Raw genomic sequence first — 54264 nt, 5'->3', positions numbered from 1 at the left:
AGGGCGAGCTGGCGCGGCTGGAGGAGGAGCGCGGCCGCCGCCGCCTCGCCTGCCCGCTGCCGGTGGCGCCGCCCCCACCGCCGCCCGCGCCCCCCGAGCGCCGCGCCGAGGCACCGCCACCGCCGCCACAGCGCCGCGAACTGCCGCAGGAGCGCTGGGACCGCGGCGACCTCGCCATGCTGGAGGGCTGCTGGCGCAATACCGCCGAGATGACCACCATCGATTCCGCCACCCGCCAGCGCAACCCGCTGCGCTCCTGGCAGATGTGCTTCGACCGCAACGGCCGCGGCCGGCAGAGCCTGGTCTGGGTCGATGGCCAGCGCTGCGAGGGGCCTATCCAGGCCAGCTTCGATGGGCCCAGGATGCAGATCAGCGAGCCGCAGCGCTGCGAGGGCCGGCGGTGGCTCTACACGGGGCGGCAGGAGTGCGTCAGGATCAATGACAACGAGGCCGAATGCACCCGGACCCAGACCGATGGTCCGGGCGCCGGCGTGCGGTCGGTCGGGCGGTTCCGGCGATGACCGCGGGTGATGGGCGTGACCAGCGACCGGGGATCTGATGGATGGCGAAGCTGATCACCCTGATGCCGAACAGCGGCATCCATTTCTGGGACCTGGATTTCGACCTGGATGCGCTGCCGCGGCTCACCCGGCGTTTCTGGGAGGAGAAGGTCTCGGAAGTGCCGGACGAGACCGGCGAGATCCCGGTGGCGCTGCGCGAGCTGACCGTCGATGCCAATGGCGATTTCGTCGACCCGCTGTCCGGCCTCGCCCCGCCGGATGAGGAATGCTACGGCATCAACGTCAGCCGCGCGCTGGAGCCTTTCCTGGCGAAATGGGTGCCGCTGCCGGTCTTCGCCGTGCTGCAGCCGCGCGCCAACCGTCCGGATGAGGTCGATCGTGGCCCGAGCAATTGGGTGCGCGCGCGCGTTGCCGAACTGCCGCACGACCCGCGACGGACCGCGGCCCGCCCGGCCCGGCTGACCCTGGCCTTCGACACCGGGCTGCTGCCGCCCGACCCGGACCACCCGGATACCATCGTCGCGCCGAACGAGAAGACCGTGACGCGCGGCCAGGAACTCGCATTGGTGGCGGACAGCGAGCGCAATTCCTGGTTCATCAACGAGGAATGGGTCGCCGCCTGGCTGCTGGAGATGTTCCGCGAGTTCAAGCAGGCGCAGACCCGCGGCAGGGCGCTGCGGCGGGAGGACTTTCCCTTCTCCTGCGAGCACCAGGCCCGCTACATCACCTTCCTCGCCCTGCTCGACGAGCTGCGGGGCATCCCCCGCATCCGCTTCATCGACACCGTCTCGCCCAACCTCGACATCCGCCCGGTCGAGGTCGATCTGGTGCTCGACGTCGGCAACAGCCGCACCTGCGGCATATTGGTCGAGGAGCATCCGGGGCAGGGGATGAACCTCTCCGACAGCATGCCTCTGATCCTGCGCGACCTGTCGGAACCACACCGCAGCTACGCCCTGCCCTTCGAGAGCCGGGTCGAGTTCTGCCGCGCCAGCCTGGGACGCGACGCCATCTCCCGCCGCTCCGGCCGGCCCGGCGCCTTCGCCTGGCCATCGCCGGTGCGGGTCGGGCCGGAAGCGGTGCGGCTGGCCGGAGCGCGGCTGGGGAATGAAGGTGCCACCGGCCTGTCCTCGCCGAAGCGCTACCTCTGGGACAACCGCCGCGTCGCCCAGCCCTGGCACTACAACAGCCGCGGCGCCGGCGATTCCATCGACCCGCCGGTCAGCGGCATGTTCATGCGGCTGCTGACCGAGGATGGCGACGTGCGCAGCATGCGCAGCGCCGCCAGCCCGGCGACCCGGCCGCATTTCAGCCGCTCCGCCATGTTCTCGCTGCTGATCGCCGAGATCGTGCTGCAGGCGGTGGCGCAGGCCAATTCGCCGGGCGGCCGCCAGGAACGCCGCGACAGCGACGTGCCGCGGCGGCTGCGCTCCATCGTGCTGACCATGCCGCCGGGCATGCCGCTGGCCGAGCAGCGCATCCTCCGCACCCGCGCCCAGGCCGGGGTGCGGCTGGCCTGGGAGATGCTCGGCTGGAGCGTGAACAAGCAGCCGACCAATGCGCTGATGCGCGAGCCGCGGGTGGTCGCCGACCTCGACGAGGCGACGGCGACGCAGATCGTCTGGCTGCACAATGAGATCGCGGTGCGGATGGGCGGCGACGCCCAGGCGCTGTTTGACACCTTGCGCATCCCGCCGGGCCAGCCGCTGCGGGTCGCCAGCATCGACATCGGCGGCGGCACCACCGACCTGATGGTGGTGTCCTACAAGCTCGGCGAGGGCGATGCGGTGCTGCCGACGCAGGAGTTCCGCGAGAGCTTCAAGACCGCAGGCGACGATCTGCTGCGCCAGGTGCTGGCCGAGATCGTCGTGCCGGCGCTCTCCGCCTCGCTGAAATCAGCCGGTGTCGGCGACCCTGGGGCGCTGCTGCGCCGCGCCCTCGGCGGCGACCAGGGCGGGCAGAGCGAGCAGGAACGCCACCTGCGCCGGCAATTCGTCAGCCAGGTGCTGGAGCCGGCGGGGATCGAGGTGCTGAAGGCGCGCGAGCGCGTCCAGGGCCGCAGCACCGGCGTGCTGCTCCAGGCGAAGCTCGGCGAGCTGCTGCGCGATACCGGCTCCGGCCTCGATCGCGCCATCGCCTATATCGAGCGGCTGGCGCGGGAGGCCGGCGCCACCGCGGAATCGGTGCTGGCGGCCGAGTTGGTAGCGACGGTGCCGATGGTGGACCGGCTGGTGCGCGCCACATTCGGGCCGATCCTCGCCAATCTCTGCGAGGCGATCTGGCACCTCGGCTGCGACGTGCTGCTGCTGTCCGGGCGGCCGTCGCGGCTGACCGCGGTCGCCGACATCGTCACCGCGCGCATCCCGGTGCCGCCGCACCGAATCATCCGCATGCACCGCTACCAGGTGAGCGAGATGTACCCGTTCCGCGATGCCTCCAACCGCATCGAGGACCCGAAGACCACGGCCGCAGTCGGCGCCATGCTCAGCCTGCAGGCGGAAGCGCGGCTGCGCAGCTTCCACCTGCGCAGCCGCGACTTCGGAATGAAATCCACCGCCCGCTTCATCGGCCGGCTCGACCAGTCCGGCCAGTTGCGGGAGAACGCCGTGCTGCTGAGCGACATTGACCTCGATCAGGCCAAGGGCCGCGATATCGGCTTCACCACCGCGCTTGCCGCGGCCACCGTCATCGGCTTCCGCCAGCTGCCGATCGAGCGCTGGACGGCGCAGCCGCTCTATTCGCTGGAACTCGCGGATCCGGCGGCCGCCTCCCGCATGGCCTTGCCGCTGAAGGTCACGGTGCGGCGGCAGGACGACCTGCATGGCGGCGACGATACCGACCAGGACGGGCTGGTGCGGGAGATGTTCGCGGTGGAGGAGGTGGTGCAGGCGAATGGCGATCCCGCGCTCGGCGGCAACAGGGCGGTGGAGATGAAGCTGCAGACCATGGAGCGCGGCGAGGGCTACTGGCGGGATACCGGCAATCTTGAGCTGCGGGGTGGGCCATGAGCAACCCGCTGCTGGCGCGCGAGGCGGAGCGCGCCACCGAAATCGATCGGTTGGCGGTGGATAGCCTCGGCTGGGCGCAGAATGGCGCGCCGCAGGCGAACGAGAGCCTGCCGCGCGACCTGCGCCGGGATGCGCGCCGTGCCCGCGGGCTGCGCCAGGCGGCGCTGCGGCCGGTGGCCGTCGCGGTGTTCGGCGCATCCCAGGCGGGGAAATCCTACCTGGTGTCGCGGCTGGCGGCGCCGCTCGGCAAGCCGCTGACAGCGCTGATCGGCACCCAGAGGCTCGACTTCCTGAAGGACATCAATCCGCCGGGCGGCAATGAATCGACCGGCCTCGTCACTCGCTTCACCATCGCCCCGCCGCCGGCGCCGGCGGATGCGCCGATCGCGCTGCGGCTGCTGACTCAGACCGATGTGGTGAAGATCCTCGCCAACACCTATCTGGAGGATTTCGCCCTCGACGAAGAGGCGGTGCCGAAGCCGGAGGCGCTGCAGGAGTTCCTCGGCAAGCTGGAGACCGCCGCCGGGCCAGCGCCTTGCGATGGGCTCGACATCGACGGCATCGAGGATCTGCAGGACTATCTGCGCAACCATTTCCGTGACCGCACCCTGGTCGCCGCCCTGTCCAACGGCTTCTGGCAGCGCTTCGCCGAGGTGGTACCGCGGCTGCCGGCGGAGCGCCGGGCCGAGGCCTTCGCCCTGCTCTGGGGCCGCGACAGGACGCTGACCCGCGCCTGCGCCGATCTGCTTGGCGTGCTGAAGCGCCTCGGCTTCCCCGAGGATGTGCGGGCCGGCATAGATGCGGTGCAGCCGCGCGAGACCAGCATCGTCGATGTCCGCACCCTCTTCACCATGGGCGAGGCCTCGCCCGGAACGGTGGCGCTGCGCAACGCCGCGGGCGGCGCGCCTGTCGCGGTGGACCGCGCCCTGGCGACGGCGCTGATCACCGAGATCGTGGTGCCGCTGGCGGAGAAGCCCTGGGCCTTCTTCGACCATACCGATCTGCTGGACTTCCCCGGCGCCCGCGTCCGCGAGGAGATCCCGAACGCCGAGGCCTTCTTCGCCAAATCCGGCAATCTCGGCCGCGCCTTCCTGCGCGGCAAGGTCGCCTACCTGTTCCAGCGCTACAACGCCGAGCAGGAGATCAGCGCCATGCTGCTCTGCGTCGGGCCGCAGGTGCAGGAGGTCCAGACCCTGCCGAAGATGGTCGATGACTGGATCGGCCTGACCGCCGGCAAGACCCCGGCCGAACGCGCGGGCAAGCCTTCCAACCTGTTCTTCGTGCTGACGAAATTCGACGCGGAATTCGAGGAGAAGGGGGGCGAGGACATCGCCTCCGGCCATCGCTGGACGGCGCGCATGCAGGCCAGCATGACCGATTTCTTCGGCAAGGCCTATGAATGGCCGAATGAATGGACGCCGGGCCAGCCCTTCACCAACACCTTCTGGCTGCGCAACCCCTCGGTCGGCTTCGATGCGGTCTTCGACTACGAGCCGGACCCGGAGGGCGGCCGGCGGGAGGCCGGGGTGGCGCCGCGCGCCGCGCAGCGGGTTCAGGACCGCCGCGACGCCTACCTCGGGAACCCGCTGGTGCGGAAGCATTTCGCCGATCCGGCCAAGGCCTGGGATGAGGCGCTGCGACCGAACGACGGCGGCATCGGCCATCTGGCCGCGGCGCTGGCGCCGGTCTGCGACCCGCAGCTGAAGGCGCGGCAGCTCAAGGCCCGGGCTGTCACCCTGGTCAACAGCATGAGCGGGCGGCTGCGGCCTTTCTTCCGCGGCGGCGATGCCGAGCAGCGGGTGGAGGATGCGCGGCGCCGCGCCCGCATCCTTGGCCGCGGCCTGGCGCAATGCGCCCAGGCGCAGCTGCTCGGTCCTTTCCTGCGCAGCCTGATGGTCGATGCCGACAGCGTCGGCTCGGTCTATTGGCGGCTGCGTTCCGACGCCGCGACCGGGGTCACCCCGATCGGCGCCGTTGCCACCGCGGATGACTACAACGAGCTGCTGGGCGACCTGCTCGGCGATCCGCCGGAGGCCGAGGGCGCCGCCAGCGGTCCGCGCGACGTCTTCGAGCATTTCGCCAGCCTCGCGCTCGAGGATTGGGAGACGCGGATGCGTGCGCTCGGCGACGACGAGGCGGCGCTCGCCTATTTCGCGCTGCCGCGCGAACTGGTCTCGGAAGTCGCCGGAGAGCTGGCGCAAGGGGCCCGCCGGCTGAAGCTGCGCGACCGCATCGCCGGCACGCTCCGCACCCGGGCCAGCTTCCAGGCCCGCGCCGACGCCATGGAACAGAAGCAGGTGGCGATCGTCGAGGAGACGGTGAACGAGTTCGTCCACCGGCTCGGCTGGCCGGACATCGAGCCGGCGAAGCGGCCGCGCCTCGGTCGTGACGAGCGGCCGATCTTCCTCGCCCGGGTGCCGGACCCGGCGCCGCCGCCGCTGCCCGAGCAGCCCTCGCCCTATGACCGGCAGTTCAACGCCGACTGGATCACCGGCCTTGCCGGGCTGATGGAGGGCAATGCGCGCACCACCGATGGCGTCGACTACGACATCGTCGCCAATGCGCGGCTCGGCCAGATCCTGCAGGGGCTGGCGGCAACGCTGGATGCGGCATGAGCGAGGGCAGTGTCCGCCGCCACCCCGCGCGCGGGGCCGGCTATGCCGAGGTGCGCCTGCCCAACGCCGCGGCGGCGGTGGAGGACCCGCGCTTCCGGCTGTACTGGGAACCGCACCACAACCCCTACCTCGGCCCGCAGGGCTGGCAGGCGGCCGAGGCGACCTTGCACCCGGAGGAGGTGACGACCGAGGGCCGCGACCTGGTGATGACGCTCGGCCCAGAGATCTGCGAACACCTGGAAAGTGACACCTATGAGCTGATCCTGCCGGCATTCGGCGAGACCCGCTTCGTGGTGCCCTGGGTCGAGATTCCGCGCCGGCCGCGCCAGGGCCGCAAAACAGTGGTCGGCCGCGGCACGCCACAGCCACAGCCACAGCAGCAGCGCCCGGCGCTGCCGGCCGAGGAAGCGACGCTGCCGCCGACCCGGCCGCTGCCGCCGACCGAGCGCGAGCGGCTGGAGCCGGAACCGCCGGACCACCTGCCGCTGCGGGGTGAGCCGCCGGGTGGTGACCCGGTCGGCGGCGAGACGGAGAAGCCGAAGCCCAAGCCGCTCTGGCCCTGGCTGGCCGGGCTGCTGGTTCTGGCCATCGCCGCCGGCGCCGCCTGGTGGTTCACCCGGCCGGTGCCGGTCCCGGCGCCGGTGCAGCCCGCGGAGCAGGCCCCGCCGCCCGTGCCGCGCCCGCAACCCGCCACCAACACCGCCTGCCTCGGCGACCAGGGCATGCCGGCCGCGCAGCAGACCGCGCGCGACGTCGCCAGCCGCACCGCCTGCCAGCCGGCCGACTACCTGCCCATCGTTGCCGCCATGCGCGAGGCCGGCCGGCACGATGACGCGCTGTTGCTGCTGGAAGCCGCGGCGGAGCGCGGCGTCGCCCCGGCCATGGCGATGCTGGCGCGGCTCTACGACCCGAACGGCTTCCAGCCCGGCCAGCCCTTCAACGCGCCCGACCCGCGGCAGGCGGCGCGCTGGTACCGCGAGGCCGAACGCGCCGGGGAGGCCGGCGCCGCGGCACCCCGTGCCGCGCTCCGGGCGACGTTGCAGGCGCAGGCGGAGCAGGGCGATACTATGGCCCGCCTCACCCTGGAGGATTTCTGGCCGTGACGCCGCGCCGCCTGCTGCCGCTGCTGCTCGGCCTTTTACTGTTGCCGGGGCCGGCACCGGCGCAGCAGCGCGACCCTTGGCGGCAGCCGGGCCAGCCGGCCGCCCAGCCAGGCGGGCAGCCGGCGCGGGTACCGCTACTGGTGCCCAACAAGCGTAGCATCTACCTGCGCGTGCTGCTGCGCCCCGGCGCCACCCTGCATGCCAGCGCAGGAGTTGAGCCGGGCCGTCCTGGCCTCGGCTTCAGCGCCTTCTACGTCTATGCCCGTCAGGGCAGCGGGGCCGAGGCATGGTTGCAGATCGGTGCCGCCGCCGATGGCCGGACCGAGGGCTGGGTGCGCGCCGCCCAAACCCTCGACTGGAACCACGCGATGGTGGCGGCCTTCACCAACCCGGCCAATCGCGGCCGCGGGCTGTTCCTGGAAACCGAGGCCCAGGCCCGCGCCCTGCTGGCCCCGAACGGCGCCGCCGAGGCGCAGCGCCTGCGCAGCGAAGCCGCCGCCGGCCGCCCCGCCGCCGGGGTGGTAGCGCTGGAGCCGCCGAGTTTCGTCGACATCCGGCAGCAATTCTACCTGCTGCCGATCCTGAACGCGACGACGGTGGAGCGCGAGCTGGGCGGGCCGGTGCGGGTGCTGGAGGTTGCCTCCGCCCCGGCCGAGCGGCCGTCGGCGGCCCCGGCGCCGGATGCGCTGGCGCGGTTCCGCGCCGGGCTGGTCTTCGTGGTCGACACCACCATCTCCATGCAGCCCTACATCGACCGCACGCGGGAGGCCATGACCGGCATCGTCGGCCGGCTGCGGGAAACCGCGGTGCGCGATAATTTCCGCTTCGGCGTGGTTGGCTACCGCGACAGCAAGGATGCCACGCCGGCCGGCTACGAATACACCACCCGGGTCTTCGCCAAGCCCGATTTCGCCCAGCCGCCGGAAGCCGGGCTGGCTGCCATGCGCGACCTCACCGCCACCGCCACGGGCAATGAGGGGTTCGACGAGGACCCGGTTGCCGGCATCGCCACCGCGCTGGACGAGATCGACTGGGGGCCGCTTGGCGGCCGCTACCTGGTGCTGATCACCGATGCCGGCGGGCGGGATGCGGCGGACCCGCTCTCCTCCACCCGGCAGGGGATGGAGCAGATCGCGATCCGTGCGCGGGAACAGGGCGTGGCGGTGATGGTGGTGCACCTGCTGACCCCGGAAGGCCGCACCGCCGGCAACCATGCCCGCGCCCGGCGGCAATATGTCGCCCTCGGCAGCAACGGCAGCACCGGCGACACGCTGTACTTCCCAGTGGATGATGGCTCGCCGGAGCAGTTCCGCGGCACCATCTCGGCGCTGGTCGAGGGCGTGCTGCGGCAGGTCGCCGCCACCACCGGCCGGCCGATCGCCGAGCTCCGCGGCGCCGGCGGCGGCACCGCCCCCCCCCGCCAGGCGGAGCGGATCGAACGCCAGCTGCAGGTGCTGGCCGAGGCGATGCGCCTTGCCTACCTCGGTCGCGAGGAGCGTACCACCGCGCCCGACGTCATCCGTTCCTTCGTGCTGGACCGCGATCCGGCGCCGCCGGGCAATGCCGCCATCGATGTGCGGGTGCTGCTGACCCGCAACCAGCTGGAGGACCTGAACCGCACGCTGGAGGAGATCCTCCGCGCCGGCCGGGCGACGCGGCTGCAGCCGCGCGACTTCTTCAGCCAATTGCAGACGACGATGAGCCTGGCGGCGCGCGACCCCTCCCGCATCGCCATGGCCGGGGCGCTGGGCGGGCTGCTGGGCGAGTTCCTGGAGGGGCTGCCCTATGCCTCCGAGGTCATGGGCATGACCGAGCGGGAGTGGAATGCGATGAGCGCCGGCTCCCAGGCGCGGCTGCTCAACCAGATCGAGGCGAAGCTGCGGCTGTACCGGGATTTCAGCCGGTCCGAGGTCTGGACCACCCTCTCCGGCCGCCGCGATGCGGGGGAGCAGGTCTTCCCGGTGCCGCTCGACGCATTGCCGTGACCGCGCCGGATCGGCCGCGGCTCGACGCTGACTTGCCCGGGAGTGAGGAGCTGGCACGGCTGCTGGAGGTGCGCGGGCTGGAACGGCGGTTGGGCAGCGGTGCCGGCGGCTTCCGGATTACCGTGCCGGAGTTCACCCTCTCCGCCGGAGACCGGGTGGCGGTGGTCGGCCCCTCCGGTGCCGGCAAATCGACCTTCCTGGCGATCCTCGCCCTGGCGCTCCGGCCGGACCGGGCGGCGGCGCTGCTGCTGCGCCGTGGCCTGGGCGGGCCGCTGGTGGATGCCGGCCGGCTCTGGGGGCGCGGCGACGAAGCCGGGCTGGCGGCGCTGCGGGCCGGGGCGATTGGCTATGTGCCGCAGACCGCCGGGCTGCTGCCCTTCCTTACCCTCAGGCGGAACATTCAATTGACCCAGGAGCTGGCCGGGCGCCCGGACCCCGGGCTGGTCGAGGCCCTGGCGGCGCGGCTGGAGATCGGCGGCGCGCTGGACCGGCTTCCGGGCCAGGTCTCGGTTGGCCAGCGGCAGCGGGCGGCGGTGGCCCGTGCCCTGGCGCATCGCCCGGCGGTGGTGCTGGCCGATGAGCCCACCGCCTCGGTCCACCCCAGCCAGGCGGATGAGGTGCTGCGCCTGCTGCGCGACACCGCCGAGGCGGGGGCGGCGGTGCTGCTCTCGACCCATGACCTGCCGCGCGCCGCGGCCGCCGGGCTTGCCCTGCTCGGCTGCGTGCCGGAGGAGGGGACCGAGCCCGCCTCGGTGCTGCGGCCGCTGCCGGCGGCGGCGTGATGCGGCGGGACACTGCGGCGCGCGGGGCAGGGCAGGGCGGGCGCTGGCTGCTGCCGCTGCGGCTGGCGCTCGCCGACCTGCTCGGCGAAAGCCGCATGACCCTCTGCTCCGCTCTGGCCACTGCGGCCGTGCTGGCACCGCTGCTGGTGCTGGCCGGGCTGCGCGCCGGCGCGGTCGAGGGCATGCGCGCCGCGGTGCTGAAGGATCCTTTGGCGCGCGAGGTGATGTCGATCGCCAGCCGCGACTTCGACCATGCCTTCCTTGCCGCCCTGCGCGCCCGGCCGGAGGTTGAGCACCTCTCGCCCCGAACCCGCCAGCTCTCGGCCAGCTTGCTGCTGGAAACTCCGGACGGCGCCCGCCAGCTCTGGGCACCGGTGGTGCCCTCCGCCCCTGGCGACCCGCTGCTGCCGGAGGGGGCGCCGGCCGGGCCAGGGCAGGTGGTGCTGAGCACGCCACTCGCCGCCCGGCTCGGCCTGAAGGCCGGCGATGCGCTGGTCGGCCGGCTCGGCCGCGGCGAGCGGGAGCAGGCACCGCAGCGGCTGCAGGTGGCGCTGGCGGTACAGGCGGTGGCGCCGCTGGCCGCTGCCGACCGCGACGCCGTCTTCGCTGCCCCGGCGCTGGCCGATGCGCTGGAGGATTGGGCGGAATTCCGCACCGCAACGCCGGAGGCGGCAGGCGGCATCCCCAGCCCCGCGGCGCGTGAGGGCTATGCCGGCTTCCGCCTCTATGCCCGCCGGCTGGAAGACGTGCCGCCGCTGGTCACCGCGTTGCGGGCGCAGGGAGTCGAGACCCGCTCCCGCGCCCAGGATATTGCGCCGATGCTGGCGGTGGACCGGGCGCTGACGCGGCTGCTGCTGGCGGTGGCGGGGGTGTCGGGCCTCGGGCTGGTGCTGTCGCTCGGCGCCGGGCTCTGGGCCAATGTGGAGCGCAAGCGGGTGCTGCTGGCGGGGCTCAGGCTGATGGGCCTCGGCCGCGGCGGGGTCATGGCGGTGCCGGTGGCGCAGGCGGCGCTGATCGCTCTGGCCGGGGCGCTGGTGGCGGCGGCGCTGGCGCTTGCCGTGCAGGCGGGGATCAATGCCGGCTTCGGCGGCATCATCCTCGACCGGCCGCTGTCGGCGATCGATGCGGCCATCCTCGGCACCGGGACCGTGCTGGTGGTGGCGGCGGCGGTCGGCGCCTCGGCGTTGGCGGCCTGGCAGGCGGCGCGGATCGAACCCTATGAGGCGGTGAGGGGCGGATGAAGGCAGCAATCCTGGCGACCCTGCTGGCCGCGCTCGCGCCGCCGGCCCTGGCCCAGGTCCCTGCGGCCTGGGACACCACCCGCTGGAATCCGCAGCCGGCGGCGGATGATCTCGTCCTGCCGCTGCCCTGCGGCGGCAGCCTGGCGCTGCGGGAGGTGGCGGTGCCGGCGGGCAGTGGACCGCTCGACGACCGCCGCATCACCCTCGGCTCGCCGGAGCCGGATCAGGGGCCGAGCGAGTTCCAGCGCGGCAGCTTCATCGCCGGCGGCTTCCGCGGCAGCGGCCCGGCCCGGCGCTTCTGGCTCGGCAAATACGAGGTGACGCGGGACCAGTACGCCGCTGTCACCAGCGGGACCTGCCCGGCCGCCGCGCCGGAGGGACGCCGCCCGGTCGCCGATCTGTCCTGGTTCGAGGCGCTGGCCTTCACCGAGGCGCTCAACGTCTGGCTGCTGGCCAATGCCCGCGCCCGCCTGCCGACCGAGGATGGCGCCATCGGCTACCTGCGGCTTCCGACCGAGGATGAGTGGGAATATGCCGTGCGCGGCGGCGCCGCGGTGAGCGAGACGGAATTCCTCGCCCCGCTCTTTCCGATGCCGGACGGCGATGAGGAAGCCTATGTCATGGCCGGCAGCCGCCGCACCGGCAACCGCGCCCAGGCGATCGGGCAGTTGCAGCCCAACCCGCTCGGCCTGCACGACATGCTCGGCAATGTCGCGGAGATGGTGCTGGAGCCCTATCGGATGAACCGCGTCGGCCGGATGCATGGGCATGCCGGCGGGCGGGTGATCCGCGGTGGCTACTACAGCACGCCGATCGACGAGATCCGCAGCAGCCTGCGGGAGGAGATGCCGCCCTTCGACGCCTCCACCGGCCGGGCCACCCGTACCCCGCAGGTTGGCTTCCGCCTGGCGCTGAGCGTGACCGCGACCACCAGCCTGCCGCAGACCGAGGCGGTGCGCCGCGCCTTCGCCGCCGAGGCGAGTTCCCGCCAGGCGGATGTACAGCGTTCGGCCGAGGACCCCCAGGCGGCGCTGGCGCTGCTGCGGCGCAGCGTCTCCGATCCTGCCCAGCAGGCGGCGATCCGCCGGGTGGAGGCGCAGCTGGCGACCGATGCCCGGATGCGCGGCGAGCAGCAGCGGGAAGTGGTGCGGGCGCAGATCGAGACCCTGGCCTCGCTGGCCTTCTCCTCCCGCGAGGTGGAGTTCCGCGCCCAACTGGCCGACCGGCAACTGCAGCAGCCCGGCGCGCGGGAGGCGCTGGCGCAGCGCGGGCCGGATGAGGTGCGGCGGGTGGAGGCCGGTATCGCCGACCTGCGCCGCAACGGCACGGCGGTGCTGGACAGCTATGGCGCGACCTTGCGGCGCATCGCCGAGAACGCGCCCCGCAGCGTGGTGGTGGAACAATTAGCACTGGTGCGGCGGGACCTGCAGACGCGCAACCTGCCGCGGCTTGGCGCCTATCTCGACGTCATCGACAGGCACATCCGCGACAGCCAACTCGGCCGGGCGCCAGCCATGCCGGCGATCCGGGCCGACCTCGACCGCGCGGCGGAGGCGGCGGCGCGGAACTTCCGGCCGAGGTAGGTCCGAGAGGGGCAGCGCCCCTCCCGGGCCTGTGTCCTACCGCAGCGACGCGTTCAGCTTCTCCAGCGCCTTCCTGCCTGGCACCAGCGCCGCATCGTCCAGGCGGTTCAGCGGCGTCGCCACCGTCGCCAGGTTCTCATGCAGGTCCTGCGGATCGGGGTCGATGTAGAGCAGGCCGGTGACGATCTCGCCCGCCGCCTTGCGCTCATGCAGATGGTGCATGGCGCCGACGCGGTCGGTTGGGTCGTATTCGTCGTGCAGCTTGCGCAGCCGCAGCACCGAGCCATCGTGCTGCACCACGTCGCGCACCTCGCCGGGGGCGTATTCCGTGGTGATCGCCTCGCGCCCCAGGATGACGTCGAGGAAGTTCATCGCCTCATTGTGCTCGCGGACGAAATCGTAGCTCTTGGTCGAGCCTTCATGGTTGTTGAAGGCGACGCAGGGGCTGATGCAGTCGATGAAGGCCGGGCCATTGTGCCGCAGCGCGCCCTTGATCAGCGGCACCAGCTGGTCCTTGTCGCCCGAGAAGCTGCGGCCGACATAGGTGGCGCCAAGCTGCAGCGCGATGCCGATCAGGTCGATCGCCTCATCGGTGTTGACGACGCCCTTCTTCGCCTTCGAGCCCTTGTCCGAGGTGGCGGAGAACTGCCCCTTGGTCAGCCCGTACACGCCGTTGTTCTCGACGATGTAGGTCATGTTCACGGCGCGGCGGATGCTGTGGGCGAATTGCCCGAAGCCGATCGAGGCGCTGTCGCCATCGCCCGAGACGCCGAGATAGATAAGGTCGCGGTTGGCGAGGTTGGCCCCGGTCAGCACCGAGGGCATCCGGCCATGCACGGAATTGAACCCGTGGCTGGCGCCGAGGAAATAATCCGGCGTCTTCGAGGAGCAGCCGATGCCCGACATCTTGGCGACGCGATGCGGCTCGATATCCAGCTCGAAGCAGGCCTGGATGATGGCGGCGCTGATGCTGTCGTGACCGCAGCCGGCGCAGAGCGTGCTGATCGCCCCTTCATAGTCGCGCCTGGTGTAGCCCAGGGCGTTCACCGGCAGCTTCGGGTGGTGCAGCTTGGGTTTGGGGAGGAAGCTCATTCTGCGGCCGCTCCGGCGAAGGGGAGGACGTTGAGGGACGGCAGCTTCTCGGCGATCGCCGCGTGGATGAAGCGCGCGGTGATCGGCGTGCCGTCGTAGTGCAGCACCGGGACCAGCCGCGCCGGGGCGATGCCGCCTTCGTTCATCACCAGGGTGCGGAGCTGCGCGTCGCGGTTCTGCTCGACGATGAAGACCTTGTCATGCCGGGCGATGAACTCCATCACATCGTCATGGAAGGGGAAGGCGCGGATGCGCATGGCGTCGAGGTGGATGCCCTCCGCCTCCAGCGCCGCGAGCGCCTCCTTCATCGCCGCCGAGCTGCTGCCGTAGTAGAGCACGCCGGTGCGGGTCGGCTGGGAGGCCGGCCGTTCCACCGGCCGTGGCACCAGGGATTTCGCCGTCTCGAACTTCTTCAGCAGCCGCTGCATGTTGTCGACATAGGCGGCGCCGACCTCGGTGTATTTGGCGAAGCGGTCGCGCGAGGTGCCGCGGGTGAAGAAGGCGCCCTTGCTCGGGTGGGTGCCGGGATAGGTGCGATAGGGGATGCCGTCGCCGTCGACGTCCAGGTAGCGGCCGAAGGTCTTGCCGGACTCCAGCTCCGCCTCGGTCATCACCTTGCCGCGGTCCATCTGCCGCGCGTCGTCCCAGTCGAAGGGCTCGCAGAGCCAGTCATTCATGCCGATGTCGAGGTCGAGCAGCACGAAGACCGGCTGCTGCAGCCGGTCCGCCAGGTCGAAGGCATCGGCACCGAAGGTGAAGCATTCGTGCGGGTCCTCGGGGAACAGCACGATATGCTTGGTGTCGCCATGGCTGGCGTAGGCCGCGGCCAGCACGTCCGACTGCTGGGTGCGGGTCGGCATGCCGGTGGAAGGCCCGGCGCGCTGCACGTCGAAGATCACCGAGGGGATCTCGGCGAAATAGGACAGCCCGACGAACTCCTGCATGAGCGAGATGCCAGGGCCGGAGGTCGCGGTGAAGGCCCGGGCACCGTTCCAGGCGGCACCGATGACCATGCCGATGGAAGCCAGCTCATCCTCCGCCTGGACGATGGCGTAGCGCTTCTTGCCGGTCTCCGCATCGGTGCGGAAGCGGCGGGCGTAGCGTTCGAAGCCCTCGGCCAGGGAGGTGGAGGGGGTGATCGGATACCAGGCGCAGACCGTGGCCCCGCCATAGACCGCGCCGAGGCCTGCGGCGCTGTTTCCGTCCACGTAGATGCGCTCGCCGACCTTGTCGGCCCGCTCAAGCGTCAGGCCGATCGGGCATTGCAGGTTGGCCAGGGCCCACTCGCGCCCCATCATGAAGGCATCATGGTTCGGCTTGGCGAGCTTTTCCTTGCCCTTGTACTGCTCGCTCAGCAGTGTCTCGATCACCGCCGGCTCGATCTGCAGCAGCGCCGAGAGCGCGCCGACATACATGATGTTCTTCAGCAGCTGCCGTTGCCGCGCCTCGGTATAGGCGGCGTTGCACATCTGGGTCAGCGGGATGCCGATGACGTTGATGTCCTCGCGGAAGCGGGAATTCGGCATCGGCCGGGTGCTGTCGTACAGCAGGTATCCGCCGGGATCGATCTCGGCGATGTCGCGGTCCCAGGTCTGCGGGTTCATCGCCACCATCAGGTCGACGCCGCCGCGCCGCCCGAGATGGCCCGCGCCGCTCACCCGCACCTCGAACCAGGTCGGCAGCCCCTGGATATTGCTCGGGAAGATGTTGCGCGAGGCAATGGGGATGCCCATGCGCAGGATCGACTTGGCGAAGAGCTGGTTGGCGCTGGCCGAGCCGGAGCCGTTGACGTTGGCGAACTTGACCACAAAATCGTTGGTCGCGGTCACCGCCCCTGAAGCCATCGGGCCTGAAGTCACTGTGCCTGACATGCGTGCACCCTCTCGGCTTTGGGCTTCGCGGTTTCCAGGAAGAATTTTTGCATGTCCCATGCCCCGGTTGGGCAGCGCTCGGCGCACATGCCGCAATGCAGGCAGACATCCTCATCCTTGACCATGACCCGGCCGGTCTTAAGCCCGTCCTGGACATAGAGATCCTGGGTGAGGTTCAGCGCCGGCACCCGCAGCCGGTCGCGCAGCTCGGCCTCCTCGGCATCCGGGGTGAAGGTGATGCAATCCACCGGGCAGATGTCGACGCAGGCGTCGCATTCGATGCAGAGGCTGGTGGTGAACACCGTCTGCACGTCGCAGTTCAGGCAGCGCTGGGCTTCCTTGAACGCCAGCTCCCGATCGTAGCCGAGCTCGACCTCGGTCCTGATGTCGCGCAGCGCCACCTCGTGCTCGGCATGCGGCACCTTGAAGCGCAGGTCGAGCGAGACGCCGCTGTCGTAGCTCCATTCATGGATGCCCATCTTTTGGCTGGACATCACCACATCCGGCGGCGGGCGCCTGGTCACATCCTCGCCGCGGCAGAACAGGTCGATCGAGACCGCCGCCTCATGCCCATGCGCCACGGCCCAGATGATGTTCTTCGGGCCGAAGGCGGCGTCGCCGCCGAAGAAGACCTTCGGGATGCTGCTCTGGAAGGTCGCCTCGTTCAGCGCCGGCAGGCCCCAGCGGTCGAACTCCAGGCCGATGTCGCGCTCGATCCAGGGGAAGGAATTCTCCTGGCCGATCGCCACCAACACGTCGTCGGCCTCGATCACCACATCCGGCTCGCCGGAGGGGACCAGCTGGCGGCGGCCGCGGGCGTCGCGCTCGGCCTTCACCTTCTCGAACACCATGCCGGTCAGCTTGCCGTCCTGGTGCAGCACCTGCTTCGGCACCAGCCAGTTGAGGATGGGGATGCCCTCATGCATCGCATCCTCCTTCTCCCAGGGGCTGGCCTTCATCTCCTCGAAGCCGGAGCGGACCACCACCGTCACCGTCTCGCCGCCGAGGCGGCGGGCGGAGCGGCAGCAATCCATCGCGGTATTGCCGCCGCCGAGCACGATGACGCGGCGGCCGATGCTCTCGATATGGCCGAAGGAGACGGAGGAGAGCCAGTCGATGCCGATGTGGATGTTGGCCGCCGCCTCCTTGCGGCCCGGCACGTCGAGGTCGCGTCCGCGCGGCGCGCCGGAGCCGACGAAGACCGCGTCATACCCTTCCGCCAGCAGCGCCTTCAGGCTGTCGATCTGCTGGCCATAATGGGTGACGACGCCGCCGCGGTCGGTGATGTAGCCGACCTCCTCGTCGATCACGCTCTCGGGCAGGCGGAAGCGGGGGATCTGGCTGCGGATGAAGCCGCCGCCCTTGGCCGCGCCGTCGAAGACATGCACCTCGTAGCCCAAGGGAGCCAGGTCGCGCGCCACCGTCAGGCTGGCCGGGCCGGCGCCGACGCAGGCGATGCGCTTGCCGTTCCGGATTTCCGGAATTGGCGTGAGGCGGGCGCGGATGTCCTCCTTGTTGTCGGCGGCGACGCGCTTCAGCCGGCAGATCGCCACCGGCTCCTCCTCCACCCGGCCGCGCCGGCAGGCCGGCTCGCAGGGGCGGTCGCAGGTGCGGCCGAGTACGCCTGGAAAGACGTTTGAATGCCAGTTCACCATATAGGCGTCGCTGTAGCGACCAGTGGCAATCATGCGGATGTATTCGGGCACCGGCGTATGTGCCGGGCAGGCCCATTGGCAATCGACCACTTTGTGGAAGTAGTCAGGGTTGCTGATATCGGTGGGCTTCACGCTGCGGCGTCCCTCGATCGGGTTGCAGTCATTGTCTGGTGTTCGGAGGCTGGGCCACGGGTAGCAATGCGCCGCAGGGCGGCGGCACCCATCCGGGTGGTGTCCGGGGCTCGGCGGACCAGGCCCCCGGCAGCAGCGGGCTTGGCGTCCGCGACAGGCATCTCGTTCCTCCATTGGCCCAGCGGGCGCTGAACCTTGCCCCAAGCCCGGCAATGTCGCAACGGACCCACGCCATGGTGGAGTTTGTGTTGCGCCGCACAACAGGCTGGCGGGCTGGCGTTCCGCTCCTGGCCCATCCTAGATGTCGCGTCAACCAGGCAACGAACCGCCGGAGGATCATCCATGCTTACCCGCCGCCTTGCCCTGGCTGCGATCGCAGCCGGGCTTTCGCCGCGTCCCGGCCTCGCGCAGGCCGCCTGGCCCGACCGGCCGATCCGGGTGGTGCTGCCCTTCGCCGCCGGCGGCAACACCGATGTGATGGCCCGCTCGGTCGCCGAGCCGATGACCGCGCGGCTTGGCAAGCCGGTGGTGGTGGAAGCCCGCCCGGGCGGCGGCGGCACCATCGGCACCGAGGCGGTGGCCCGTGCCGCGCCGGATGGCTACACCGTGCTGCTCGGTTCGGGCGGCACCATGGTGGCCAATCCGGTGCTGCAGGCCCGGCTGCCCTATGATGCCGAGAAGGATTTTCGCCCGGTCGGGCTGATCGCCACCGTGCCGCTGGTGCTGGTGGCCGGGCCGCGCCAGTCCAGCGCCGATTGGGCGCAATTCCTCGCCGCGGCCAAGGCGAGGCCCGGCACCATCTCGCTGGCGACGCCGGGCAATGGCAGCGTGGCGCATCTGACGCTGGAACTGCTGCAGCATGCCGCCGGCATCCAGCTGACCCATGTGCCCTACCGTGGCGGCGGCGCGCTGGTGCCGGACCTGCTGGGCGGCACGGTGGATTGCTCGCTCCTGGAACTGACGACGGCGCTGCCGCTGCACCAATCCGGCCAGGCCCGCATCCTGGCGCTGGCGGCGCGGCAGCGCGTGCAGCCCCTGCCCGCGGTGCCGACCTTCACCGAGGCGGGGGTGCCGGGCTTCACCGCCCTCAGCTTCGGCGGGCTGATGCTGCCGGCCCGCACCCCCGATGCGGTGGCCGAGGCGCTGCGGGCGGCGCTGGTCGGGGCACTGGCCGAGCCTTCGGTGCAGGCCCGGCTTGCGGGGCTCGGGGCGACGGTCTCGACCGCCGAGGAGCAGACGCCGGCAGGCTTCGGCGCCTTCCTGGCGGCGGAGCGGGCCAAGGCGCGGCAAGCGGCGGCGCTGGCCGGGCTGAAGCCGGAATAGGCGTCGCCACCGAGCGCGCCTCGGGCGGTGTCACGCCGCCGCCCGGGTCGCCAGCGCCCGCAGTTCCGCCAGCAGCGGCCCGTGCAGCATCCGCTCCAGCGCCTGGATCGCCCGGGCGCCGGCCATGCCGTCCATGACCCGGTGGTCGAAGGAGAGATACACCTCCACCACCCCATCCGGTCCGATCGGGCCGTAGTTGAGGAAACACGGCCAGGGCGCCACCACCGAGGAGATCGCCACCCGCTCCGCCCCCAGCACCGAGACGCCGAAGCTGCCGTACCAGTTCGGCAGCTGCCGCCCGAGGTTGAGGCCGAGCCAGAACAGCCCCCGGCGGAGCGGCCAGGGCAGCCGCGCCAGCCGCAGCGCCCGGCAATTCTCGCGCAGGCTCTCGACCGGGGCGGTCTTCGCCTCCCGCACCCGGGCGGCGATCGCGGTCAGGCCGAGCCCGGCAGGGTCCTTGATGCGGAGGAAGAACAACGCCGGCTCGCCACCCCAGTCGCGCTCCACCACCACGCAGGCGACGCTGGTCGGCCATTCCACCAGCCGTGGCCAGGGCAGCTGGACATAACCGCGGCGGAGGATCGGCATCTCCTCGGCGGCCAGGGCGAAGGCGCGGGCGAAGATCGCTGACCAGGGGGGGCGTTCGTCGACCAAGCGCCGGGCGGCGACCAGCGGGCCGAGGGTGAGCCGGGCGGAGAGGGTCGCCCGCGGCACCCGGCGCGCGGCATAGGAGAATTCGGTCGCCAGCCGCCGTGGCAGCGACAGCGGGATGGACCGGCCTCTCATGCAATACCCTGCGGCATGGCAACGGAGATAGCGCCACCGGCGGGCTTGGCCGCATCACGGTTGCGCTGGCGTCGCGGTTGACGCGGCGCCCGGCCGGGCACAGCCTGTGGCCCCCATGCCCAAGCCCCCCACCACCCCAAAATCCGAGCGCGAGACCCGGCTGGCGCAGGCGCTGCGGGCCAATCTGCGGCGGCGGAAGGCGCAGGCGCGGGAGAGGGAGATGCCGCGGCAGGACAGCCAGGCGGTGGCGCCGGCCGGCGGGCCACCGGCACGGCGGCCCGGGACGGGCTGACCTTCCGCGCCGCGGCCAGCGGCCCGCGCAGGGCCGCCATGTCCCGGCGAACCACCTGCCCGGCCACGCCAAGGTTGCCCGGCCTCGGCCGCTGCGGTAATGGGGCGGCCCAGCCGGGGGAGGCCACCCCGCCACGCGAAAGCTGCCGCCATGTCGATCATGCCCGACCACTGGATCCGCCGAATGGCGGCCGATCATGGCATGATCGAACCCTTTGTCGAAAGCCAGCGTCGCGAGGGCACCATCAGCTTCGGCCTGTCCTCCTACGGCTACGACGCCCGGGTGGCCGATGAATTCAAGGTCTTCACCAACGTCGACAATGCCCTGGTCGATCCGAAGCATTTCGCCGAGGACAGCTTCGTCACCCGGCGCGGTGAAACCTGCATCGTCCCGCCCAACAGCTTCGTGCTGGCGCATACGGTGGAGTATTTCCGCATCCCGCGCGACATCCTGGTGATCTGCCTCGGCAAATCCACCTATGCCCGCTGCGGCCTGATCGTGAACGTCACCCCGCTGGAGCCGGAATGGGAAGGCCAGGTGACGATCGAGATCAGCAACACCACCCCGCTGCCGGCGCGCATCTATGCCAACGAAGGCATCTGCCAGTTCCTGTTCCTGCAGGGCGCCTCGGCGCCCGAGGTGAGCTACGCCGACCGGGCAGGCAAGTACATGCACCAGCGCGGCGTCGCGCTGCCGAAGCTGTAAGGGGCCGCATGGACCGCATCCGCATCCGTGGCGGCCGTCGGCTCTCCGGCAGCGTACCGATCTCCGGCGCCAAGAATGCCGTGCTGGCGCTGATGCCGGCGGCGCTGCTCGGTGGGCCGCTGACCCTGACCAACGTGCCCGACCTGGCCGATACCGCCACCATGGCGGCGCTGCTGGCGCAGCACGGGGTGGTGGTGGACCGTGACCGCACGGCCGGCCGCGTGAGCCTGAGCGGCGCGGCCGCCAGCCTCGAGGCGCCCTATGACATCGTCCGCAAGATGCGCGCCTCGGTGCTGGTGCTCGGGCCGCTGCTGGCGCGCTACGGCCAGGCGCGGGTCTCGCTGCCGGGCGGCTGCGCCATCGGCACAAGGCCCGTCGATCTGCATCTGAAAGGCCTGGAGGCGATGGGTGCCACCATCGACCTGGAAGGCGGCTACATCGAGGCCCGCGCCCCGGCCGGCGGCCTGCGCGGCGCCCGCATCCTGTTTCCCTCGGTCAGCGTCGGCGCCACCGAGAACCTGCTGCTGGCCGCCGTCCTGGCCAGGGGCGAGAGCGAGCTGGTCAATGCCGCCCGCGAGCCGGAGATCGAGGACCTCGCGCTCTGCCTGATGCGCATGGGCGCGCGGATCGAGGGCATCGGCACCGGCCGGCTGCATGTCCAGGGCGTCGATTCGCTGGCGGCGGCGACCCACCGGGTGCTGGCCGACCGGATCGAGGCCGGCACCTATGCCTGTGCCGCGGCGATCACCGGCGGCGAGCTGCTGCTGGAAGGCGCCCGGCTGGAGCACCTTGGCGCGGTCGCGCGGGTGCTGCGGGAGGCCGGGGTCGGGCTGGCCGAGGAACACAAGGGGCTGCGCGTCACCCGGTTGAACGGGCTGCATGGCGTCGATGTGCAGACCGAGACCTTCCCCGGCTTTGCTACCGACATGCAGGCGCAATTCATGGCGCTGATGAGCATCGCCGACGGCGCCAGCATGATCACCGAGACCATCTTCGAGAACCGCTTCATGCATGTTCCCGAGCTGATGCGCATGGGCGCCCGGATCAATTACCACGGCGCCTCGGCCATCGTCCGCGGCGTGCCGAAGCTGTCCGGCGCGCCGGTGATGGCGACCGACCTGCGCGCCTCGGTCTCGCTCATCCTGGCCGGCCTCGCCGCCGAGGGCGAGACCATCGTCAACCGCGTCTACCACCTCGACCGCGGCTATGAGCGGGTGGAGGCGAAACTCGCCGCCGTGGGCGCCGACATCGAACGGATACCGGGCTGAGCATGGATCTGCCGATCGCCAACCCCACCGGGGCCGCTGCCGACGACACGGCGCCGATCATCCTCGCGGTGCCGAAGGGCCGCATCCTCGCGGAGCTGGGCCCGCTTCTGGCCCGTGCCGGCATCCAGCCCGCCGCCGACTACATTGACGAGGACAGCCGCCGGCTGCGCTTCGAGACCAGCGACCCGGCGCTTGACGTGGTGCGGGTGCGGCCCTTCGACGTGGCCACCTTCGTTGCCCACGGCGCCGCGCATATCGGTGTCTGCGGCGCCGATGTGCTGATGGAATTCGACTATCCGGAGATCTACGCGCCGCTCGACCTCGGCATCGGCAAGTGCCGGATCAGCGTGGCGGAGCCGGCCGCGACCGCAGGTCGGGACGAGCCGAGCCGCTGGTCGCGCATCGCCGTCGCCAGCAAATACCCCAATGTGGCGCAGCGGCATTACGCGGCGCGCGGGGTGCAGGCCGAGGTGGTGCATCTGAACGGTGCGATGGAGCTGGCGCCTTCGCTCGGCCTGGCGCGGGTGATCGTCGATCTGGTGCAGACCGGCAGCACGCTGAAGGCGAATGGGCTGATTGAGACGGAGGTGATCGCCAAGGTCACCTCCCGCCTCATCGTCAACCGCACCGCGCTGAAGACCCGGCCGGAGGTGATCAGCGGCTGGATCGCGCGGTTCCGCGCGGCGTTGGCCGATTCGATCGCGGAGCCCCGCAGCGCCGCAGGCGCGAGGAGCGGGACGTGAGTCGGAGCGGCTTCATCCTGCGGGCCGGTTCCACGCCATGATGCGGCTCGACGCGCGGACAGCGGAGTTCGAGGCCGGCTTCGCCGCGCTGCTCGACCAGGCGCGGGAGACGACGGCGCGGGTGGATGCCGCCGTTGCCGAGATCATCGCCGCGGTGCGGGCGCGGGGCGATGCCGCGCTGCTCGACTGCACCGCCCGCTTCGATGGGTGGACACCCGCCGGGGTCGGGGCCCTGAAGGTCAGCGCGGAGGAGATCGCCGCTGCGACCGCCGGCATCGCGCCCGGGCTGCTGAAAGCCCTCGACCTCGCCGCCAGCCGCATCGAACGCTTCCACGCGGCGCAGAAGCCCGAGGATCTGGTGGTGCCCGATCCTGCCGGGCTGACCCTCGGGATGCGTTGGACCGCGCTGGATGCGGTCGGGCTCTACGTGCCGGGCGGGAAGGCGGCCTATCCCTCCTCGGTGCTGATGAATGCGCTGCCGGCGCGGGTCGCCGGCGTCGGCCGCATCGCCATGGTGGTGCCGGCGCCGGGCGGCGCGCTCAACCCGCTGGTGCTGGCGGCGGCGCAGCGCGCCGGGGTGACCGAGGTCTACCGCATCGGCGGCGCCCAGGCGGTGGCCGCCCTGGCCTGGGGCACCGCCTCCATCGCCCCGGTCGACCGCATCGTCGGCCCCGGCAATGCCTATGTGGCCGAGGCGAAGCGCCAGGTGTTCGGCCGGGTCGGCATCGATTCCATCGCCGGCCCCTCCGAAGTGGTGGTGCTGGCGGATGCGACGAACGACCCGCGTCATGTGGCGGTCGATCTGCTGGCCCAGGCCGAGCACGATGAAAGCGCTCAGGCGATCCTGATCACCGACGATGCCGGCTTCGCCGATGCCGTCGCCGCCGCCGTCGATGCCGAACTGGCCAGCCTGCCGCGCGGCGCCATCGCCGGGGAGAGCTGGCGGCGGCATGGCGCCATCATCCTGGTGCGCGCTTGGCCCGAGGCCTTCGCCCTGACCAACCGGCTGGCCCCCGAGCATCTGCAGTTGATGCTGCCGGAGCCTGCCGCCGCGCTGCGCGAGATCCGCCACGCCGGCGCCGCCTTCCTCGGCCGCTGGTGCCCGGAGGCGCTGGGCGACTACGTCGCCGGGCCCAATCACGTCTTGCCGACCGGCCGCACCGCCCGCTTCGCCTCCGGGCTCTCGGTGTTCGACTTCCTCAAGCGCACCACCTGGGTGGAGGCCAGCGCCGCCGGCCTCGCCGCCATCGGCCCGGCGGCGGTCGCCCTGGCCGAGGCCGAGGGGCTGCATGCCCATGGCCGCAGCGTGGCGCTGCGGCTGCCACCCGCCGGCTGAACCGGGCGCTGCCCGGCCAGTGTCCTTGACCGGGCGCCGCCCGGCGATCATCTTGCCGCCGCCAAGTCAATCCCCCCGGCGCGTGCTGCCCCATGCCTTGCCTGCTGCGCCCGGCGCAGCGCCGGTCTGGCGGCTGCGCACCGCGCACAGCAAGGTTACCTGATGTCCAAAGAGGATATGATCGAGTTCAGCGGCACCGTCGTGGAACTGCTGCCCAATGCCATGTTCCGGGTGAAGCTCGACAACGAACACATGGTGCTGGCTCATACCAGCGGGAAGATGCGCAAGAACCGCATCCGCGTGCTGGCCGGCGACCGGGTGAATGTCGAGATGACGCCCTACGACCTGACCAAGGGTCGCATCACCTTCCGCTTCAAGTGACGCGCGCCTGGCCGTTGCGAGCGACATGGGCGGTGGACCGTGCAGTTGGCCGATTCCACTGAGGCGGGCGGCGCGCCACCGGCCCTGAGCGCCGGCGCGGCGGATCGCCCGCCGCTGGTGCTGGCCTCGGCCAGCCCGCGGCGGCTCGCCCTGCTGGCCCGGCTCGGTGTGGTGCCGGACCGGGTGCTGCCGGCGGAGGTCGACGAGACCCCCGGCAAGGCGGAGCTGCCCCGGCTGCTCGCGGCACGGCTGGCGGCGGAGAAGGCGGCCGCGGTTGCCGCGCAGGCCCCCGGTGCGCTGGTGCTGGCGGCGGATACCGTGGTTGGCGTCGGCCGCCGCATCCTGCCCAAGGCGGAGACCGAGGCGGAGGCGCGGCAATGCCTCGAACTGCTCTCCGGCCGCCGTCACCATGTATACACCGGGGTGGTGCTGGTCGCGCCGGGCGGAAGGCGCAGCACTCGGCTGGTCGACACCATCCTGACCTTCCAGCGGCTGACCGAGGCGCAGATCGCCGACTACCTGGCCGGCGGCGAATGGCATGGCAAGGCCGGCGGTTACGCCATCCAGGGCAGGGCGGAAGCCTTCGTGCGCTTCCTCGCGGGGTCCCATTCCAACGTCATCGGCCTGCCGCTGTTCGAGACGGCGCAGCTGCTGCGGGGGGTGGGCTGGCTGCGGCCTTGACCCTGCGCATCCTGGCCAGCGCCTCCCCGGGCGAGATCCGGGTGGCACTATTGCGCGGCGACCGGCTGGAGGAAGCCTGGGTGGAGCGCCCGGCGCGGCCCGATGGCGTCGGCGACCTGCATCGCGCCCGTGTCTCGGCGGTGGCACCCGCCATGGCCGGAGCCTTCCTGGCGCTGGCCGGCGGCGAGACCGGCTTCCTGCCGGATGGTGAGACGGCGGTGCGGCGGCAGAAGGTCTCCGAGGGCATGATCCTGCCGGTGCGGGTCACCCGCGCGGCACAGGGGGGGAAAGGGCCGCGCGTCTCTGCCCGGCTCACTGCGGCCGAGGCGGCGCTGGCCGCCGCCGCGCCGGAGGGCGCGCCGCGGCTGTTGGCGCGCGGGCCGGAGGCGGCGTTGCGGCTGGCGCGGGCGCAGCCGACGGCGGCGGTAGTCTGTGACGGCGCCGCGCTTGCCGCCCGGCTGCGCGCCGCGCTGGGGGCGGAGCGGGTGGCCTTCAGTCCGGGGCCGGTCTTCGACGCCGCGCTGGAAGCCGAATTCGCCGCACTGGCGGAGCGGGAGGTACCGCTGCTTGGCGGCGGACGGCTGTTGATCCATCCGACGCCGGCGCTGGTCGCCATCGATGTCGATGCCGGGCCGCTGGCCGCCGGCGCCGACCGGGAGGCGCAGCGGCGGCTGAACCTGGTGGCACTGGCCGAGGTGGCGCGGCAGATCCGGCTGCGCCGGCTGGCCGGGCCGATCCTGCTCGACCTGGCCGGGCTGACGGTGAAGCAGCGGGCGCCGCTGGCCGAGCCGCTGGCTGCGGCGCTAGCGCCGGACGGGCTGGCGCGGCTGCTCGGCCTCGGGCCGCTTGGGCTGTTCGAGATTCTCCGCCAGCGGGTGCACCCGCCGCTGCATGAGGTGCTCGCCGGGCCTCTCACCCCCGGGCTGGCGGCGCTGCGCCAGGTGGTGCGGGAGGCGGCTTCGGCACCCGGACGGCGGCTGGCGCTGCATGCGGCGCCGGCGGTGCTGGCGGCGCTGGCGGCCCTGCCGGGGGCGCTCGATGCGGCGGCGGAGGCGCTGGCGCACCCGCTGCAGCTACGACCGGAGTCGGCGCGTTCGGAGGCGGATTGGAGCATCGAGGAGGTCCGGCATGGCGGATGAGGCGACACCCCGGATCAGGCCCCGTCGCCCGTGCCCGGTGTGCGGCAAGCTGCTGGAGCGCAGCGACCCCGAGGGCCGCTTCCGGCCCTTCTGCTCGGCACGCTGCCGGCAGGTCGATCTCGGTCGCTGGCTGGCCGAGGATTACGCAGTGCCTGGCCCGCCGGCCGACCGGCCCGACGAGGAGGAGATTCATTGAATTCACGACCGGGGGCGGGTGGACAGTGACCCAGGCTTCGGCTATCTCCCGCCCCCTCTGCCGGCGCCTGCAACGGCGCAGCGATGGGCCCAGGTAGCTCAGTTGGTAGAGCATGCGACTGAAAATCGCAGTGTCGGTGGTTCGATTCCGCCCCTGGGCACCATTTTACACATTTAGGTCAAGACTTTAGAGGCAGGGCCTCTGCGCTGTCGTGGCTGCGCGTGCCTAGCACCGTCCTGTTGCATGCCCTTCTGCATCAGCGCCGTAGGGGGGGCGAGCATTTGGTACTTTAGCACAGTTCTGGCGCAGCCGGGAGGAGTGGTCCTCCGCAGGGGTGCGACGATCGGAAGCTGTGGGCACCGGTGGCCTTTCGCGCCGTTGTCACCTGTTCGAACCACATGACCAGCCAGAGGATCAGTTATGCACCGCCGCACGTTCTTTGGCCTTGCCGGATCTCTACCTTTCGGAACCCTGGCCGCCGCGCCTGCGTGGTCGCAGCCGGTGTCCAACTGGCCGGCCCAGCCGCTCCGCATCGTTGTGCCCTACGCCCCCGGTGGACCAACTGACATTCCGGCTCGCCTATTGGCAGAGGAGCTGGCGAAGGTTCTGCCGCAGCGACCCGTGGTAGAGAACCGCACCGGCGCGGGCGTGGTGGTGGGCACGGACGTGGTTGCGAAGGCACGCGACGGCCACACAATCCTCTACACCACCATTTCCCACGCGGTGCTGCGGCCGCTTTTCCCGCAGCTGCCCTTCGATCCGGTAGCGGACTTCGCACCCGTGGCGCTGGTTGGGCAGATCCCGATGGTCCTGATGGTGAACAAGGACCTGCCGGTGAAAGACCTTCAGGATCTGATCCGGCTCTACCGCGATGCTCCTGGCAAGTACAATTACGGCAGCTCAGGCAATGGTGGCGCACTGCACTTGGCCTCGGAGCTGTTCCTGCGCCAATCCGGCGGGCTGAAGGTGATGCACGTCCCCTATCGTGGGTCAGCCGCAGCCATGCCGGATCTGTTGAACGGTACCGTTTCCATGATGCTGGACGTCGCCAACAACACCCTGCCATACGTGCAGCGGGGCGAGGTGAGGGCTCTTGCGGTCAGCTCCGAGCGCCGCCTGCCGCAGTTGCCGGACGTGCCGACCTTCAAAGAGCAGGGCCTACCGGACTATGAGGCCTATACTTGGCATATGGTGCTCATGCCGAAGGCTACGCCCGAGGCTGTGGTGCGGCAGCTCAATGGCGTTATCAACCGCGTTGTGGCTGAGCCTGCGGTCCAGAAACGGCTCGAGGACCTGGCCATGCAGGTGCGCACCGACAGCACACCTGAAAGCACGGCGAACTGGCTGCAGGCCGAGATGGCCAAATGGGAGCCAATCATCCGCGACGCCGGAATCAAATCGGACTGATACAGCGACCGGGGCATTTGGTTGCCATGTTCGCGATGATCGTATACTGATCATCGCCAATGCATTGTGCCGGGTTGCCACGTGCAGCACGTCATACGTGCCTGACTGCTATTCCCGTAGAGCGATGCAAGCCATCTGTGCCCTGCCATCCCCAGTGGGCACCGCCTCGACAACTGCGTTCCGGATATGCCGTCGGGCCACGAGAAAGCCGAAGGAGAAGCGCCGCATGGTGTTTGATCGCCGCCCGAGAATTTCATCGCGTGGCCGTTGGAAATTTGCCGCACGTCGCGGGAGGCCGCAGGAGGAGGTTGCCGCCTAGTGCGGTCCGTTGCCCGGCGTACGGCCTTCTGCGCCACATTGGGCTTGCTGTCCCTCACCGTCGCCTGTGCGCCACGAGTTGACCTGGTACCATCCACTGCCAGTGTGGTGACACCCGATGCAGAGCCGGTTGAACAGGCCGCGCCGCCGCCGCGGATCGTGCAGCTTGTGGGGACGGCGTCACCGATGGACGGACAGTGGGTGCGTCCGCTCGGCGAGCAGCAACTGGGCGACGCGTCCTACTATGGCTCGGAGTTCAACGGCCGCCGGATGGCCAATGGCCGCCGCTTTGATCCTCGCTCGACCTCGGTGGCCCACCGGACGCTGCCCTTCGGTACCAAGGTGCTGGTCACCAATCTCGGCAATGGCCGCTCCGCGACGGCCACCGTCGAGGATCGTGGTCCCTTTGTACGTGGCCGCATCATCGACCTGAGCCCGCGTCTCGCCGAGCATCTAGGGATGCTCATGCAGGGCGTCGCGCCAGTCGAGGTCACGCCGGTCGAACTGGCCGAGGCGCCAAACTGATGGGGGCATGCGACACGGCTGACTGCCCTTGCGCGGGCCGCTGAGAGCTCTACTTATCGCCCGCGCAGCCAGGGCGTACTTGGGTCCATGGTGACGGCAATAACGCTCGCAAGGGCGGCACGACGGCGAAATTTCAACGACTAAACCTCTGCCCAGCGGGCGTCAGCCAGGGGGAGCAACGCGTTGGGGTGCATGGCATACTGCAATGTCCCGGCACTCTGTATGACCTTCTCAACGGCGGCGTGGCGCAGACTGTAGCTGCTACGGCGCTTGTGCGAAGAAGCACAGATGCGCATTGCCCTTCTGGCCCGAGAGAAGCTACGCAAAGGTATGTTTCCGATGCGTGATAAGTTTGATTCTGTTTGGTCCCGGGATTTGATGGTGCGGGTCATGGATGAATCTGGACAACTCTTCCGTCCAGGCGTTGCAGATGGCTTCGCAGGGCGTGAGGCCCCGTAGGGTCTTCAGCCGACGGGCGAAGTTGTAGGCGGCGACGAAGTCGGCGAGGTGCTGGCGGAGCTGGTCGCGGCTCTGGTAGTGGAACCGCTTGACGGTCGCGTCCTTGATGGTGCGGTTCATGCGCTCGACCTTACCGTTTGTCCATGGATGTCGAGGCTTGGTCAGCCTGTGCTCGATGTTGAGCTCGGCACAGGCAAACTCGAAGGCGTGACAGAGGAACGGCTCGCTCCGAGCCGGCATTTGCCGGATGTCCTCGGGTGTCCAGCCACCGCCGCCAGGTTCGGTGAAGGGCGTGCCATTGGCTACCGTCTTCGGGTTGATCCCGTAGCGCCTGGCGAGCCCTCTCAGGCTCTCTTGACGATGCTGCATCGCTCGACGGACCGCCGCAGTCGTTGTGGCGCTCCCATGTTGAACCTGGCCCATAGCGCGTCGTTCCACGCATGCTGGAAGACTGCACCATCAAACCTTGGGGGCAAACAGCTAGGCACCTACACGCGGCAAGGCCCGCGGATCGGCCTACCGAAGTGTCGGGTCGAGCCGATCGCGCAGCCAGTCGCCGAGCATTGAGACCGAGAAGGTCGTGAGAACAATGACCACGGCCGGCGACAGCAGGATCCACGGCGCCCGCGTCAGATACTCCCGCCCATATCCCACCATCGATCCCAGGGAGGTCGCCGGCGGCTGCACGCCGAGACCAAGGAAGGACAATCCGCTTTCCAGCAGGATGATCTCGGGAAAGGCCAGGGTCATCGAGACAATCAGAGTCGAGGCGATATTCGGCAGCACGTGCCGGAGGTAAAGGCGCCGGGGCGTGGCGCCGAGCTGCCGAACCGCGGCGGCATAGCCCTGGGTGCTGGCGCTAATGGCCAAGCCCCGGGCGATGCGGGCGTAGCGCTCCCAGGCATGCAGCCCAAGCAGGGCGACGAAGAGCGGCAGCGAATTGCCGAAGAAGGCCAGCACCGCCAAAGCCAGAATCAGGAAGGGCAGGCTGGCCGAGAAATCCACCAGCGCCAGCACCATCTGCTCGACCAGGCCTCGGAAATGCGCCGCCAGGAAGCCAAGCGAGGTGCCGATGAGCGCGCCGACCAGGGTAGCGCCGAAGGCGATCAGCAAACTCATCCGGATGGAGAAGATCAGGCGCGAGAGCACGTCCCGCCCCAGCTCGTCCGTGCCAAGAGGATGCAGCCAGGTACCGCCAAACAGGATCGGCGGCGAGAGCCGGTTGCGCAGGTCGAGCGCGGTGTAGGCGTAGGGCGCCACCGCATCCGCCAGCACTGCGATGCCGAGCACCAGCGTCAGCCAGGCGATGGCGAACAGCACCAGCGGCGGCAGCGAGCGCCGCGGCGCAGTGGGGCGCAGCGCGGCAGGCAGGGCAATATCGGACATGCTCAGGCACCCCTCGGCTGGGTGCGAAGGCGGGGGTCGAGCGCGCCATAGAGCAGGTCCACCGCCAGATTCGCGGTGACCATGGTGGCGGCGACCAGCAACAGGATGCATTGCACCACCGCAAGATCGCGGTTCGCCACCGCCACCACCAGCAGCCGTCCGACCCCGGGCCAGGAGAAGACGCTCTCCACCACCACGGCACCGGCGATCAGGCTGCCCACCATGAAGCCGACGATGGTGACAGTCGGGATGGCGGCATTCGGCAGGGCATGGCCCCAGATCACGGCGCGCCAGGGAACGCCCTTGGCGGAGGCGGTGCGGATATAGGGCTGGCCCAGCACCTCCAGCATCGCGCTGCGGGTGAAGCGTGCCAGCACCGCGGCTCCGCCGATGCCCATGGTGACGATGGGCAGGATGGCATGCTTCCAGCTCTCCTGCCCACCGGAGGGCAGCCAGCCGAGCTGGACCGCGAAGACCAGCACCAGCAGCAGGCCGAGCACGAAGGAAGGGACGGTGAAGCCGGCGACCGCCAGCATCATGACCGCCCTGTCCAGCAGGGAATTGCGGTGCAGTGCAGCGGTGATGCCGGCCGGGATGCCGATGCCGAGCTTGATCAGCAACGCCGGTACGGTCAGCGCCAGGGTTGCCGGGATGCGTTCCCCCACCAGCGCAATGGCCTCGCGGCCGTCGCGCATCGAACGGCCGAGGTCACCGCCGAGGATGGCGCCGAAGTAGCGCAGGTATTGCACCCAGAGCGGCTCCTCCAGCCCCCAGGCGCGGCGGAAGGCAGCGACGGCTTCGGGCGGGGCATCGGCGCCCATGATGATCTGGGCGGGATCGCCGGAAAGCCGCAGGACGACGAAGGCGAAGGTGACGACCATCACGATCGTGACGGCGGCGCGCAGCAGGCGAAAGCCGAGGAAACGCAGCATCAGGCCGCCCTCGGTGCGGCGACCAGCCGACCCAGCCCGTCACGCCGTGCGGGATTGCCGGCGTCGGACGGCGCCTCCGCCTCGCCATGCGCCACATGGCAGGCGACGCGGCGGCCATCGCCCGCCCTCGGCTTCAGCAAGGGATCGTCGGTGGCGCAGCGCGGGACGGCGGCGGCGCAGCGCGGATGGAAGGCGCAGCCGCTCGGTCGGTCCGCCGGATTGGGCGGGTCGCCCTGCAGCAGGATGCGCGGATGCAACCCTGCTGGGCGCCGGCCGGGGTGCGGGATGGCCGAGACCAGGGCCTGGGCATAGGGGTGCGCTGGCGCGTGCAGCACCGCATCCGGCTCACCCTCCTCGACGATGCGGCCGAGATACATCACCGCGACGCGGTGGCTCACCTGCCGCACCGCGCGCAGGTCGTGGCTAACGAAAAGGATAGCCATGCCGCGGCGCGCCTGCAGCTCGACCAGCAGGTTCATCACCTGCGCCTGGATGGAAACGTCGAGCGCGCTGATCGGCTCGTCGCAGACCAGCAGCGCCGGGTCGGTCGCCAGGGCGCGGGCCAGCACCGCCCGCTGCCGCTGGCCGCCTGAAAGCTCATGCGGGTAGCGCGCGGCCAGATCCGGCCGCAGGCCGACATCGCGCAGCAGCGCCGCGAGGCGGGCGGCGCGGTCGCCGATGTCGTGGATCTCGAGCGGCTCGGCGATCTGCGCTCCGACCGGCATGCGGCGGTCGAGTGCGCCGAGCGGATCCTGGAACACCATCTGCATCCGCGCCCGCATAGCGCGCCAAGCCGCCGTGCCGGGCGGCGGCATCGCCTGCCCCTCGACGCTGACCCTGCCGGCATCGGGCGCTTCCAGCCCCAGCACCAGCCTGGCAGTGGTCGTCTTGCCGCAGCCGCTTTCGCCCACCAGGCCGAGCGTACGGCCACGCTCCAGGGTGAGGGAAATGCCGTCCACTGCGCGCACCTCGGCCGCCCGGCCGAAGGCGCCGCGGCGCATCCAATAGCGGCGGACCAACCCCTCGGCCTGCAGCAGCGGGGCGGGCCTCACGCCGGCACCAGGGCGCGGGCGGCGCGCAGGCAGGCAGCGCTGTGGCCAGGGCCGAGCGGCACCGCCGCCGGCAATGCGAGGCCACACGCCGGCTGTGCCAGTCCGCAGCGTGGCGCGAAGGCGCAGCCCGGCGGCATGGCGGCGGGCTCCGGCACGCTGCCGGGGATGGCGGCAAGCGGCCGGCGCGGCCCATCGAAGGGCGGCAGCGCGCCGAGCAGGCCCTGGGTATAGGGATGCGCCGGGTCGGCGAAGAGCCGTGCGGTGGCCGCGGTCTCCACGATCCGGCCGGCATACATCACCGCGACCCGCTCGCAGGTCTCGGCCACCACGCCAAGGTCGTGGGTGATCAGCACCAGCGCCATGCCCGTCTCGCGCCTAAGCGCGCCCAGCAGGTCCAGGATCTGCGCCTGGATGGTCACGTCGAGCGCCGTGGTTGGCTCATCCGCCACCAGCAGCTCCGGCTGCCCGGCCAACGCCATGGCGATCATCACCCGCTGGTTCTGACCGCCGGAGAGCTCATGCGGGTATGCGTCCAGCCGGCGCGCCGCATCGGGGATGCCGACCTGGTCGAGCAGCCGCCGCGCCTCCGCCCGCGCCGCGGCGCCGCCGATCCCGCGATGCAACGCCAGCGCCTCGGTGATCTGCCGGCCGATCCGGTGCACCGGGTTCAGGCTGCTGGCGGGGTCCTGGAAGATCATTGCGACGCGGCCGCCACGCACCCGATCCAGTCGTGCGGAGGAGGCGCCGAGCAACTCCTCTCCGTGCAGCGTCACGCTGCCGCCGATGCGCGCCTTGCCCGGCAGCAGGCCGAGCGCGGCCAGCCAGGTGACCGACTTGCCGCAGCCGCTTTCACCAACCAGCCCGAGCGCCTCGCCCGGCGCGACGGAGAGGTCGACGCCGCGCAGCGCCGTGGCGCCGTCGAAGGCAACGGTGAGGCCGTGGATCGCAATAAGCTCAGACATTCCAAATGCCCGGCCGGAAACCCATGAGGAAGGATTGCGCCGCGTGCCAGTGGATGTCGCGGCGCTTGCCGGTGGAATGGGCTACGTCGAGCATGTCGGGGTCGGCGATCTTCTGCGCCGCCACCAGCCGCGGCAGCGCCAGGGCGGCCGCCGCCCCCGGTGCGAGACGGCGTGCCAGCATCCGCTCAGGCGCCCCAGTTGTTGGCGCGGAAGTCCATCGCGAAGGCCGGCGCCGCCTTCCAGCGGATCTCGCGGCGCTTCGCGGTGAAGGTCGCATTCCGGTGCAGCACGGTGTAGGCCGGATCCTCGCGTTCGGCGATCTCCAGCATGCGGCGGAACATCGCCCGCCGCTTCGCCCGGTCGGTGCTGGTCTCCAGCTGCACCGAGAGCGCGTTGAACTCGGCATTGGCGTATTCGCCGACCTGCTGCTGCTGGCCGTTCGGGCCGTGCTGGTTGACAAGGGAGGAGACCGGATCGCTGTACAAGCCGCTGTTGGACCAGTCCCGCACCGCGCGGGTCGGCGTCCGCTCCAGGATCTGCGACCAGTTCTCCTTCATCTCGATCTGCACGTTGAGTCCGGCCGCACGCCACATCTCGACCAGGATCTGCGCCGTCGCGGTTTGGTTGGTGTAGTAGTTGTTGAGCAGGCGGTAGGGGATCGGATCGCCCTTGTAGCCGGCCTCGCGCAGCAGGCGACGGGCCTCCGCCAGATCGTATCGCGGCACGTTCCAGTCGGCCTGATACATGTCGCCGTAGAACTCCCACTGCAGCCCGCGGGGGATGGTGGTGCGGCCGGCCCAGAGGCTGTCGACGATCGCCTGACGGTCGATCGCATGGGTGAAGGCGCGGCGGATGCGGGCATCGGCCAGCAGCGGATGGTGCTTGTCGAACACCGTCAGCCGGTGGTTCGGGATGGTGCCGCCCTGCACCTCGAAGGCGCGGTTGCGCTCGATGCCGGCGATCTGGTCGGGCGGGATGTCGCAGGCGAAGTGGTATTCGCCGGAGAGCAGGCCGTTCACCCGGGAGGCAACCTCCGGCACCTCGACGAAGCGAAGCTGCCGCAGCGGCGGCCTGCCGCCCCAGTACTCGTCGTGTGCGACAAGCGTCAGCGAGTGGTCGGCGCGGAACTCGGCCACCTTGTAGGGGCCCGTGGTGATCGGCTTGCGCGCCCAGTCGAGCCAGGTCGCGGCCTCGGCGAAGCCGCGGCGGCTGCCGATCTCGGCGCTGGAGCGGGTCATGCGGCCCTCCAGCGTCACGTCCGGCGTGCGATTCACCCAGCGGACGGTGTATTTGTCCACCACCTCGATGCGCTCGAAACCGGGGAAGCTGCGGTTGGCGACGGCCGGAACCTCGATCGGCAGCTCCTTGCCGGCACGGCCGGGATTCGCCTCGCCGACGCGGATGGTGGCGCTGCTGTTCGGGCCGCCTGGGCCGAACATGCGGTCGTTGCCGAAGGAGAAGGCGACATCCTCGGCGGTCAGCTCATCGCCATTGTGGAAGCGCACGCCCTGGCGCAGCTTCAGCTCCACCACCCTGTCGCTGATGCGTCGCGTCTCGGTGGCCAGCACGGGAATGGTCTGCAGCTCGCGGCCATAGTCGCGGCCGAGCATCCCCTCCCAGAGCGAGGTGATCAGCACCCGCTCACCGACATTGGACTGTTCGCGGAGCGGCTCCAGCGTGTTGCTGTTGCTGATCTTCTGCACCGCGATGGTGATGGCGGGGCGCTGGTCGGCCTGGGCGATGGCGAAGCGGGGCAGGCCGGCGGCCAGGGCTGCACCGGTGAGCAGGCTGCGGCGGTCGATCATGCTGGGGTCCCTCGGTCCTCAAGACCTTGCGGCGTGGCGCGAAAGGCGGTGAGCGTGCGTTCGGCATGGCGCAGCCGCCACGACAGGGCGCGCTGCGCGTATTCCTTCACCAGGCCGGCATGCGCCGGGCTTTCCGCCAGGTTGGTGAACTGGTGCGGGTCACGCTCCAGGTCGAAGAACAGCGGCGGCAGCGCCGCGAAATGCACGTATTTGAACCGCGCATCCTGAATGACGCAGAGGCTGCTTTCATCCATGTGCAGGCCAAGCTTCGTCTCGGGCTGCGAGTAGAAGATGTCGCGGAAGTCGTACTCGTAGTGCAACGCGTCGCGCCAGCCGGCCGGGGGGCCGCCCTGCAGCAGCGGCAGCAGGGAGGCGCCATCGACGGCACGCGGAATCGTGCCACCGAGGGCTTCGAGGATGGTCGGCATCAGGTCGACGCTCTCGGTGAAGGCACTCTCGACCGCACCGGCGCGTACCGTGCAGCCGGCATCCTTGACCACCAGCGGGATGCGGAAGCTCTCGTCGAAATAGCCGATCTTGCCGAGCAGCCAATGGTCCCCGAGTTGCTCTCCATGGTCGGAGGTGAACACCACCATGGTGTCCTCCCACTGCCCGGTCTCATCCAGATAATCGAGGACGCGGCCGAGATTGTCGTCGATCTCGCTCATCAGCCCGGCATAGGTGGCGCGCATCAGCCGCACCGAGGCCTCATCCAGCGCCGTCACCGCACCGCCGGCGCCGTGGAAGAAGGATCCCTGGCCGATGCCCTGCAGGTAGAACTCCAGCAGCGGATGCTGCCGTGCCTCGTCCTGCCAGCGCGGCGCGCGCACCGGCCCCGGCATCTCGGCCGGGTGGTACATGCGGTTGTAGGGGGCGGGCGCGATGAAGGGCGGGTGCGGCCGGTAATAGCCGAGATGGAGGAACCACGGCTTGTCGCCGACACCTTTCAGGTAGGTCACCGCGCGGTCGGTGAAATAGGCGGTGTCGGAAAGCTCGGCCGGGATGCGGCAGGGCCGGTCCGTCGCGCCGGGCACCGCATCCTCTCCGGCTGGCAGCCAGATATCCTCACGGCGCTCCGGCAGGGTGTAGCCCTGGTGCGCCAGCCAGCCGAAATAGCCGTCCATCGTCGGCTCGAAGGCGCCGACGCTGCGGAAGCCGTCCATCAGATCGCCGAGATAGGTGAAGCGCGGGTCGCGCGGGCCGGTGGTGCGCGGGTCGGGCGTTGTCGTGGTATAGCCGATCAGCGCCGGGTCGTAGCCGATGCGGCGGAGAGCCTTGCCGAGGTTCATGTGCCGTGCATCCAGCGGCACGGTGTTCTGCACCGCCCGATGGTTCATCAGGTACAGCCCGGTGAGCAGCGAGGCGCGCGCGGGGCCGCAGGGCACGGTGGTGGTGACGTGATTGCGGAAGGTCACGCCTTCGCGGCAAAGGCGATCGAGGTTCGGCGTGCGCAGGAAGCTGGCGCCCAGCTGCGGGAGGAAGTCCGCGCGCCACTGGTCAACCACAATGAGAAGCACGTTCCGCCGCTGCCGCATCCACCGCTACCATCCAGCCAGGGCGCGGCAAATACCGCCTGAACCCGGACACTTTCGTGTCGGACCGATTGCGGTTCGGTGACAGACGCGCCCGTGGCTGTGCGGCGCGCCGCAATGCTGGTGCCATCGAAGGCGCATCGCAACGGCCGAGAGGATCTCCGCAGCATGCTATGCTTGCGGGCATGCATCCGGATGTTGGATCGGTCTGCGGCAGTAGTAGAGGCGCTGGTGATGCGAACCAAATGGATGGTCCCCGGACCGCGCCGCCGAGGGGCAGCTACAGGGTCACCGCCCGGTTCGCACAACACCGGTTGTGGGTCTCGACACTCTGCTGACGCCGTGAGGCAGGATCAGCAAACGTGATCTGAGCTCCCGGCATCTAGGCGATATCCTGACCACCACAATATTGCTGGTCCAAACCGACTTTGAGACACCTTAAAGTTGTATTCCCTGGGGGTGGCTAGGTCGCTTTTCGTTTGGAAGACATCTTAAGGTTGTGTTATGTTGTGCGCATGATCCGCGCCCTTCACGCAGCAATCCTGGCATGGATGATCGTCCTCGCGGTGTACGTCATGGGGTTTGAGCCATCCGGTGATGCCTTTGCCGATCCGCATGCCGCCATTCAGGTGCAGCCAATGGTGGTGATGGGCTACGTTGTCCAGCCATACGATCCGCTTCCGTAGCCCATAGGAAGCCCGCCAGCTCCTTTGGAATTGGCGCCCAGACATAGTGACGGCGGTGGCGCTCATCGATCCGCGCGGGTCCTGCAGCGGACTGCATCCATGTCTGAACGCCAATCCGCCGTTGCCCGGGATATTGACCACGCGACCACCCGGCAAAGCCGGAGCCTGATTGCTTCACCTTGATGCAATCAGGCCCGGATTTGCGTTCCTGGCTTTCAGCGCGGCGTCCGACGACGGTATGCTTTATCCCACATACGTCAGCTTCGAGTTATCCTGGCACATCACGCCGGCTTTTCGCTCAGCCTGCGATACATCTCAAGCAGCGCGACGATGTCCTTGCCGCGGTAGCCCTGGGCCAGTGCCATCGCCATAACCTCGCGCACCAGAGAAGCGGTCGGTGTCGGCTGGCGGAAGGCGCGGCCCATGTCGATCGCCAGCGCCAGATCCTTCTCGCCCAGCTCCATCTTGAAGCCTGGCTCGAAATCATCCTTCAGCGCCTTCGGGAAGCGCTTGGTGAAGTGGAAGGACCTCCCGCCGCTCATCGACAGCACCTGATAGAGCTTGTCCGGCGCGACTCCCGCCGCCTCTCCGAGCGCGAAGGCCTCGCAGGCCACCAGCACGTTGCCGAGCGACATCATGTTGTTGACCAGCTTCACCGCCTTCGCAGTGCCGACCGGGCCGGTGTGACTCCAGCTTGAGCCGAGCTGCTGCAGCACCGGTTCGGCCCGGGCGATATCGGCCTCCTCGCCGCCGACGATCAGCACCATCTGGCCGCTCCGCGCCTCGGCAGGGCCACCGCTGACCGGGCAGTCGACAACGGCGAGGCCGCGCGCCGCCGCCGCCGCGCCGATCTCCCGCATGGTGGCGGGATCGATGGTCGACAGCTCCAGGATCAGGCTGCCCGGCTCGGCCTTGGCGATCAGCCCCTCGGGGCCGAGCCAGGCGGCGCGGGCGGCGGCGGGGTCGGGCAGGCTGGTCAGCACCAACCGGCGCCCGGCCAGTGCCTCCGCCAGCGTGTCGGCGACCGCCACCTGCCGCTCGGCCAGCTCCTGCCGGCGGGCCGGGTTGACGTCGTAGCCCAGGACATCGAAGCCGGTCTCGAACAGGCGCGCGGCCATGCCGGCGCCCATCTGTCCCATGCCGATGACGGCAACGCGCTCCTTCATGCGCAACTTCCTCCGCTATCCGATCGGACCGCGCTGGGGCGGGGGATCGCTGTTCAGGCCGGGACGGATGGTGGCGGCACGGATCGGCAGCGCCATGGCGGGCATGCGCGCGATCACCACCGTGAGCGACACCACCTTCGGCTCGCGGCCCCCAATCCCGCATTCCGGGCTGCTGCGCAAATTGCGCCGGCGGCTGGTCGTGATCCTGCATGCTGGCGGCGCGGCATGACGCGGCGACGCGCCGCACTGGCGGATTGCGCATTCTGCCTTGCACCGGGCGCGGTTGCGACCACACGGGTGCAACAGATTGTGCTCTGCCTTGGCCTGATGTCAGGGCATCGCCTTCAGGCAGGTCGGCCGACCGGCGGCGCGGCACATTGCCGCGCTGCCGGTTGCGTAGCGGCAGCGGTTGCGTTCATGCGTAAACGCGAATCCGCTGCAGCCGGTTGTTCGTGGCGTGGGGATCCACGCGCCGGGGCGTTCACACCCCTCCGCGATCCGCTCTAGCGGTTGCTGCTGCTGCCAGTCCCGCTCGTGCCGGGGCTGCCGGGGCGGATCGCGCCGCTCGGTGCCAACGGGCTGCTGCTTGGATCGCCGCCGCGGACCGCTGCGCCGCCGCCGGCCGGCGGGGCGCCACGCGGCGCAACGGTGCTGCTGCCGGTCGTGCTGGGGCTGGTGGCCGAGGTCGGCGCGCCCGGCCCGGTCGCCACGCCACCGCCAGGCTGCGGCTGGGTCTGCGGCGTGCCGAGGTTGGTGTTCGGAACCTGAGCGCTGGCGGTGCCGAGCGCGAGGCCAAGGGCAGCGGTGGCAATGAAAATGGTGCGGCGCATCTGCGTCTCCTTCTTGGTGGCCATGCGGCTTCCAAACGATTGACGCCAGAATTGGTTCGGCGGCGCCGCGATGCGTCACCGGGCTGGCAACAGGGGCGGGGTTCGACCTTCCCGCCCCTGCGCCGTGGATCACGCCCGGACGAGCGGGCAGCCGCCTTCGGACAGCGGCCGGAAGGCCTCCTCGGCCGGCGTCGTCTGCAGCAGCTTGTAGTAGTCGAAAGCGCCACGGCTCTCCTCCGGCTTCTTCACCTCGAAGAGGAAGGCCGGGTGGATCTTGCGGCCATCCGGCCGGATGCTGCCGGTGCCAAAGGCATCGTCGTCGGTCGGCATGGCCTTCATCCGCGCCACCGTATCGGCCCCGCTCGCCTTGGCCGCCTGCACGCCGAGCGAGGCGACGGCCTTCAGGTAATGCAGCGTACTGGAGTAGTCGCCCGCATGGTTCATGCAGAGTGCGACCTGGCCGGCCACCGCATGCACGCGCCGCGTGAAGGCGCGGGTGCGGTCGTTGAGATCCCAGTAAAAGGATTCCGTACACACCAGCCCCTGCGCCGTCTGCAGCCCGAGCGAATGCACATCCGGCAGGAACATCAGCATGGAGGCCAGCTTGATGCCGCGCCGGGTGATGCCGAACTCCGCCGCCTGCTTGATGCAGTTGACGGTATCCGTGCCGGCATTGGCCAGCCCGATCACCTTGGCGCGCGAGGCCTGGGCCTGCAGCAGGTAGGAGGAGAAATCCGTGGTGCCGGGGAAGGGGGTGCGCACCTGGCCGACGACCCGGCCGCCGGCCGCATTCACGAAGGCGATGGTGTCGCGTTCCAGCGAATGGCCGAAGGCATAGTCGGCGGTGACGAAGAACCAGGTGTCGCCGCCCGCGCGGACGGTCGCCGCGCCGGTGGATTTCGCCAGCATGTAGGTGTCGAACACCCAGTGGATGGTGTTCGGGGTGCAGTTCTTGCCGGTCAGGTCCGAGGTCGCGGTCGAATTGGCGATGGCGACCTTGTTCTTCTCCCGCGCCAGCTCCGCCACCGCCAGCGCCACCGAGGAGGCGGCGAGGCTGACCACCATGTCGACGCCATCCCGGTCGAACCACTGGCGGGCGATGTTCAGCGCGACATCCGGCTTGTTCTGATGGTCGGCGACGACGACCTCGGTCTCGAAGCCATGCGCGCCGAATTCCTGCACCGCCAGCCGGGTGCAGGCCACCGTGGTCGGGCCGTTGAGGTCGCGGTAGCTGCCGGACATGTCGGTCAGCACGCCGATCTTGATGGTCCGGGCGGCCTGCGCACGGGCGCCGCCGAGGGGAAGCGCGCTGGCAGCGCCGGCCTGCAGCAGGGTGCGTCGGTTCAGCATCATGGTTCTCTCCCTTTGAGCCAGTCATACCGCGCCTCGCCGCGCGAGAAAACGCCAGATTGTTGCACGTGGGCGTTTGCCCAGGCGTGGCGGTGCCATGGCTCCCGCCTGGCATCCCGCCGGCTTGCGGTCGGCACGGTTCCTCGCCAGCATTGCGCCATGCAGCACATCGCCGATGCCGCGGCCGCGCTTGCCGCGGGCCGTACCTCCGCCGTCGCCTTGGTAGACGCGGCGCTCGACCGGATCGCCGACCCCAGCGGCGAGGGCAGCCGCGCCTTCACCGCAGTCCACGCCGCCGCGGCGCGGGCCGAGGCGCGGGCGATCGACATGCTGCGCCACGCCGGCCGCGCACCATCCCCCTGGGCCGGCATCCCGGTCACGGTGAAGGACCTGTTCGACGAGCACGGCCACCCGACGCCGGCCGGCTCCACCGTGCTGAAGGATGCGCCGCCGGCGGCGTGGGATGCGCCGGTGGTGGCGCGCCTGCGGCGCCAGGGCTTCATCATCATCGGCCGCACCAACATGGTGGAATTCGCCTTCTCCGGCCTTGGCGTAAACCCGCATTACGGCACGCCGCTCAGCCCCTGGGACCGCGGGACCGGGCGGCTGCCGGGCGGCTCCTCCTCCGGCGCCGGCGTCGCCGCGGCGGACCACATGGGCTTCGGCGGCCTCGGCACGGATACCGGCGGCTCTTGCCGCATCCCGGCGGCGCTCTGCGGCGTGGTCGGCTTCAAGCCGACGGCGAAGCGGGTGCCCATCAGCGGTGTGCTGCCGTTGTCACCCTCGCTCGACAGCGTCGGGCCGCTGGCGCGCAGCGTTGCCTGCTGCGCCCTGCTCGATGCGGTGATCAGCGGCGTGGAGCAGCCGCGGCCGGTGGCGCATCGCGGCGTCGCCGGGCTGCGGCTCGGCCTGCCGCGCGGCACCTTCCTGACCGAGGACCTCGACACGGCGGTCGCCAATGCCTTCCAGCGGGCGCTGTCGCGGCTTTCGGTGGCCGGCGCGCGGATCGAGATGTTCGACCTGCCGGAGCTGGCGGAGATCCCGGCGGTGAACGCCACCGGCGGCTTCACCGCCAGCGAGGCCTTCACCTGGCACCGCAGGCTGATCGCCGAGAAGGCGGCAGGCTACGACCCGCGCATTCTCGCCCGCATCCGCCGCGGCGAGCGCATGTCGGCGGCCGACTACATCACCTTGGTGAATGAGCGTGCCCGCATCATCGCCGCGGTGGCGAAGCGCACCGCCGGCTTCGATGCAGTGGTGACGCCGACCTGTCCGCTCATCCCGCCGGCGCTGGCGGAGGTGGAGGCCGAGGCGGACTACAACCGCATCAACCTGCTGCTGCTGCGCAACACCGCCGTGGCCAATTTCCTCGACCGCTGCAGCATCAGCCTGCCGATCCAGCGCCTGGGCGAAGCACCGGTGGGGCTGATGCTGACCGGCGAGCACATGGCGGATGCGGCGCTGTTCGAGGTGGCCGCCGCAGTGGAAGCGGCGCTGGCGGGGCCCTGATCCGTCGGCGCCACATTTCGGCGCAGGATTCTCAACCGTACGCCCATGGCGCATTGCCACGAGTTAAGGCCATCCACACCTCCCGTAGAGGCCGGGAAGCCGAGGATGCCGTTGTCGTCCTGATGCTCCGCCTGCCGGAGTTCGGACGGGCGGCGTTCGGCAGCGGCTATTCCCGGCAAGCCGGTGCCAGACTGGCAGCCCACATGGGCCGCCACGGGCCGGCTGGAGCGATCCGGCCGGCCCGCCTCTTTTCCGGCTCAGCGCCCCGCCGGGCGGCTTTGCGCTTCCACCAGCGCCAGCAGCCCTTCCAGCATCTGGGTCGGCGTCGGCGGGCAGCCGGGGATGACGAGGTCCACCGGCAGCGCCGCGCCGATGCCGCCTTCCACCGCATAGCTGCCCTTAAAGACGCCGCCATCCACCGCGCAATCGCCGACCGCGACGATCCACTTCGGGTCGGGCGTGCAGGCCCAGGTGCGCTCCAGCGCCTCACGCATGTTGCGGGTCAGCGGCCCGGTCACCAGCAGCACATCGGCGTGGCGGGGGCTGGCGACGAAGCGCAGCCCGAAGCGTTCCAGGTCATGGACCACGTTGTTGAGCGCGTTGATCTCCAGCTCGCAACCATTGCATGATCCTGCATCCACCTGGCGGATCGACAGGCTGCGGCCGAGGCGCTGCTGGGAGGACTCCTCCAGCCGGTCGGCCAGCGCCTGCACCAGCTCCTCCGGCACCACCGGCGGCGGGTCGGTCAGGGGCGTCGCGAACAGGCTGCGCGCCAGGCGGGGCCACATCAGGCGGCGCAACGACTGCATCAAAGGTCGACCCCGCTGTAGGAACAGTTGAAGCTCTTGTTGCAGAGCGGAAAATCCGCGACGATGTTGCCCTCGATGGCGGCTTCCAGCAGCGGCCATTGCAGCCAGGACGGGTCACGCGGAAAGACCGCCCGCACCAGCCCGCCATCGTCCAGCACCACATGATGCAGGCATTCGCCGCGGAACCCCTCCGTGATGCCGAGCCCTTCGCCGCCCCGCTGCGGGAGCGCGACCGTCACCTCGCCAGGCGGCAGGCCGGCCAGCAGCGCGCGGGCCATGCGAAGCGAATCCTCCAGCTCGGCGATGCGGATGCGGACGCGGGCATCGACATCGCCCTGCGTCAGCACCGGCACCTGCGGCTGCAACTCGGGGTAGGGCGCATAGCCCGGCATCGCCCGCGCATCGAAGCCGCGGCCGGTGGCGCGGCCGACATACCCGCCGGCGGCGAAGCGGGCTGCCAGCCCGGCGTCCACCACCCCGGTGCCGACCACCCTGTCCTGCAGGCTGGCGTGGCTTTCATAGACCGCCAGCAGCGTCGGGATCTCCGCCGCCACCGCATCCAACGCCGCCCCGACCGCCGCGGCGCCGCCCGGGGTGATGTCGACCGAGACGCCGCCGGGAATCACCCGATCCATCATCAGCCGGTGGCCGAAGGCGACGGCGGCGGCGCGCAGCACCCCCTCCCGCAACGCGCCGCAGCGGGCATGCGGCCAGGTGAAGGCGGCGTCGTTGCAGACGAAGCCCCAGTCGTTCAGGTGGTTGTGGATGCGCTCCAGCTCCGCCATCAGCGCCCGGAGCGCGATGGCGCGCGGCGGCGGCGTGACCTCCAGCGCCGCCTCCACCGCCTGGGCGAAGGCCCAGCCATGGGCGACGGTGGAATCGCCCGAGAGGCGCGCGGCGAAACGCGCCGCGACCCGCGCCGGCTTGCCGAGCATCAGCCCGATGCTGCCTTTGTGGAGGTAGCCGAGCCGCTGCTCCAGCCGCACCACCGTCTCGCCCTGGACATGGAAGCGGAAATGCCCCGGCTCGATGATGCCGGCATGCACCGGCCCGACCGGGATCTGGTGCAGGCCCTCGCCCTCGGCGGGCAGGAATTCCGGCTGCGGCGGCGGCATCGCATGCGGTGCGGGCCTTGCCGCCAGCGGCGCGGTGACCGGCCAGCGGCCGTGATCCAGCCAGGGGCGCAGATCGGCCGCACCCTCCGCCACCAGCCCCCAGAGGTCCTGCACCATCCGCTCGAACCGCGCCGCGCCGGGGCGGACGGGCGACAGGGCGAGGTAGCGGCCATCGGCGGTCGGCGCGGAGGCGATGCAGAACCGCCCCGTCGCCTCGTCCAGCAGCACCGCATGGACCAGGGCCGGATCACCCCAGAGGCCGAGCACCGCGACCTCCGGCGTCACCTCCAGCGACTCGACCAAGGTCGCCCATTGCGGCCGGGTGACGAGGAAGCGCGGATGCGGCCGGCAGGGCTGCGGCGCGCCGCTCCCGACCAGCGCGAAGGGGTGGGGAGGCATTCAGATCAGCCCTCCGGAGCCGGTCATCCCGGAATCCTCGCCGCCGCCGCCAGCAACGCCGCCAGCGGCCCGGGCAGCGCCAGGCCGAGCAGCAGCGCCAGGCCGAGGTGCAGCCAGAGCGGCCCGAGCGTCGTCGCCTCGGCCCAGCGCGCCGGCGCGTCCGGCGCATCCGGCGTCGGCTCGCCGAAGCACATCAGCTGCAAGGTCTGCACCTTCGCCGCCGCGGCCATCATCACGCCAAGACCGAGCGGGAGGCTCCACCACCATGCCCTCGCCACGACCTCAGTCAGCAGCAGGAATTCGCTGGCGAAGAGGGCGAAGGGCGGCAGCCCGGCCACCGCGGCGACAGCGATGGCCAGCCCCCAGCCCAGGCCGGGGTGCGAGGCCACCAGCCCGCCGATCCCAGCGATCTTCTGCGTGCCCTTCAACTGCGCCGCATGGCCGAGGCCGAAGAATACCGCCGATTTGCACAGCGAATGGCCGAGCATGTGCAGCAGCCCCGCGAGATTGGCCGTGGCCCCGCCGAAGCCGAAGGCAACGGCGGCGAGGCCCATGTGCTGGATGCTGCTCCAGGCGAAGAACCGCCGGGCATCGCGCCGCCGCCACAGCGCGGAGGCGGCGAGCAGCACCGAGGCGAGGCCGAGACCGATCAGGAAGGGCCCTGGCGCCACCGTGCCCGGATGCGCGCCGACGATCGCCTTGGCCCGCAGCACCGCATGCAGCGCGGCGTTCAGCAGCAGGCCGGACAGCACCGCGGAGATCGCGATCGGCCCCTCCGCCTCGGCATCCGGCAGCCAAGCGTGCAGCGGCACGAGGCCGGCCTTGGTGCCGTAGCCGACCAGCAGGAAGATGAAGGCGAGGTTCAGCACCCCCGGGTCGCATTGCGCCGCCACCCGGTGCAGCACCGCCCAGGACAGGCCGCCATCGCCGTGCCTGACCAGCGGCTGGGCCGCGAGATAGAGGAAGATGGTGCCGAGCAGCGCCAGGGCGATGCCGACGCCGCAAAGGATGAACAGCTTCCACGCCGCCTCGATCGCCGCGGGCGTGCCGTGCACGGCGACCATCAGCACGCTGGCCAGGGTGGCGATCTCGATCGCCACCCACATCACCCCCATGTTGTCGGCCAGCAGCGCCAGCGCCTGCGCCCCCATGAAGAGCTGGAAGGCGCCGTGGTAGGCGCGCAGCCGCAGCGCATCGAAGCCTTCCTGTGCCACCGCGCCGGCGGAGAAGATCGCGGTGGTCAGGCCGATCAGGAAGGCCAGCACCACCAGCGGGGTGTTGAGCGCATCCACCCGTGTCCAGCCCTGCTCGCCTTCCGGATGGCCGAACAGGCCGAGCGCCAACACCAGGCCAACGGCCGAGATGGCGATGTTCACCAGCGCCGCCGGCTTCTCCCGCGGCAGCGCCAGCAGCGCCAGCGCCCCGGCCCAGGGGACGAAGACGATGATCCAGGGGAGGGGGAACCAAGGCAGCGGCATCACGGCTGTTCCCCGCGATGCGGCTCGACCAGCCCGATATCGACGGTGTCGAAGCGTTCCCGGATCTGGAAGACGAAGACGCCGGCGACCACCAGCAGCACCATCACCAGCGCGGCGGTCGACAGCTCCACCACCAGCGGCATGCCGGTGACGCCGACGGCGGCGAGGATGAGGCCGTTCTCCATGCTCATCAGCCCGACCACCTGCAGGATGGCGTTGCGCCGGGTGATCATCATCAGCATTCCGAGCAGCACGACGGAGAGCGCCAGCGCCATATCCTCCCGCGCGATGGCATGCGCCCCGGCGGTGATCGGCAGCACGACCAGGATGGCGAGCGCCACCAGCGCCACGCCAGCCATCAGGCTGGGGCCGATGCCGAGCGCGGTCTCCGCCGCGCGGTGCAGGTCGAGCCGGCGGATCGCCAGGCGCAGCGCCAGCGGGATCAGCACCGCCTTGGCGGCCAGCGCGATCAGCGCCGTCAGGTAGAGCTGCGGCGCCGCCTGGACGAAGCCCTGCCAGGCCGCGGCGGCGGCCAGGATGGCGCCCTGCATCGCCAGCGCGTTGATCACCGCGGCGATGCGGCGCTGGTAGAGCAGCATGAAGGACAGCAGCAGCATGCCGCCGCCCAGCAGATGCGCGACATCATAGGGGAGCTGGCCGAAGGTCAATTCTCCATGCCCCCAGGCGCATCGTGCCGAAGGCACGCCTCCGGCGTGACGCGGGCGCATCCGCGCCCTTGGCTGCGCCGGACTGCCGGCGGGCTGCAGAAGCGGCTTCGGCGCAGGGCTTCGCCCCACGTCGTGGGGGGTGATCCGTGCATCATGCCAGCCCCGTAGAGACGAACAGCAGCGCCACCGCCAGCAATGCCAGCAGCAGCGCGGCGCCGAGGAACTCCGGCACCCGGAACACCCGCATCTTCGCGACCGCGCTCTCAAACACCGCCAGCGCCAGGCACAGCGCGCCCATCTTCAGCAGCCAGGCGAGCAGCCCCGCCACCCAGGCCAGCGGCCCGGACCCTGCCGGGGCGGTGCCGAAGGGCAGGAACACCGCCAGCAGCAGCGCCAGCCACAGGGTAAGGCGCAGCGCCGATTGCGCCTCCCACAGCGCAAGGTGGCGGCCGCTGCTCTCCAACAGCATCGCCTCATGCACCATGGTCAGTTCCAGGTGCGTCGCCGGGTTGTCCACCGGGATGCGGGCATTCTCCGCCACCGCGACCGCCAGCATGGCCACCGCCGCCAGCGCCAGCGAGACCCGCAGCCCGAGTCCGCCATCACGCATCGCCACGGCGACGGCATCGAGGTTGGTGGTGCCGGCCAGGATGGCGAAGGTCAGCACGCAGAGCAGCAGCGCCGGCTCGGCGAAGGCGGCGAAGCTCATCTCCCGCGCCGCGCCCAGGCCGCCGAAGGCGGTGCCGACATCCATCCCGGCCAATGCCAGCGCCACCCGCGCCACCGTCAGCAGCCCGGCCAGCAGCACCAGGTCGCCGAGCGGCGCCAGCGCCATGCCCTGGGCGAAGCTCGGCACCAGGGCGATCGCCAGCAGGCAGGCGGCGAAGCCGGCATAGGGCGCGGCCTCCGAGATGACGGAGGCGTTCTCCGCCAGCACCGGGCGCTTGCGCAGCAGCTTGGCCCAGTCGCGCAGCGGCTGCAGGGGGGAGGCGCCGCGGCGGCCCATCAGCCGCGCCTTCAGCCAGCGCGTGACGCCGACCACCAGCGGCGCGGCCAGCAGCATCAAGGTGATATGCAGCAACTGGGCAGCCAGCGCGCTGAGGAGGGCCATTTCAGCGTGCCTCCAGCCAGGCCAGCAGCACCAGCAGCCCGACCAGCAGGCCGAAGCCGAGCGAGAGGTTGCGACGGATGGTAAAGGCGCGCAGCCGCTCCGCCTGCGTCGTAATGTCGTCCCGCAGCCGCGCCAGCGGGGCCAGCAGCAGCGGCTCCGACGGGTCGCGGAAGCTGGCCTCGTAGCGGGCGGGGCGCGGGTCGCCGGGGCTCGGCATCTCCACCTGCTCCCGCGCCGCCAGCAGCGCCCCGCCGAGCATCCGGCGCAGCGGCTGGGCGATGCCGCCGGCGGTCGGCTGGGTGAGGGGGTCGCCGAAGGGCAGATGCGCCGGCGGGTCGATGAAGCCGCAATTCCACACCGGCCCGCGCTGGGTCGCGCCTGGCGAGCGGCGGCGCACCAGCAGCACCAGCGCCGCCAGGGCCAGGCCCAGCAGCAGCGCGACGGCCAGCGGGTAATAGGCCGAGGCGCCCTCCGCCGTGGTCAATGCCAGGACGCTGGCGGGCGGCCGTACCGCGGCGCTGGTCAGCAGTTGCAGCACCGGCGCGGCAAGCTGCACCAGCAGGCCGGGAAAGAGGCCGAACAGCACCGTCAGCCCAGCCGGTAGCAGCAGCGACCAGCGCTCGATGGCGGTCACCTCACGCGCGCCGGCGCCGCGCGGGCTGCGCGGCCGGCCGAGGAAGACCAGGCCGTAGAGCCGCACCATCGCCGCCGCCGCCAGCGCCGCCGCCATGGCGGCCAGCGCGGTCGCCGCCGCCGCCACCACCTGGAAGGCGATGTCGGCGACCTTCCAGCCGGCCAGCAGCGCTTGCAGCAGCAGCCATTCACCGGCGAAACCCGAGAGCGGCGGCAGGGAGGCCGCGGCGGCAACGCCGACCAGCGCCGCGAGCGCCGTTACTGGCATGACATGGATCAGCCCGCCGAGCCGGTCCAGCCGCCGGCTGCCGGCGCCATGGGTGATGGCGCCGGCGGCCAGGAACAGCAGCGTCTTGAACACCCCATGATTCAGTGCGTGCAGCAGCGCCGCCGCCGCCGCCAGCACCGCCAGCGGGCCGAGGTCGGCACCGCGGAACGCCAGGGCGAGGCCGAGCGCCATGGTGATGAAGCCAAGATTCTCGATGGTCGAGCAGGCGAGCAGGGTCTTGATGTCGTCTTCCATATTGGCCCGCAGCGCGCCGAGCAGGGCCGAGGCCGCGCCGACCGCCAGCAGCGGCACGCCCCACCAGGAGGGCTGGGCCGGGCCGCAGAGGTCGAGCAGCAGCCGCGCCAGCACGTAGAGCGCGATCTTGGTCATCGCCCCCGACATCAGCGCCGAGACATGGCTGGGCGCCGCCGGATGCGCCAGCGGCAGCCAGGCATGCAGCGGCACCAGCCCGGCCTTGGCCCCGGCGCCGACCAGGCCGAGCGCCAGCACCGCCCCGGCCAGCCAGCCATCCGGCGGCGCGGCGCGCAGCGTGGCGAAGTCGAGCCCGCCGGCCTGCCCTGCCAGCAGCCCGAAGGCCGGCACCAGGCAGGCCCCGGCAAGCAGCGCGAAGATCAGGTAGAGCCGCGCCGCGGCACGGTTCTCGGCCTCCCGGTGGTCCTGCGCGACCAGCGCCCAGGAGGCCAGCGACATCAGCTCGAACCCCAGCAGCAGCAGGAAGGCGTCTGCCGCGGCCAGGGTCAGCGCCATGCCGGCGAGGAACAACGGATAGGGCGGCAGCGCCCGAGCCGGACCCGGCCCGGCGCCGATGGCGTAGAGCGAGGCGGCGGCCCCGATCAGGCCGAGCAGCAGCAGGAACCAGGCGGAAAGCCCGTCCAGCGCCAGCAGGGCCGGCCCCCAGGGCGGGCCGAACGGCAGCGCCATCACCGTCTCGGGCGGCCCGGCCAGCAGCGCCGCCAGCGCCAGCCCGGCAAGGAACAGCGTCGCCAGCAGGCAGCCGCCATGGATGATGGCGCCGCCATGAGAATGCCGCCCGAGCGGCACCGCCGCGATGGCGAGCATGACAAGGACGGTTATGCCAAGGGCCAGGGCCGTCAGCATGCGGGCGAGGGGTCACACGGCACGGCAGCAATCCTAGCGCCTAGCAATCGCCGGCGCGAAGACCCTCCCGGGCGCATCATGCCGAGACAGCCACTTAACTTTCACGGCGTGAAGGATTAGGAGCTTGACCGGATGTCTCGCGTACCGGCTTCACGAGTCCCGGGGGGTGTTGCAGCTACATGGAACGTCGCGGTTTCTTCGCCGGCGCGCTGGCCTCGCCGATAGCCCTTTCCGCGCCGGCACTTGCCGAGGGTGCCCTGCCCGAGATCCGCTGGCGCTGCGCTTCCTCCTTTCCGAAATCCCTGGACACCATCTATGGGGCCGGTGAGCACGTCGCGAAGCGGGTCGCCGCCCTGACCGACGGAAAATTCCAGATCCGCGTCTTCGCCGCGGGCGAGATCGTGCCGGGCCTTGCCGTTGCCGATGCAGTGCAGGGCGGCACGGTGGAGGCGGCGCATACCGCCAGCTACTACTTCGTCGGCAAGGACCCGACCTTCGCCTTCGACGGCGCGGTGCCCTTCGGTCTCAACATGCGCCAGCTCAATGCCTGGCTGCAGGCCGGCGGCGGGCGCGAGGTGCTGCGCGAGTTCTTCGAAGGCTACAACATGGTCTCGCTGCCCGCCGGCAATACCGGGGCGCAGATGGGCGGCTGGTTCCGCAAGGAGATCCGCACCGTTGCCGACCTCGACGGGCTGAAGTTCCGGATCGGCGGCTTCGCCGGCAACGTATTGCAGAAGCTTGGCGTGGTGCCGCAGCAGATCGCCGGTGGCGACATCTACCCGGCGCTGGAGAAGGGCACCATCGACGCCGCCGAATGGGTCGGCCCCTACGACGACGAGAAGCTCGGCTTCAACCGCGTCGCGCCCTATTACTACTACCCCGGCTGGTGGGAGGGCGCGCTCAACCTCTCCTTCTACATCGCCAAGCCGAAGTGGGACGAGTTGCCGCAGCTCTACAAGGACGCGCTGGAATCGGCCTGCCGCGACTCCACCATCGAGACCATGGCCAAGTACGACGTGCAGAACCCGCAGGCGCTGCGCCGGCTGGCTGCGGCCGGCACCCAGCTCCGCGCCTTCCCGCGGGAGGTCATGCAGGCCTGCTACCGCGCGACCTTCGAGCTTTACGAAGAGACCGCGGCGAAGAACGCCAACTTCAAAAAAGTGTACGATCACTGGCGCGCGTTCCGCGACAGCCAGTACCAATGGTTCCGGGTGGCCGAAAGCACTTTCGACAATTTCGCCTACTTCATGCACGCTCGGGAACAGCAACGGCCCTGAGACGCCGCAACGCCGCTAGGGAGGCTTCAACCCGAATGGGTCCTTTGCTCGCCTTCAGCCGCGCGGTGGACGCACTGAACACCGCTGTCGGCAAGCTGGCCGATTGGGCGGTGCTGCTCTCCTGCGCCATTTCGGCCGGGAATGCCATCGTGCGCTACGGCGTGTCCTACAGCTCGAACGCCTGGCTCGAGGTGCAATGGTACCTGTTTGGTGCCATCGTCATGCTCGGCGCCTCCTACACCTTGTTCCGCAATGAGCATGTGCGGGTCGATCTGGTGTACGGCAACCTGGGCGAGCGGGCGCGGCTCTGGGTCGATGTCTTCGGCTTCATTTTCTTCATGCTGCCGGCGATGCTGCTGCTGGCCTGGATGACCTGGCCATTCTTCGTCGACAGCTGGGTCCGGCATGAGGGCTCGCCGAACGCCGGCGGGCTGCTGCGCTGGCCGGTGAAGCTGCTGCTGCCGGTCGGCTTCGTCCTGCTCTGCCTGCAGGGCTTCTCCGAACTGATCAAGCGCATTGCGCTGCTGCGGGGCATCCACCCCACGGCCGAGGTGGTGGTCGAATACCACCGGCCGGAACAGTGATCCCCGAGCCGCGAAGGACAGCGCCCGATGTCGCTTGAGGTGATGCCGCCGCTGATGTTCGGTGGCCTGGTGCTGTTCCTGCTGATTGGCTTCCCGGTCACCTTCTCGCTGTCCGCTGTGGGGCTGTTCTTCGGCTTCGTGTCGATCGAGCTGGGGTTCTTCACCCCGGCCTACCTCGGCAACCTGCCGCTGCGGGTGTTCGGCATCCTGGCCAACGACCTGCTGCTGGCGATCCCCTTCTTCACCCTGATGGGCGCGGTGCTGGAACGCTGCGGCCTGGCGGAGGATCTGCTGGAGGGCACCGGGCAGCTCTTCGGCAAGGTTCCGGGCGGTCTTGCCTATGCGGTGATCATCGTCGGCGCCATCCTCGGTGCCATTACCGGCACGGTGGCGGCAAGCGTGATCGCGATGGGCATGATCAGCCTGCCGATCATGATGCGCTACGGCTACGACATGCGCATCGCCACCGGGGTGATCGCAGCCTCCGGCACCATCACCCAGGTGATCCCGCCCTCGCTGGTGTTGATCGTGCTGGGCGACCAGCTCGGCAAGTCGGTCGGCGACATGTACGCAGGGGCGATCGGGCCCTCCTTCCTGCAGCTGCTGCTGTTCATTTTGTTCATCGTCGGCGTCAGCATCTTCGCACCGCACAAGGTTCCGCCGCTGCCGGATGAGGCGCTGACCCAGAAGGGCTGGACGCTGTGGTGGCGGGTGCTGAAGGGCATGGTGCCCTCGGTGGTGCTGATCTTCCTGGTGCTCGGTACCATCTTCATGGGCCTGGCGACGCCGACCGAGGCGGGGGCGATGGGCGCGGTCGGCTCGGTGGTGCTGGCCATGTGCAACGGCCGCTTCACCTGGGACCTGCTGTGGCAGGCGACGCAGAACACCATGCGGATCACCGCCATGGTGATCTTCATCCTGATCGGCGCGACGGTGTTCAGCCTGGTATTCCAGGGCGTCGACGGCAGCATCTGGATCGAGCATCTGCTGGCCAAGCTGCCGGGCGGGGCGACCGGCTTCCTGATCTTCAGCCAGGTCTTCATCTTCTTCCTGGCGTTCTTCCTCGACTTCTTCGAGATCGCCTTCATCGTCATCCCGCTGCTGGCGCCGGTGGCGGCCAAGCTGGGCATCGATCTGGTATGGTTCGGCGTACTGATCTGCGTGAACATGCAGACCAGCTTCATGCACCCCCCCTTCGGCTTCGCGCTGTTCTACCTGCGCGGCATCGCCCCGAAGGAGGTCCGCAGCAGCGACATCTACTGGGGTGCGATCCCCTGGGTGGCGCTGCAGCTGGTGCTGGTCGCCATCGTCATCTTCTGGCCGGAGAGCGTGACCTACTGGCTGGACAAGGGCACCGGCGTGGACCCGAGCACGGTGCGGATCGAGGTGCCGCTGCCCGATCTGCCGGAGGATGATGCGCCGCCGGTGTTCCGATAGGTGGCCGGCCCGGGCAGGCGATACGAACTGCCCGGGGTGCCGTGCCGGCGGGCGTTCACGCCACTTCGCGATCCGTCCGATTCGGTGAGGATCACCGAGTAGGCGCCGGCATTGTTCGAAGGATTGCCGCCGCGGTCAAAGCGGAGGAAACGCTCGCCGGGCTGCTTGCGAGTGAATGCTTCTTCCGCTTCTCGCCGTATTCGGGATGGCCTTCAGAAACGCTTCGCGCTCTGCCTTCGCTTTGGGCGTGTCGTCTTTCGCTAACGGTCTTCTCCTCTGCCGGTGTCGCCGCGATTCGGTACTGGTCATGGATGACCATGCCGGAAACCCCGATGCCATCCCCGGTCTGCTTCGAATAACGGGCGGAGAGGGCCGCCTTCGGCCTCCTCACTGTGCCGAAGCTCTCGCCTGGGCGCCACTGCCCGGTATGAGGAATGCCTGCAACAGCGGCACGCAATACCCGTTGCCCTGCGGCTGCTTGTACTTCATTTGGTCGTTGCAAACGAAGAGTTATCCGATCCTCGCTTACAGCGTCACCAACGGCAACTGCTGTGCTCGGGAGATTGCTCCGAACGCCTGCTGCCCGGCCACATCCAGTTCCTGCGGGAACGGCAACTCGTCGGAGATCGGGCAGAGCACTGTCGTGAATTTCTGCAGAAGCCTCCCAGGTCGGTTGATGCACAATGCGCCGCGCCACCGGCTGATCAGTCCGGCAACTCCGACGCTGGAGTGTGCTTCAGCATAAAGCCCTAAGTGGCCTAGTGCACTGACGCAGACGGAGGATTCACAGCGGGGCGCTGCGGTGGAATTCTCCAGGCATGGCCCAGACCGTCAGCGTCATCCTTGGATCTGAGGATCGTATCCGCCTCGCTGCGATCCTTGGTGACCGCAACCGCCCGCTCAAGCATGTGCAGCGGGTCAACATCATCTTGCTCTCCGCCGAGTGGCTGCCGGTTCTGGAGGTGGCGCGCCGCGCGGGCGTCAGCCGCCCTGCGGTTTGGCGCTGGCA

General features: G+C 70.4%; 45 protein-coding genes, 1 tRNA gene and 4 pseudogenes. 28 read left to right on the top strand and 22 right to left on the bottom strand.

The window, feature by feature from the left end; translation table 11 throughout:
- From H7965_RS20725 to H7965_RS20690, 8 genes and pseudogenes are all read left to right on the top strand, one after another.
- Nucleotides 1-521: pseudogene (locus H7965_RS20725) on the top strand (hypothetical protein); the annotation flags it as partial.
- A gap of 41 nt (nucleotides 522-562) precedes the next feature.
- Nucleotides 563-3529, top strand: coding sequence for a virulence factor SrfB (locus H7965_RS20720; protein WP_186772485.1), 2967 nt, complete (start codon nucleotides 563-565; stop codon nucleotides 3527-3529).
- Nucleotides 3526-6144, top strand: coding sequence for a virulence factor SrfC family protein (locus tag H7965_RS20715; RefSeq protein WP_186772484.1), 2619 nt, complete (start codon nucleotides 3526-3528; stop codon nucleotides 6142-6144). Before H7965_RS20720 ends, H7965_RS20715 begins: the two co-directional genes overlap by 4 nt.
- Nucleotides 6141-7247: a hypothetical protein gene (locus tag H7965_RS20710; protein ID WP_186772483.1), complete on the top strand. Its 1107-nt coding sequence runs from the start codon at nucleotides 6141-6143 to the stop codon at nucleotides 7245-7247. Before H7965_RS20715 ends, H7965_RS20710 begins: the two co-directional genes overlap by 4 nt.
- Nucleotides 7244-9232, top strand: a complete 1989-nt coding sequence (locus H7965_RS20705) for a vWA domain-containing protein (protein WP_186772482.1) — start codon at nucleotides 7244-7246, stop codon at nucleotides 9230-9232. The genes H7965_RS20710 and H7965_RS20705 overlap by 4 nt, the downstream gene beginning before the upstream one ends.
- A gap of 32 nt (nucleotides 9233-9264) precedes the next feature.
- Nucleotides 9265-10014 (top strand): ABC transporter ATP-binding protein, encoded by a 750-nt coding sequence (locus H7965_RS20700; protein ID WP_186772481.1) that lies wholly within the window; start codon nucleotides 9265-9267, stop codon nucleotides 10012-10014.
- Entirely contained in the window at nucleotides 10014-11255 is a 1242-nt protein-coding gene (locus tag H7965_RS20695; RefSeq protein WP_186772480.1) for an ABC transporter permease family protein, read from the top strand. The genes H7965_RS20700 and H7965_RS20695 overlap by 1 nt, the downstream gene beginning before the upstream one ends.
- The gene (locus H7965_RS20690) at nucleotides 11252-12838 is read left to right on the top strand and encodes a formylglycine-generating enzyme family protein (protein ID WP_186772479.1); all 1587 of its coding nucleotides are present in this window, start codon (nucleotides 11252-11254) and stop codon (nucleotides 12836-12838) included. The genes H7965_RS20695 and H7965_RS20690 overlap by 4 nt, the downstream gene beginning before the upstream one ends.
- 36 nt (nucleotides 12839-12874) lie before the next feature.
- Here the strand turns inward: H7965_RS20690 and H7965_RS20685 are convergent, their stop codons facing one another.
- From H7965_RS20685 to H7965_RS20675, 3 genes are read right to left on the bottom strand one after another with little or no spacing between them, the layout of a single operon-like run.
- Complete coding sequence (locus H7965_RS20685; RefSeq protein ID WP_186772478.1) at nucleotides 12875-13930, bottom strand: 2-oxoacid:ferredoxin oxidoreductase subunit beta; 1056 nt, start codon at nucleotides 13928-13930, stop codon at nucleotides 12875-12877.
- Entirely contained in the window at nucleotides 13927-15759 is a 1833-nt protein-coding gene (locus H7965_RS20680; protein ID WP_229682528.1) for a 2-oxoacid:acceptor oxidoreductase subunit alpha, read from the bottom strand. The genes H7965_RS20685 and H7965_RS20680 overlap by 4 nt, the downstream gene beginning before the upstream one ends.
- A gap of 26 nt (nucleotides 15760-15785) precedes the next feature.
- Nucleotides 15786-17588: an FAD-dependent oxidoreductase gene (locus tag H7965_RS20675; protein ID WP_186772477.1), complete on the bottom strand. Its 1803-nt coding sequence runs from the start codon at nucleotides 17586-17588 to the stop codon at nucleotides 15786-15788.
- A gap of 342 nt (nucleotides 17589-17930) precedes the next feature.
- Between H7965_RS20675 and H7965_RS20670 the strand changes: the two genes are divergently transcribed.
- Nucleotides 17931-18911, top strand: coding sequence for a Bug family tripartite tricarboxylate transporter substrate binding protein (locus H7965_RS20670; protein WP_186772476.1), 981 nt, complete (start codon nucleotides 17931-17933; stop codon nucleotides 18909-18911).
- A 30-nt stretch (nucleotides 18912-18941) separates the two neighbouring features.
- Here the strand turns inward: H7965_RS20670 and H7965_RS20665 are convergent, their stop codons facing one another.
- Nucleotides 18942-19697 (bottom strand): 2-oxo acid dehydrogenase subunit E2, encoded by a 756-nt coding sequence (locus H7965_RS20665; protein ID WP_186772475.1) that lies wholly within the window; start codon nucleotides 19695-19697, stop codon nucleotides 18942-18944.
- A gap of 115 nt (nucleotides 19698-19812) precedes the next feature.
- On the opposite strand from H7965_RS20665, the gene H7965_RS20660 reads away from it, so the two are divergent.
- The 12 genes from H7965_RS20660 to H7965_RS20605 all read left to right on the top strand — a co-directional run bounded on the left by H7965_RS20660 (nucleotide 19813) and on the right by H7965_RS20605 (nucleotide 28688).
- The gene (locus tag H7965_RS20660; protein WP_186772492.1) at nucleotides 19813-19989 is read left to right on the top strand and encodes a hypothetical protein; all 177 of its coding nucleotides are present in this window, start codon (nucleotides 19813-19815) and stop codon (nucleotides 19987-19989) included.
- Nucleotides 19990-20139: 150 nt separating this feature from the next.
- Nucleotides 20140-20694 carry a dCTP deaminase gene (gene dcd, locus H7965_RS20655; RefSeq protein WP_186772474.1) on the top strand — a complete coding sequence of 185 codons (555 nt, stop codon included), beginning with the start codon at nucleotides 20140-20142 and terminating at the stop codon, nucleotides 20692-20694.
- 8 nt (nucleotides 20695-20702) lie between these two features.
- Nucleotides 20703-21962 carry a UDP-N-acetylglucosamine 1-carboxyvinyltransferase gene (murA, locus tag H7965_RS20650; RefSeq protein ID WP_186772473.1) on the top strand — a complete coding sequence of 420 codons (1260 nt, stop codon included), beginning with the start codon at nucleotides 20703-20705 and terminating at the stop codon, nucleotides 21960-21962.
- 2 nt (nucleotides 21963-21964) lie between these two features.
- The gene (hisG, locus tag H7965_RS20645) at nucleotides 21965-22705 is read left to right on the top strand and encodes an ATP phosphoribosyltransferase (protein WP_186772472.1); all 741 of its coding nucleotides are present in this window, start codon (nucleotides 21965-21967) and stop codon (nucleotides 22703-22705) included.
- A gap of 37 nt (nucleotides 22706-22742) precedes the next feature.
- Nucleotides 22743-24041, top strand: a complete 1299-nt coding sequence (gene hisD / locus H7965_RS20640; RefSeq protein ID WP_186772471.1) for a histidinol dehydrogenase — start codon at nucleotides 22743-22745, stop codon at nucleotides 24039-24041.
- 162 nt (nucleotides 24042-24203) lie between these two features.
- Nucleotides 24204-24422 carry a translation initiation factor IF-1 gene (gene infA / locus H7965_RS20635; protein WP_111471402.1) on the top strand — a complete coding sequence of 73 codons (219 nt, stop codon included), beginning with the start codon at nucleotides 24204-24206 and terminating at the stop codon, nucleotides 24420-24422.
- 84 nt (nucleotides 24423-24506) lie between these two features.
- On the top strand, nucleotides 24507-25103 hold the full coding sequence (locus tag H7965_RS20630) for a Maf family protein (protein ID WP_186772489.1): 597 nt from the start codon (nucleotides 24507-24509) through the stop codon (nucleotides 25101-25103).
- On the top strand, nucleotides 25100-26242 hold the full coding sequence (locus tag H7965_RS20625) for a ribonuclease E/G (RefSeq protein WP_261394319.1): 1143 nt from the start codon (nucleotides 25100-25102) through the stop codon (nucleotides 26240-26242). The genes H7965_RS20630 and H7965_RS20625 overlap by 4 nt, the downstream gene beginning before the upstream one ends.
- Nucleotides 26232-26438, top strand: a complete 207-nt coding sequence (locus H7965_RS20620) for a DNA gyrase inhibitor YacG (RefSeq protein WP_186772470.1) — start codon at nucleotides 26232-26234, stop codon at nucleotides 26436-26438. The genes H7965_RS20625 and H7965_RS20620 overlap by 11 nt, the downstream gene beginning before the upstream one ends.
- Before the next feature lie 87 nt (nucleotides 26439-26525).
- Nucleotides 26526-26601, top strand: a tRNA-Phe gene (locus tag H7965_RS20615).
- Nucleotides 26602-26858: 257 nt separating this feature from the next.
- The gene (locus tag H7965_RS20610; RefSeq protein WP_186772469.1) at nucleotides 26859-27845 is read left to right on the top strand and encodes a Bug family tripartite tricarboxylate transporter substrate binding protein; all 987 of its coding nucleotides are present in this window, start codon (nucleotides 26859-26861) and stop codon (nucleotides 27843-27845) included.
- 363 nt (nucleotides 27846-28208) lie between these two features.
- Entirely contained in the window at nucleotides 28209-28688 is a 480-nt protein-coding gene (locus tag H7965_RS20605) for a septal ring lytic transglycosylase RlpA family protein (protein WP_229682529.1), read from the top strand.
- A gap of 318 nt (nucleotides 28689-29006) precedes the next feature.
- Here the strand turns inward: H7965_RS20605 and H7965_RS32295 are convergent.
- The 9 genes and pseudogenes from H7965_RS32295 to pehA all read right to left on the bottom strand — a co-directional run.
- Nucleotides 29007-29357: pseudogene (locus H7965_RS32295) on the bottom strand (integrase core domain-containing protein); the annotation flags it as partial.
- A 105-nt stretch (nucleotides 29358-29462) separates the two neighbouring features.
- Nucleotides 29463-29570: pseudogene (locus tag H7965_RS32290) on the bottom strand (IS481 family transposase); the annotation flags it as partial.
- A 93-nt stretch (nucleotides 29571-29663) separates the two neighbouring features.
- Nucleotides 29664-30533, bottom strand: a complete 870-nt coding sequence (locus H7965_RS20595) for an ABC transporter permease (RefSeq protein ID WP_186772467.1) — start codon at nucleotides 30531-30533, stop codon at nucleotides 29664-29666.
- A gap of 2 nt (nucleotides 30534-30535) precedes the next feature.
- Nucleotides 30536-31465: an ABC transporter permease gene (locus tag H7965_RS20590; protein WP_186772466.1), complete on the bottom strand. Its 930-nt coding sequence runs from the start codon at nucleotides 31463-31465 to the stop codon at nucleotides 30536-30538.
- Nucleotides 31465-32466, bottom strand: coding sequence for an ABC transporter ATP-binding protein (locus H7965_RS20585; RefSeq protein ID WP_186772487.1), 1002 nt, complete (start codon nucleotides 32464-32466; stop codon nucleotides 31465-31467). The genes H7965_RS20590 and H7965_RS20585 overlap by 1 nt, the downstream gene beginning before the upstream one ends.
- A 47-nt stretch (nucleotides 32467-32513) precedes the next feature.
- The gene (locus tag H7965_RS20580; RefSeq protein ID WP_186772465.1) at nucleotides 32514-33479 is read right to left on the bottom strand and encodes an ABC transporter ATP-binding protein; all 966 of its coding nucleotides are present in this window, start codon (nucleotides 33477-33479) and stop codon (nucleotides 32514-32516) included.
- A complete protein-coding gene (locus tag H7965_RS20575; protein WP_186772464.1) occupies nucleotides 33472-33660 on the bottom strand; it encodes a hypothetical protein in 189 nt (62 codons plus the stop codon). The genes H7965_RS20580 and H7965_RS20575 overlap by 8 nt, the downstream gene beginning before the upstream one ends.
- Before the next feature lie 4 nt (nucleotides 33661-33664).
- Complete coding sequence (locus H7965_RS20570; RefSeq protein WP_186772463.1) at nucleotides 33665-35284, bottom strand: ABC transporter substrate-binding protein; 1620 nt, start codon at nucleotides 35282-35284, stop codon at nucleotides 33665-33667.
- The gene (pehA, locus tag H7965_RS20565; protein WP_229682530.1) at nucleotides 35281-36801 is read right to left on the bottom strand and encodes a phosphoric/sulfuric ester hydrolase PehA; all 1521 of its coding nucleotides are present in this window, start codon (nucleotides 36799-36801) and stop codon (nucleotides 35281-35283) included. Before pehA ends, H7965_RS20570 begins: the two co-directional genes overlap by 4 nt.
- 530 nt (nucleotides 36802-37331) lie before the next feature.
- Here pehA and H7965_RS20560 point away from each other — a divergent pair.
- Complete coding sequence (locus H7965_RS20560) at nucleotides 37332-37502, top strand: hypothetical protein (protein WP_186772461.1); 171 nt, start codon at nucleotides 37332-37334, stop codon at nucleotides 37500-37502.
- Nucleotides 37503-37783: 281 nt separating this feature from the next.
- Here the strand turns inward: H7965_RS20560 and H7965_RS20555 are convergent, their stop codons facing one another.
- A complete protein-coding gene (locus H7965_RS20555; RefSeq protein WP_186772460.1) occupies nucleotides 37784-38668 on the bottom strand; it encodes an NAD(P)-dependent oxidoreductase in 885 nt (294 codons plus the stop codon).
- Between H7965_RS20555 and H7965_RS20550 the strand changes: the two genes are divergently transcribed.
- Nucleotides 38667-38897 carry a hypothetical protein gene (locus H7965_RS20550; protein WP_186772459.1) on the top strand — a complete coding sequence of 77 codons (231 nt, stop codon included), beginning with the start codon at nucleotides 38667-38669 and terminating at the stop codon, nucleotides 38895-38897. The two genes, H7965_RS20555 and H7965_RS20550, sit on opposite strands and share 2 nt — an antisense overlap.
- Nucleotides 38898-39171: 274 nt before the next feature.
- Here H7965_RS20550 and H7965_RS20545 read toward each other — a convergent pair whose 3' ends face one another.
- Together H7965_RS20545 and H7965_RS20540 are read right to left on the bottom strand one after the other, a co-directional pair.
- Nucleotides 39172-39522, bottom strand: coding sequence for a hypothetical protein (locus H7965_RS20545; protein WP_186772458.1), 351 nt, complete (start codon nucleotides 39520-39522; stop codon nucleotides 39172-39174).
- Between the two features lie 105 nt (nucleotides 39523-39627).
- Nucleotides 39628-40848, bottom strand: a complete 1221-nt coding sequence (locus H7965_RS20540; protein ID WP_456308188.1) for an ABC transporter substrate-binding protein — start codon at nucleotides 40846-40848, stop codon at nucleotides 39628-39630.
- 159 nt (nucleotides 40849-41007) lie between these two features.
- Between H7965_RS20540 and H7965_RS20535 the strand changes: the two genes are divergently transcribed.
- On the top strand, nucleotides 41008-42357 hold the full coding sequence (locus H7965_RS20535) for an amidase (RefSeq protein ID WP_186772456.1): 1350 nt from the start codon (nucleotides 41008-41010) through the stop codon (nucleotides 42355-42357).
- A 257-nt stretch (nucleotides 42358-42614) separates the two neighbouring features.
- On the opposite strand, the gene H7965_RS20530 is transcribed toward H7965_RS20535, so the two are convergent.
- The 6 genes from H7965_RS20530 to H7965_RS20505 form a co-directional block, all read right to left on the bottom strand.
- Complete coding sequence (locus tag H7965_RS20530; RefSeq protein ID WP_186772455.1) at nucleotides 42615-43145, bottom strand: NADH-quinone oxidoreductase subunit B family protein; 531 nt, start codon at nucleotides 43143-43145, stop codon at nucleotides 42615-42617.
- Nucleotides 43146-43165: 20 nt separating this feature from the next.
- Nucleotides 43166-44680 (bottom strand): hydrogenase large subunit, encoded by a 1515-nt coding sequence (locus tag H7965_RS20525; RefSeq protein ID WP_186772454.1) that lies wholly within the window; start codon nucleotides 44678-44680, stop codon nucleotides 43166-43168.
- Between the two features lie 23 nt (nucleotides 44681-44703).
- The gene (locus H7965_RS20520) at nucleotides 44704-46158 is read right to left on the bottom strand and encodes a hydrogenase 4 subunit F (RefSeq protein WP_186772453.1); all 1455 of its coding nucleotides are present in this window, start codon (nucleotides 46156-46158) and stop codon (nucleotides 44704-44706) included.
- Entirely contained in the window at nucleotides 46158-46826 is a 669-nt protein-coding gene (locus tag H7965_RS20515; RefSeq protein ID WP_222440724.1) for a hydrogenase-4 component E, read from the bottom strand. The genes H7965_RS20520 and H7965_RS20515 overlap by 1 nt, the downstream gene beginning before the upstream one ends.
- A 151-nt stretch (nucleotides 46827-46977) precedes the next feature.
- Nucleotides 46978-47937 (bottom strand): respiratory chain complex I subunit 1 family protein, encoded by a 960-nt coding sequence (locus H7965_RS20510; protein WP_186772452.1) that lies wholly within the window; start codon nucleotides 47935-47937, stop codon nucleotides 46978-46980.
- 1 nt (nucleotide 47938) lies between these two features.
- Nucleotides 47939-49957 (bottom strand): proton-conducting transporter transmembrane domain-containing protein, encoded by a 2019-nt coding sequence (locus tag H7965_RS20505; protein WP_186772451.1) that lies wholly within the window; start codon nucleotides 49955-49957, stop codon nucleotides 47939-47941.
- Between the two features lie 179 nt (nucleotides 49958-50136).
- Here H7965_RS20505 and H7965_RS20500 point away from each other — a divergent pair, with 179 nt between their 5' ends.
- From H7965_RS20500 to H7965_RS20485, 4 genes and pseudogenes are all read left to right on the top strand, one after another.
- Nucleotides 50137-51234, top strand: a complete 1098-nt coding sequence (locus H7965_RS20500; RefSeq protein ID WP_186772450.1) for a TRAP transporter substrate-binding protein — start codon at nucleotides 50137-50139, stop codon at nucleotides 51232-51234.
- 35 nt (nucleotides 51235-51269) lie between these two features.
- Nucleotides 51270-51818 carry a TRAP transporter small permease subunit gene (locus tag H7965_RS20495; protein ID WP_186772449.1) on the top strand — a complete coding sequence of 183 codons (549 nt, stop codon included), beginning with the start codon at nucleotides 51270-51272 and terminating at the stop codon, nucleotides 51816-51818.
- A 27-nt stretch (nucleotides 51819-51845) separates the two neighbouring features.
- Entirely contained in the window at nucleotides 51846-53255 is a 1410-nt protein-coding gene (locus H7965_RS20490) for a TRAP transporter large permease (protein ID WP_186772448.1), read from the top strand.
- Between the two features lie 818 nt (nucleotides 53256-54073).
- Nucleotides 54074-54264 (top strand): annotated as a pseudogene (locus H7965_RS20485) (IS630 family transposase); the annotation flags it as partial.

Source organism: Siccirubricoccus deserti (assembly GCF_014283215.1).
In the GTDB taxonomy this organism is placed as follows: Bacteria; Pseudomonadota; Alphaproteobacteria; order Acetobacterales; family Acetobacteraceae; genus Siccirubricoccus; species Siccirubricoccus deserti.
Note: the sequence above shows the minus strand (reverse complement) of the source record. Positions and strands in the feature narration are given on the sequence as shown.

Excerpts from the sequence above, each read along its gene's own strand:
- H7965_RS20720 (WP_186772485.1), top strand. The coding sequence starts at position 563 with ATGGCGAAGCTGATCACCCTGATGCCGAACAGCGGCATCCATTTCTGG.
- H7965_RS20715 (WP_186772484.1), top strand. The coding sequence starts at position 3,526 with ATGAGCAACCCGCTGCTGGCGCGCGAGGCGGAGCGCGCCACCGAAATC.
- H7965_RS20710 (WP_186772483.1), top strand. The coding sequence starts at position 6,141 with ATGAGCGAGGGCAGTGTCCGCCGCCACCCCGCGCGCGGGGCCGGCTAT.
- H7965_RS20695 (WP_186772480.1), top strand. The coding sequence starts at position 10,014 with ATGCGGCGGGACACTGCGGCGCGCGGGGCAGGGCAGGGCGGGCGCTGG.
- H7965_RS20690 (WP_186772479.1), top strand. The coding sequence starts at position 11,252 with ATGAAGGCAGCAATCCTGGCGACCCTGCTGGCCGCGCTCGCGCCGCCG.
- H7965_RS20685 (WP_186772478.1), bottom strand. The coding sequence starts at position 13,930 with ATGAGCTTCCTCCCCAAACCCAAGCTGCACCACCCGAAGCTGCCGGTG.
- H7965_RS20670 (WP_186772476.1), top strand. The coding sequence starts at position 17,931 with ATGCTTACCCGCCGCCTTGCCCTGGCTGCGATCGCAGCCGGGCTTTCG.
- H7965_RS20665 (WP_186772475.1), bottom strand. The coding sequence starts at position 19,697 with ATGAGAGGCCGGTCCATCCCGCTGTCGCTGCCACGGCGGCTGGCGACC.
- H7965_RS20660 (WP_186772492.1), top strand. The coding sequence starts at position 19,813 with ATGCCCAAGCCCCCCACCACCCCAAAATCCGAGCGCGAGACCCGGCTG.
- dcd (WP_186772474.1), top strand. The coding sequence starts at position 20,140 with ATGTCGATCATGCCCGACCACTGGATCCGCCGAATGGCGGCCGATCAT.
- murA (WP_186772473.1), top strand. The coding sequence starts at position 20,703 with ATGGACCGCATCCGCATCCGTGGCGGCCGTCGGCTCTCCGGCAGCGTA.
- hisG (WP_186772472.1), top strand. The coding sequence starts at position 21,965 with ATGGATCTGCCGATCGCCAACCCCACCGGGGCCGCTGCCGACGACACG.
- hisD (WP_186772471.1), top strand. The coding sequence starts at position 22,743 with ATGATGCGGCTCGACGCGCGGACAGCGGAGTTCGAGGCCGGCTTCGCC.
- infA (WP_111471402.1), top strand. The coding sequence starts at position 24,204 with ATGTCCAAAGAGGATATGATCGAGTTCAGCGGCACCGTCGTGGAACTG.
- H7965_RS20620 (WP_186772470.1), top strand. The coding sequence starts at position 26,232 with ATGGCGGATGAGGCGACACCCCGGATCAGGCCCCGTCGCCCGTGCCCG.
- H7965_RS20610 (WP_186772469.1), top strand. The coding sequence starts at position 26,859 with ATGCACCGCCGCACGTTCTTTGGCCTTGCCGGATCTCTACCTTTCGGA.
- H7965_RS20595 (WP_186772467.1), bottom strand. The coding sequence starts at position 30,533 with ATGTCCGATATTGCCCTGCCTGCCGCGCTGCGCCCCACTGCGCCGCGG.
- H7965_RS20590 (WP_186772466.1), bottom strand. The coding sequence starts at position 31,465 with ATGCTGCGTTTCCTCGGCTTTCGCCTGCTGCGCGCCGCCGTCACGATC.
- H7965_RS20585 (WP_186772487.1), bottom strand. The coding sequence starts at position 32,466 with ATGCGCCGCGGCGCCTTCGGCCGGGCGGCCGAGGTGCGCGCAGTGGAC.
- H7965_RS20580 (WP_186772465.1), bottom strand. The coding sequence starts at position 33,479 with ATGTCTGAGCTTATTGCGATCCACGGCCTCACCGTTGCCTTCGACGGC.
- H7965_RS20575 (WP_186772464.1), bottom strand. The coding sequence starts at position 33,660 with ATGCTGGCACGCCGTCTCGCACCGGGGGCGGCGGCCGCCCTGGCGCTG.
- H7965_RS20570 (WP_186772463.1), bottom strand. The coding sequence starts at position 35,284 with ATGATCGACCGCCGCAGCCTGCTCACCGGTGCAGCCCTGGCCGCCGGC.
- H7965_RS20560 (WP_186772461.1), top strand. The coding sequence starts at position 37,332 with ATGATCCGCGCCCTTCACGCAGCAATCCTGGCATGGATGATCGTCCTC.
- H7965_RS20550 (WP_186772459.1), top strand. The coding sequence starts at position 38,667 with ATGCGCAACTTCCTCCGCTATCCGATCGGACCGCGCTGGGGCGGGGGA.
- H7965_RS20555 (WP_186772460.1), bottom strand. The coding sequence starts at position 38,668 with ATGAAGGAGCGCGTTGCCGTCATCGGCATGGGACAGATGGGCGCCGGC.
- H7965_RS20545 (WP_186772458.1), bottom strand. The coding sequence starts at position 39,522 with ATGGCCACCAAGAAGGAGACGCAGATGCGCCGCACCATTTTCATTGCC.
- H7965_RS20540 (WP_456308188.1), bottom strand. The coding sequence starts at position 40,848 with ATGCTGAACCGACGCACCCTGCTGCAGGCCGGCGCTGCCAGCGCGCTT.
- H7965_RS20535 (WP_186772456.1), top strand. The coding sequence starts at position 41,008 with ATGCAGCACATCGCCGATGCCGCGGCCGCGCTTGCCGCGGGCCGTACC.
- H7965_RS20530 (WP_186772455.1), bottom strand. The coding sequence starts at position 43,145 with ATGTGGCCCCGCCTGGCGCGCAGCCTGTTCGCGACGCCCCTGACCGAC.
- H7965_RS20525 (WP_186772454.1), bottom strand. The coding sequence starts at position 44,680 with ATGCCTCCCCACCCCTTCGCGCTGGTCGGGAGCGGCGCGCCGCAGCCC.
- H7965_RS20520 (WP_186772453.1), bottom strand. The coding sequence starts at position 46,158 with ATGCCGCTGCCTTGGTTCCCCCTCCCCTGGATCATCGTCTTCGTCCCC.
- H7965_RS20510 (WP_186772452.1), bottom strand. The coding sequence starts at position 47,937 with ATGGCCCTCCTCAGCGCGCTGGCTGCCCAGTTGCTGCATATCACCTTG.
- H7965_RS20505 (WP_186772451.1), bottom strand. The coding sequence starts at position 49,957 with ATGCTGACGGCCCTGGCCCTTGGCATAACCGTCCTTGTCATGCTCGCC.
- H7965_RS20500 (WP_186772450.1), top strand. The coding sequence starts at position 50,137 with ATGGAACGTCGCGGTTTCTTCGCCGGCGCGCTGGCCTCGCCGATAGCC.
- H7965_RS20495 (WP_186772449.1), top strand. The coding sequence starts at position 51,270 with ATGGGTCCTTTGCTCGCCTTCAGCCGCGCGGTGGACGCACTGAACACC.
- H7965_RS20490 (WP_186772448.1), top strand. The coding sequence starts at position 51,846 with ATGTCGCTTGAGGTGATGCCGCCGCTGATGTTCGGTGGCCTGGTGCTG.